General features: G+C 66.7%; 58 protein-coding genes and 1 pseudogene (1 of these 59 running past the window's edge). 25 read left to right on the top strand and 34 right to left on the bottom strand.

Annotated elements, in window-relative coordinates; genetic code table 11:
- On the bottom strand, positions 1 to 116 hold the beginning of the coding sequence (locus ASE02_RS02525) for a peroxiredoxin (RefSeq protein WP_056730840.1). Its footprint begins 367 nt before the window's first position; 116 of the gene's 483 nt are visible here — the first part of the coding sequence; the start codon lies at positions 114 to 116; its stop codon lies beyond the left edge, outside the window.
- Between the two features lie 94 nt (positions 117 to 210).
- Here ASE02_RS02525 and ASE02_RS02520 point away from each other — a divergent pair, with 94 nt between their 5' ends.
- Complete coding sequence (locus tag ASE02_RS02520) at positions 211 to 801, top strand: YqgE/AlgH family protein (protein WP_056730839.1); 591 nt, start codon at positions 211 to 213, stop codon at positions 799 to 801.
- Here the strand turns inward: ASE02_RS02520 and ASE02_RS02515 are convergent.
- The 12 genes from ASE02_RS02515 to coxB all read right to left on the bottom strand — a co-directional run bounded on the left by ASE02_RS02515 (position 798) and on the right by coxB (position 12353).
- On the bottom strand, positions 798 to 2459 hold the full coding sequence (locus ASE02_RS02515; RefSeq protein ID WP_056730838.1) for a bifunctional diguanylate cyclase/phosphodiesterase: 1662 nt from the start codon (positions 2457 to 2459) through the stop codon (positions 798 to 800). The genes ASE02_RS02520 and ASE02_RS02515 overlap by 4 nt on opposite strands.
- 60 nt (positions 2460 to 2519) lie before the next feature.
- A complete protein-coding gene (locus ASE02_RS02510) occupies positions 2520 to 3131 on the bottom strand; it encodes a GNAT family N-acetyltransferase (RefSeq protein WP_056730836.1) in 612 nt (203 codons plus the stop codon).
- Positions 3132 to 3171: 40 nt separating this feature from the next.
- Positions 3172 to 4416 carry a pitrilysin family protein gene (locus tag ASE02_RS02505; protein ID WP_056730834.1) on the bottom strand — a complete coding sequence of 415 codons (1245 nt, stop codon included), beginning with the start codon at positions 4414 to 4416 and terminating at the stop codon, positions 3172 to 3174.
- Between the two features lie 19 nt (positions 4417 to 4435).
- Positions 4436 to 5830, bottom strand: a complete 1395-nt coding sequence (gene thrC / locus ASE02_RS02500) for a threonine synthase (RefSeq protein ID WP_056730832.1) — start codon at positions 5828 to 5830, stop codon at positions 4436 to 4438.
- Positions 5830 to 6555: an SURF1 family protein gene (locus ASE02_RS02495; RefSeq protein WP_056730830.1), complete on the bottom strand. Its 726-nt coding sequence runs from the start codon at positions 6553 to 6555 to the stop codon at positions 5830 to 5832. Before ASE02_RS02495 ends, thrC begins: the two co-directional genes overlap by 1 nt.
- Positions 6548 to 6904, bottom strand: coding sequence for a DUF983 domain-containing protein (locus ASE02_RS02490; protein ID WP_056730828.1), 357 nt, complete (start codon positions 6902 to 6904; stop codon positions 6548 to 6550). Before ASE02_RS02490 ends, ASE02_RS02495 begins: the two co-directional genes overlap by 8 nt.
- A gap of 9 nt (positions 6905 to 6913) precedes the next feature.
- Positions 6914 to 7789: a cytochrome c oxidase subunit 3 gene (locus ASE02_RS02485; RefSeq protein ID WP_056730826.1), complete on the bottom strand. Its 876-nt coding sequence runs from the start codon at positions 7787 to 7789 to the stop codon at positions 6914 to 6916.
- Between the two features lie 75 nt (positions 7790 to 7864).
- Positions 7865 to 8440, bottom strand: coding sequence for a cytochrome c oxidase assembly protein (locus ASE02_RS02480; RefSeq protein WP_235536598.1), 576 nt, complete (start codon positions 8438 to 8440; stop codon positions 7865 to 7867).
- Between the two features lie 43 nt (positions 8441 to 8483).
- Positions 8484 to 8636: a hypothetical protein gene (locus ASE02_RS22615; protein ID WP_200957595.1), complete on the bottom strand. Its 153-nt coding sequence runs from the start codon at positions 8634 to 8636 to the stop codon at positions 8484 to 8486.
- Positions 8637 to 9599, bottom strand: coding sequence for a heme o synthase (gene cyoE / locus ASE02_RS02475; protein ID WP_369818513.1), 963 nt, complete (start codon positions 9597 to 9599; stop codon positions 8637 to 8639).
- Between the two features lie 85 nt (positions 9600 to 9684).
- Positions 9685 to 11340: a cytochrome c oxidase subunit I gene (gene ctaD, locus ASE02_RS02470; protein WP_056730819.1), complete on the bottom strand. Its 1656-nt coding sequence runs from the start codon at positions 11338 to 11340 to the stop codon at positions 9685 to 9687.
- A gap of 17 nt (positions 11341 to 11357) precedes the next feature.
- Positions 11358 to 12353: a cytochrome c oxidase subunit II gene (coxB, locus tag ASE02_RS02465; RefSeq protein ID WP_056730817.1), complete on the bottom strand. Its 996-nt coding sequence runs from the start codon at positions 12351 to 12353 to the stop codon at positions 11358 to 11360.
- A gap of 254 nt (positions 12354 to 12607) precedes the next feature.
- Between coxB and ASE02_RS02460 the strand changes: the two genes are divergently transcribed.
- From ASE02_RS02460 to ASE02_RS02450, 3 genes are all read left to right on the top strand, one after another.
- Complete coding sequence (locus ASE02_RS02460; RefSeq protein ID WP_056730815.1) at positions 12608 to 12985, top strand: DUF3140 domain-containing protein; 378 nt, start codon at positions 12608 to 12610, stop codon at positions 12983 to 12985.
- Between the two features lie 39 nt (positions 12986 to 13024).
- Positions 13025 to 14408: metalloprotease TldD (tldD, locus tag ASE02_RS02455; protein ID WP_156405897.1), on the top strand; the 1384-nt coding region annotated here is incomplete at its 5' end.
- 120 nt (positions 14409 to 14528) lie between these two features.
- The gene (locus tag ASE02_RS02450; protein WP_056730811.1) at positions 14529 to 16583 is read left to right on the top strand and encodes a TonB-dependent siderophore receptor; all 2055 of its coding nucleotides are present in this window, start codon (positions 14529 to 14531) and stop codon (positions 16581 to 16583) included.
- Positions 16584 to 16661: 78 nt separating this feature from the next.
- Here ASE02_RS02450 and ASE02_RS02445 read toward each other — a convergent pair whose 3' ends face one another.
- A complete protein-coding gene (locus ASE02_RS02445) occupies positions 16662 to 18602 on the bottom strand; it encodes a peptide MFS transporter (protein ID WP_056730809.1) in 1941 nt (646 codons plus the stop codon).
- A gap of 187 nt (positions 18603 to 18789) precedes the next feature.
- Here ASE02_RS02445 and ASE02_RS02440 point away from each other — a divergent pair, with 187 nt between their 5' ends.
- Positions 18790 to 19272 (top strand): DUF427 domain-containing protein, encoded by a 483-nt coding sequence (locus ASE02_RS02440; RefSeq protein WP_056730808.1) that lies wholly within the window; start codon positions 18790 to 18792, stop codon positions 19270 to 19272.
- 41 nt (positions 19273 to 19313) lie between these two features.
- Here the strand turns inward: ASE02_RS02440 and ASE02_RS02435 are convergent, their stop codons facing one another.
- Both ASE02_RS02435 and ASE02_RS02430 read right to left on the bottom strand, forming a co-directional pair.
- Positions 19314 to 20672 (bottom strand): glutamate--cysteine ligase, encoded by a 1359-nt coding sequence (locus tag ASE02_RS02435; RefSeq protein WP_056730807.1) that lies wholly within the window; start codon positions 20670 to 20672, stop codon positions 19314 to 19316.
- Between the two features lie 77 nt (positions 20673 to 20749).
- On the bottom strand, positions 20750 to 21484 hold the full coding sequence (locus ASE02_RS02430; RefSeq protein WP_056730806.1) for a 16S rRNA (uracil(1498)-N(3))-methyltransferase: 735 nt from the start codon (positions 21482 to 21484) through the stop codon (positions 20750 to 20752).
- 47 nt (positions 21485 to 21531) lie between these two features.
- Between ASE02_RS02430 and ppk2 the strand changes: the two genes are divergently transcribed.
- Positions 21532 to 22302 carry a polyphosphate kinase 2 gene (gene ppk2, locus ASE02_RS02425; protein ID WP_056730805.1) on the top strand — a complete coding sequence of 257 codons (771 nt, stop codon included), beginning with the start codon at positions 21532 to 21534 and terminating at the stop codon, positions 22300 to 22302.
- 1 nt (position 22303) lies between these two features.
- On the top strand, positions 22304 to 23515 hold the full coding sequence (locus ASE02_RS02420) for a winged helix-turn-helix domain-containing protein (RefSeq protein WP_235536581.1): 1212 nt from the start codon (positions 22304 to 22306) through the stop codon (positions 23513 to 23515).
- A gap of 256 nt (positions 23516 to 23771) precedes the next feature.
- Here the strand turns inward: ASE02_RS02420 and ASE02_RS02415 are convergent, their stop codons facing one another.
- The 5 genes and pseudogenes from ASE02_RS02415 to ASE02_RS02395 all read right to left on the bottom strand — a co-directional run bounded on the left by ASE02_RS02415 (position 23772) and on the right by ASE02_RS02395 (position 29096).
- Entirely contained in the window at positions 23772 to 24596 is an 825-nt protein-coding gene (locus ASE02_RS02415) for a methyltransferase (RefSeq protein WP_156405886.1), read from the bottom strand.
- Positions 24597 to 24638: 42 nt separating this feature from the next.
- A pseudogene (locus ASE02_RS22815) lies at positions 24639 to 24825 on the bottom strand (ABC transporter ATP-binding protein); the annotation flags it as partial.
- A gap of 1 nt (position 24826) precedes the next feature.
- On the bottom strand, positions 24827 to 26413 hold a 1587-nt coding region (locus ASE02_RS02410; protein WP_369818512.1), incomplete at its 3' end, for an ABC transporter ATP-binding protein.
- A 187-nt stretch (positions 26414 to 26600) separates the two neighbouring features.
- On the bottom strand, positions 26601 to 28190 hold a 1590-nt coding region (locus tag ASE02_RS02400; RefSeq protein WP_304438350.1), incomplete at its 3' end, for an ABC transporter ATP-binding protein.
- Between the two features lie 108 nt (positions 28191 to 28298).
- Positions 28299 to 29096 carry a bifunctional 2-polyprenyl-6-hydroxyphenol methylase/3-demethylubiquinol 3-O-methyltransferase UbiG gene (locus ASE02_RS02395; protein WP_056730798.1) on the bottom strand — a complete coding sequence of 266 codons (798 nt, stop codon included), beginning with the start codon at positions 29094 to 29096 and terminating at the stop codon, positions 28299 to 28301.
- A 382-nt stretch (positions 29097 to 29478) separates the two neighbouring features.
- On the opposite strand from ASE02_RS02395, the gene ubiA reads away from it, so the two are divergent.
- Positions 29479 to 30411: a 4-hydroxybenzoate octaprenyltransferase gene (gene ubiA, locus ASE02_RS02390; RefSeq protein ID WP_056731243.1), complete on the top strand. Its 933-nt coding sequence runs from the start codon at positions 29479 to 29481 to the stop codon at positions 30409 to 30411.
- Here the strand turns inward: ubiA and ASE02_RS02385 are convergent.
- The gene (locus ASE02_RS02385; RefSeq protein ID WP_056730797.1) at positions 30408 to 30818 is read right to left on the bottom strand and encodes a MerR family DNA-binding transcriptional regulator; all 411 of its coding nucleotides are present in this window, start codon (positions 30816 to 30818) and stop codon (positions 30408 to 30410) included. The genes ubiA and ASE02_RS02385 overlap by 4 nt on opposite strands.
- A gap of 157 nt (positions 30819 to 30975) precedes the next feature.
- On the opposite strand from ASE02_RS02385, the gene ASE02_RS02380 reads away from it, so the two are divergent.
- From ASE02_RS02380 to ASE02_RS02365, 4 genes are read left to right on the top strand one after another with little or no spacing between them, the layout of a single operon-like run.
- Entirely contained in the window at positions 30976 to 31710 is a 735-nt protein-coding gene (locus ASE02_RS02380) for an SDR family NAD(P)-dependent oxidoreductase (protein WP_056730794.1), read from the top strand.
- Entirely contained in the window at positions 31707 to 32477 is a 771-nt protein-coding gene (locus tag ASE02_RS02375; RefSeq protein ID WP_056730792.1) for an SDR family NAD(P)-dependent oxidoreductase, read from the top strand. Before ASE02_RS02380 ends, ASE02_RS02375 begins: the two co-directional genes overlap by 4 nt.
- A 41-nt stretch (positions 32478 to 32518) precedes the next feature.
- Complete coding sequence (locus tag ASE02_RS02370) at positions 32519 to 33154, top strand: TetR/AcrR family transcriptional regulator C-terminal domain-containing protein (protein WP_056730791.1); 636 nt, start codon at positions 32519 to 32521, stop codon at positions 33152 to 33154.
- Positions 33154 to 34101, top strand: coding sequence for a fatty acid desaturase family protein (locus ASE02_RS02365; protein WP_056730788.1), 948 nt, complete (start codon positions 33154 to 33156; stop codon positions 34099 to 34101). The genes ASE02_RS02370 and ASE02_RS02365 overlap by 1 nt, the downstream gene beginning before the upstream one ends.
- Here ASE02_RS02365 and ASE02_RS02360 read toward each other — a convergent pair.
- Positions 34078 to 34497, bottom strand: coding sequence for a hypothetical protein (locus ASE02_RS02360; protein ID WP_056730786.1), 420 nt, complete (start codon positions 34495 to 34497; stop codon positions 34078 to 34080). The genes ASE02_RS02365 and ASE02_RS02360 overlap by 24 nt on opposite strands.
- Positions 34498 to 34694: 197 nt before the next feature.
- On the opposite strand from ASE02_RS02360, the gene ASE02_RS02355 reads away from it, so the two are divergent.
- On the top strand, positions 34695 to 35489 hold the full coding sequence (locus ASE02_RS02355) for a TSUP family transporter (RefSeq protein WP_056730785.1): 795 nt from the start codon (positions 34695 to 34697) through the stop codon (positions 35487 to 35489).
- Positions 35490 to 35498: 9 nt separating this feature from the next.
- Here the strand turns inward: ASE02_RS02355 and ASE02_RS02350 are convergent, their stop codons facing one another.
- Positions 35499 to 36089, bottom strand: coding sequence for an HdeD family acid-resistance protein (locus tag ASE02_RS02350; RefSeq protein ID WP_082601840.1), 591 nt, complete (start codon positions 36087 to 36089; stop codon positions 35499 to 35501).
- A 105-nt stretch (positions 36090 to 36194) separates the two neighbouring features.
- Here ASE02_RS02350 and ASE02_RS02345 point away from each other — a divergent pair, with 105 nt between their 5' ends.
- The 3 genes from ASE02_RS02345 (at position 36195) to ASE02_RS02335 (ending at position 37838) form a co-directional block, all read left to right on the top strand.
- Positions 36195 to 36857 (top strand): methyltransferase, encoded by a 663-nt coding sequence (locus ASE02_RS02345; RefSeq protein WP_056731241.1) that lies wholly within the window; start codon positions 36195 to 36197, stop codon positions 36855 to 36857.
- Positions 36858 to 36901: 44 nt separating this feature from the next.
- Complete coding sequence (locus tag ASE02_RS02340) at positions 36902 to 37240, top strand: VOC family protein (RefSeq protein WP_056730782.1); 339 nt, start codon at positions 36902 to 36904, stop codon at positions 37238 to 37240.
- 70 nt (positions 37241 to 37310) lie between these two features.
- Positions 37311 to 37838 carry a hypothetical protein gene (locus tag ASE02_RS02335; RefSeq protein WP_056730780.1) on the top strand — a complete coding sequence of 176 codons (528 nt, stop codon included), beginning with the start codon at positions 37311 to 37313 and terminating at the stop codon, positions 37836 to 37838.
- Here the strand turns inward: ASE02_RS02335 and ASE02_RS02330 are convergent.
- Positions 37835 to 38125 (bottom strand): hypothetical protein, encoded by a 291-nt coding sequence (locus tag ASE02_RS02330; RefSeq protein WP_056730778.1) that lies wholly within the window; start codon positions 38123 to 38125, stop codon positions 37835 to 37837. The genes ASE02_RS02335 and ASE02_RS02330 overlap by 4 nt on opposite strands.
- A 113-nt stretch (positions 38126 to 38238) precedes the next feature.
- On the opposite strand from ASE02_RS02330, the gene ggt reads away from it, so the two are divergent.
- The 3 genes from ggt to ASE02_RS02315 all read left to right on the top strand — a co-directional run bounded on the left by ggt (position 38239) and on the right by ASE02_RS02315 (position 40802).
- Positions 38239 to 40002: a gamma-glutamyltransferase gene (gene ggt / locus ASE02_RS02325; protein ID WP_056730776.1), complete on the top strand. Its 1764-nt coding sequence runs from the start codon at positions 38239 to 38241 to the stop codon at positions 40000 to 40002.
- A 67-nt stretch (positions 40003 to 40069) separates the two neighbouring features.
- Positions 40070 to 40426, top strand: coding sequence for an MmcQ/YjbR family DNA-binding protein (locus tag ASE02_RS02320; protein ID WP_056730774.1), 357 nt, complete (start codon positions 40070 to 40072; stop codon positions 40424 to 40426).
- 190 nt (positions 40427 to 40616) lie between these two features.
- Positions 40617 to 40802, top strand: a complete 186-nt coding sequence (locus ASE02_RS02315) for a hypothetical protein (RefSeq protein WP_056730772.1) — start codon at positions 40617 to 40619, stop codon at positions 40800 to 40802.
- A 100-nt stretch (positions 40803 to 40902) separates the two neighbouring features.
- Here ASE02_RS02315 and ASE02_RS02310 read toward each other — a convergent pair whose 3' ends face one another.
- Both ASE02_RS02310 and ASE02_RS02305 read right to left on the bottom strand, forming a co-directional pair.
- Positions 40903 to 41202: a UrcA family protein gene (locus ASE02_RS02310; RefSeq protein ID WP_056730770.1), complete on the bottom strand. Its 300-nt coding sequence runs from the start codon at positions 41200 to 41202 to the stop codon at positions 40903 to 40905.
- 121 nt (positions 41203 to 41323) lie between these two features.
- Entirely contained in the window at positions 41324 to 41545 is a 222-nt protein-coding gene (locus ASE02_RS02305) for a hypothetical protein (protein WP_056730768.1), read from the bottom strand.
- Positions 41546 to 41626: 81 nt separating this feature from the next.
- Here ASE02_RS02305 and ASE02_RS02300 point away from each other — a divergent pair, with 81 nt between their 5' ends.
- From ASE02_RS02300 to ASE02_RS02290, 3 genes are all read left to right on the top strand, one after another.
- On the top strand, positions 41627 to 43153 hold the full coding sequence (locus tag ASE02_RS02300) for a UbiD family decarboxylase (RefSeq protein WP_056730766.1): 1527 nt from the start codon (positions 41627 to 41629) through the stop codon (positions 43151 to 43153).
- Between the two features lie 116 nt (positions 43154 to 43269).
- The gene (locus ASE02_RS02295; RefSeq protein WP_056731239.1) at positions 43270 to 44643 is read left to right on the top strand and encodes an IS1182 family transposase; all 1374 of its coding nucleotides are present in this window, start codon (positions 43270 to 43272) and stop codon (positions 44641 to 44643) included.
- A gap of 201 nt (positions 44644 to 44844) precedes the next feature.
- A complete protein-coding gene (locus tag ASE02_RS02290; protein WP_056730764.1) occupies positions 44845 to 45942 on the top strand; it encodes a GIY-YIG nuclease family protein in 1098 nt (365 codons plus the stop codon).
- A 139-nt stretch (positions 45943 to 46081) separates the two neighbouring features.
- Here ASE02_RS02290 and ASE02_RS02285 read toward each other — a convergent pair whose 3' ends face one another.
- The 5 genes from ASE02_RS02285 to ASE02_RS02265 form a co-directional block, all read right to left on the bottom strand.
- Positions 46082 to 46579, bottom strand: a complete 498-nt coding sequence (locus tag ASE02_RS02285) for an RNA polymerase sigma factor (RefSeq protein ID WP_056730762.1) — start codon at positions 46577 to 46579, stop codon at positions 46082 to 46084.
- Between the two features lie 540 nt (positions 46580 to 47119).
- Positions 47120 to 47638: an RES family NAD+ phosphorylase gene (locus tag ASE02_RS02280; protein ID WP_056730759.1), complete on the bottom strand. Its 519-nt coding sequence runs from the start codon at positions 47636 to 47638 to the stop codon at positions 47120 to 47122.
- Positions 47635 to 47970: an antitoxin Xre/MbcA/ParS toxin-binding domain-containing protein gene (locus tag ASE02_RS21920; protein ID WP_200957594.1), complete on the bottom strand. Its 336-nt coding sequence runs from the start codon at positions 47968 to 47970 to the stop codon at positions 47635 to 47637. The genes ASE02_RS02280 and ASE02_RS21920 overlap by 4 nt, the downstream gene beginning before the upstream one ends.
- A gap of 502 nt (positions 47971 to 48472) precedes the next feature.
- Entirely contained in the window at positions 48473 to 49564 is a 1092-nt protein-coding gene (locus ASE02_RS02270) for a hypothetical protein (RefSeq protein ID WP_056730758.1), read from the bottom strand.
- A gap of 279 nt (positions 49565 to 49843) precedes the next feature.
- Positions 49844 to 50542 (bottom strand): toll/interleukin-1 receptor domain-containing protein, encoded by a 699-nt coding sequence (locus ASE02_RS02265; RefSeq protein ID WP_156405885.1) that lies wholly within the window; start codon positions 50540 to 50542, stop codon positions 49844 to 49846.
- A 149-nt stretch (positions 50543 to 50691) separates the two neighbouring features.
- Between ASE02_RS02265 and ASE02_RS02260 the strand changes: the two genes are divergently transcribed.
- Together ASE02_RS02260 and ASE02_RS02255 are read left to right on the top strand one after the other, a co-directional pair.
- On the top strand, positions 50692 to 51183 hold the full coding sequence (locus ASE02_RS02260) for an HNH endonuclease (RefSeq protein ID WP_235536597.1): 492 nt from the start codon (positions 50692 to 50694) through the stop codon (positions 51181 to 51183).
- Between the two features lie 13 nt (positions 51184 to 51196).
- Positions 51197 to 52825, top strand: coding sequence for a DNA cytosine methyltransferase (locus ASE02_RS02255; RefSeq protein WP_056730751.1), 1629 nt, complete (start codon positions 51197 to 51199; stop codon positions 52823 to 52825).
- 9 nt (positions 52826 to 52834) lie between these two features.
- Here ASE02_RS02255 and ASE02_RS02250 read toward each other — a convergent pair whose 3' ends face one another.
- A complete protein-coding gene (locus ASE02_RS02250) occupies positions 52835 to 53569 on the bottom strand; it encodes a BglII/BstYI family type II restriction endonuclease (protein ID WP_056730749.1) in 735 nt (244 codons plus the stop codon).
- Between the two features lie 92 nt (positions 53570 to 53661).
- Between ASE02_RS02250 and ASE02_RS02245 the strand changes: the two genes are divergently transcribed.
- Positions 53662 to 54477, top strand: a complete 816-nt coding sequence (locus ASE02_RS02245) for a BglII/BstYI family type II restriction endonuclease (protein WP_056730748.1) — start codon at positions 53662 to 53664, stop codon at positions 54475 to 54477.
- A 508-nt stretch (positions 54478 to 54985) separates the two neighbouring features.
- Here the strand turns inward: ASE02_RS02245 and ASE02_RS02240 are convergent.
- The coding region (locus ASE02_RS02240; RefSeq protein WP_235536579.1) for an IS630 family transposase at positions 54986 to 55463 on the bottom strand (478 nt) is incomplete at its 5' end.

Below are 55463 nucleotides of genomic sequence, written 5' to 3'. Positions count from 1 at the left end.
AACAGCGCGACCTTCTTGCCGGCGAAGATGTCGTCGGTGGACATGGGACGAGGACCTTCCGGCGTCCCCGCGGAGAAGGTGGCGGCGGGCAGTTTGTCGCCGACTTTGATGGTCATGGGTCTCTCTCCCTGATGAAGTTGGTTCACCAGATAACGTGGTCCGGCGTCGCTTCAACGTTCTTGTGTGAGTTCAAGACTTGAAAGCGCCGCGATGAAGGTCAAATTCCAGAATATGGACGACGGCGTTTTCCTCTCCGGCCAGATGCTGATCGCCATGCCTGGCATCGGCGACCCGCGTTTCGAACGCGCCCTGGTGCTGATCTGCGCCCATGACGAAAGCCACGCCATAGGCATCGCGGTGAACCGCCCGGTCGAGGGTCTGACCGTTCCCGACCTGCTGGGACGCCTGGAGGTCAGGTCGACGATCCAGATTCCGCCGGACCTCGTGCTGCTGGGCGGTCCTGTTGATCGCGAACGCGGCTTCGTCCTGCACACCGACGACTACACCTCCGGTGAGAACAGCCTGCCGATCCGCGAAGGTATTTCCCTGACCGCCACCCGCGAGGTGCTGGAGGCCATGGCCGGTCAGAGCCGCCCGCCCAGGCGCTCGCTGCTGGCGCTCGGTTACGCCGGCTGGGGGCCGGGCCAGTTGGAGCGCGAAATCCGCGAGAACGTCTGGCTGACCTGCGACGCGGACGAGACCCTGGTGTTCGGCGGCGACCACGAACAGAAGTGGACCAAGGCCCTGGCCAAGATCGGCGTCGACGCCCGGCTGCTCACCACGACGGCTGGGCGCGCCTAGCCGCGCGCCTTCACCGGCGCTGCGCCGTCCACATAGCTCTCGTTGAGATAGACCTCGGCCTCCTGCGGCGACAGCGCCGGCGCATAGCCGAAGCCCTGGCCGTAGTCGCAGCCGAGCGACAGCAGATGGCGGGCCATCTGCGCGTTCTCGACGCCCTCGGCGACCACTTCCAGATCCAGATCCTGGCCGAGCTTCACTACGGAGGAGACGATCTTCACCGAGCCTTCGTTGGTGGCCATGGTGCGTACGAAGTAGCGGTCGATCTTCAAGGTGTCGAAGGGCAGCCGCGTCAGGTAGCTGAGCGACGAGAAGCCGGTGCCGAAGTCATCGAGGGCGAGCGCGGCGCCCGCCTCGCGCAGGTTGCGCAGCACGACGGCGGCGCGATCAGGATCGCGCATGACGTCGCCTTCGGTGACTTCCAGCTTCAGCGCGCCCGGCGGCAGGCCGGTTTCGCGCCGAATGGCGATCACGTCGGAGATCAGGTCGGGGCGATCGATCTCGCCGGTCGAGAGGTTCACCGCCACGGTCAGTTCGCCGGCGGCCCGGTGATCACGGCGCCAGGTGGCGAGTTGATGGCCGGCCTGGCGCATCATCATCGCGCCCAGCTCGCTCATCAGGCCCATCTCTTCGCAGAGCGGCAGGAACTGATCGGGCGTCAGCAGGCCGCGACGCGGGTGGCGCCAGCGGACCAGGGCCTCGAACCCCGACAGGGCGCCGGTCGAGAGCCGCACGATGGGTTGGTAGAAGGGCACGATTTCGTTGCGGCCCATGGCGCCGCGCAGATCGCTCTCCAGGGCCAGGCGCGACAGCCCGTCGCTTTCCAGGCTCCGGCCATAGGCGGCGGCGCCGCCACGTCCGTTGCTCTTGGCGGACTCGACCGCCAGTTCGGCCCGGCGCAGCAGCTCGGCGGCCTCCGGGGCGTCCTCGCCGCCGACAGCCTCCACGGCGCCGATGGAGAGGGTGGGATGGATATCGAAGCCGGCGACGCGCAGCGGCTGCTCCAGCGCCTGACGCAGGGTCTCGGCGGCGGACGGACGCGAGGTCGGGGCCAGGACGGCGAACTCGTCCTCGCCGACCCGGGCCAGTAGAGCGTTCGGCGGGAAGGCGGCGGCCAGGCGCGAACCCAGCGCGGCCAGCACCAGGTCGGCGCGTTCGTGACCCAGCGCCTCGTTCAGGCGGCGCAGGCGGTCAAGGTCGGCCACCACCAGCTCATGCTGGCCGGGGCTTTGCAGGCGTTCGCGCGCGCGGGTGACGAAACTCTTGCGGTCGAGCAGGCCGGTGAGGCTGTCCAGGTCGGAGGCGGCGAACTTGACCTCGGGAGCGATCACGCCGGCGGCGCGCAGGCCGCCGTCCTCAAGCCAGACGCCGCGCCAGATGCAGACCCCGCCGCCGCGCATGCGCAGGCGCACGGCGATCTCCGAGCCCGGTTCCTGGACACGCAGCATATCCTCGGCCAGCGCGCGATCCGGCGGCAGGGCCAAGGCGCGGATAGCCGCGGATGAACATTCAGGGGCGAGCGGCCCAAGGCCGAGCGCGCGGGACGCGCCAGTCAAGCGCAGACGATCCTTCTCCGGCTCCCAGAGCCAGAGAACTACGTCGGCCGCGCCCAACGCTTCAAGCGTCGTGGTGGCGTCCCAGCTCCAACGATCGTTCGGCATCGCCTCAAGACGCTACAGGTCAACGCGCCGCCGAGCGGGCCCGGCGTTTTGCCGATCGCGCTAAACAGACACTCCATCGCCCGGCCCCTCATGCGCCTGCAAAGGCGACACAAGACCGAACAACACATGGTCTCGCCAAACGCCGTTAATTTTCAGATAAGCCTCCGCGAGCCCCTCCTCGCGAAACCCGGCGCGGTTGAGCAATCTGCGGGACGCATCGTTGTGCGGAAGGCAGGCCGCTTCCAGCCGATGCAGGGCCAGGGTGCGAAAGGCGAAGACGCTCAGCGACCGCACGGCGGCGAGCGTTTGGCCTTGCCGTGCAAAGGGTTGACCGCACCAGTAGCCCACCGAACCCATCTGGGCGACGCCGCGGCGAACGTTTGAAAGCGTGATCCCGCCGGTCAGGGCGTCGTCCCGAGTCCGGAAAACAAAAAAAGGAAACGCGGTCCCCGCTTCCCGATCACGGGAATAGGCGGTCAGTCTGCGGCGGAAGGCCGCACGGGTCAGGTCGTCGGCCGGCCAGGTCGGCTCCCACGGTTGCAGGAAATCGCGCGACTGGGCGCGCAGCTCGCGCCACTCGGCGAAGTCGGCGGCGCGCGGCGGCCGCAGGCGAACCCCGTCGCCCTCGATCCGCAGCCCACTTTCCGGGGCGATCCAATCCAACAAGGCCATAGCGCAAGGTCACGGGAATGAGTGGCCGGCGTCAAGCCGGTTAGGCGAACAGCGCCCGCTCGAACGCCTCGGCGGCCTTCAGGGCGCTCTTGGGGCCCAGGACGCTCACCGCGCAAAGGCGCGGGGCCAGGATCTGCTCGCCCAGGGCGATCAGGTCCTGCGCGGTCACGGCGTCGATCTGCGCGGCGAGGTCGGACGTCGCCAAGGTCTCGCCGAACAGCAGCACCTGGGCGGCGGCCTGTTCGGAGCGTGACAGCGGCTGTTCGCGGGCCATGAACATCGAGGCCTTGAGCTGGGCCTTGGCGCGGGAGAGTTCTGCGGGCTCGATACGGCTCGCCATGCCCTGGACCTCGCCGGCGGCCACGCGGGCCAGCTCGGCGGCGTCCTTGGCCGCGCAACCGGCGAAAATCCCCAACACGCCGGTGTCGGCGTAGGTCTCGGAATAGGCGTCGACAGCATAGGCCAGGCCGCGCTTCTCGCGAGCTTCCTGGAACAGCCGCGAGGCCATGCCCCCGCCGAGGATTTCGGCATAGAGGCGCATGGCGAAATAGGCTTCGTCACGAACGCCCACGGCCGGCAGCAGGAAGACCAGATTGGCCTGCTCCAGCGCCTTCGAGGTCGCGCGCCGGCCGCCGGTGAAGGCCGCCGTCGGCGGAACCGCCGCGCCCTCCCCCGCCGCGCCGCCGAAATCGCGTTCGGCCAGGGCCAGCAGTTCGGTCTCGTCCACCGCGCCGGAGGCCGCGATGACCAGGCTGTCCGGCGCATAGAGCGCCGCGCGCCAGGCCGACAGCGTCTCGACGCTCGCCCGGGCGATGGACTCGTCGGTGCCCAGGATCGGCCGGCCCAGCGGCTGATCGCCAAAGGCGACTTCCTGCGCCATCTCGAAGACGTGGTCGTCGGGCGTATCGGCCGCTTCGGCGATCTCCTGGCCGACCACCTGGATTTCGCGGACGAGGTCGCCGGCGTCCATGGTCGGGCGCAGCACCAGGTCGGCGAGCACCGAGGAGCCGAGATCCAGGCCGCCCTTCAGGGCGCGGATCTGGAAACTGGTGCGCTCATAGCCGGTGGCCGCGTTGATCTGGCCGCCCTCGGCCTCGATCACCTCGACGATGTCGCGTGCCGACCGCTCGCCCGCGCCCTTGAAGACCATATGCTCCAGCAGGTGGGACCAGCCGGAGCGGGCCTCGTCCTCGGACCGCGCGCCCCGGCCGGCGACAACCGACAGAGCCAGGGTTTCAAGTCCATCAATGGGGTCGCAAACGACGCGAACCCCATTCTTCAGCATGTGGACGGTGGGCAGTGGGTCAGCCTTCGGCAAAGGCCATGACGTAGGCCTTGATGGTGTCGGCGTCGGCGGGCAGCCGATCGAACCGCTCTTCCTTACCAGCAAGATGGGCCGCGGTCCTCGGCATGACAGGGGTCTCGCCCGTCGCCGCTTCCACGGTGTCGGGGAACTTCGCCGCATGGGCGGTCGACAGCACCACGATCGGGGCGTCGGTGACGCCGCGCGCCCGCTGCATGCCGGCCACGCCGACGGCGGTGTGCGGATCGATCAGTTCGCCGGTCTCACGCAGGGTGGCCATGATGGTGCGGGTCGTGTCGCCCTCGCCGATCGTCACGCCGGTGAAGGTCTCGCGCATGGTGGCCAGCGCCTGGGGCGGGATGTCCATGCCGCCGGTCTCGGCGAAAGCGGCGAAGGCGCGGGCCGTCTCGATCCCGTCGCGGCGCACGCACTCGAAATAGAGCCGCTCGAAGTTCGAGGCCGACTGGATGTCCATGGCCGGCGACTGGGTCGGCGCGGTCACGCCCCGGACATAGCGGCCTTCCTCGAAGGCGCGGGCCAGGATGTCGTTGGAGTTGGTGGCGATGATGATCCGCGCGATAGGCAGCCCCATGCGCTTGGCCACGAAGCCCGCGAAGCCGTCGCCGAAATTGCCCGACGGCACGGCGAAGGCGATCTCACGATGCGGCGCGCCCAGCGCCACGGCGCTGGTGAAGTAATAGACGCTCTGGGCGACGATGCGGGCGAAGTTGATCGAGTTGACCGCCGACAGGCCGACGGCCTGCTTGAGGGCCGCGTCCTGCAACGAGGTCTTCAGGATCGCCTGACAATCGTCGAAGTCGCCGGCCACCGCCACGCAGCGGACATTGTCCTCGGCGGCCGTGGTCATGAAGCGGCGCTGGACCTCGGAGATCCGGCCGTCCGGGAACATCACCACGATCTTGGTGTTGGCCCGGCCACGGAAGGCCTCGACGGCTGCGCCGCCGGTGTCGCCCGACGTGGCGCAAAGGATGGTCTGGGTGCGCTTCTGGGCGCCCAGCACGTGGTCGGACAGCCGGGCCAGCAGTTGCATGGCCACGTCCTTGAAGGCCAGGCTCGGCCCGTGGAACAGCTCGGCCATGAACCCGCCCGGCGCGATCTGGCGCACCGGCACGACGGCGGCGTGGGTGAAGCTGGCATAGGCCTCGGCGCACATGTCGCCCAGAACCTCGTGCGGGATCTCGTCGCCGACGAAGCGCGCCAGGACCTCGGTGGCCACGTGGTGATAGGGCTTGCCGGCGAAGGCCGCGATTTCGTCTCGGCTGAAGGTCGGCCATTCCTCGGGCACATAGAGCCCGCCATCAGGCGCCAAGCCTGAGAGAACCGCATCGATGAAGCCGACGGAGGGCGATTCCCCCCGCGTGGAGACATACCGCATCAGGTCTTCCGTCTACGCCAAAGCATGGCGACATAAACGCCGACCAGAGACGCGGCAAGACCGAACCAGGTCAGGGCGTATTCCAGGTGGCGGTTGGAGATTTCAGCCGGGAGCGGCGCAGGATCGAGCGCCTTCCACTCCGGGTTCGAGGATGTTTCGGCCATCAGCACCAGCGGCGCCGGGGCGTCGGCGCTCAGCGCCTTGGCCATGGCCGGGACGTCGCGGACGTACCAGCGATTGGCGGCCACGTCGTTCGGCGGGCTGACGAAGTTGCCCGGCTCGGGAACCCGCAGCACACCGGTGATGGTGATCGGGGTCCGGTCGGAAACGTTCACGCGCGGGCGGGCCGACACCGTCTCGTCGACGAAGCCCCGGTCGACCAGGATGCTGCGATAACGGCCGCCCGCGATGTGGCAGGCCGAGACCAGGCGCGCGCCCGGCTGGCCGTCGCGGACCGAATAGAGTTGGACATAGGGCGCGCTGGCGAGCCCGGGGCATTCCAGCTGGACGCGGGCGAAGTCGAGATCGGCGCCGACGCTCATCTGCTCCATGGCCGCGATGCCCGGCTTGGCGGGCGCGGCTTGCAGCGCCGCGACGCGCGCCAGCAGGCCTTCCTTCCAGGCCAGCCGCTTGAGCTGCCACGAACCGAGCCCGACCAGGATGGCGAGGGAAATCGCCACCGCGATCGTCAGACCCACCGGGAAGCGGCGAGCGCGATCAGTCATGGCGGGCTTCCGAAGCGTTGTTGGAGAACTGAGCCGCCAGCATCACGCCCTTCAGTGGGCGGAGCAGACCCAGGCAGACGCCGAGGGTCAGGGGCAGGAAGATGACGATATGCACCCAGATAGGGGGCGAGAACTTGAGCTCGGTGAAGAGCATCAGGAAGGCGCAGAAGAAACCCGCGATCAGGATCACGAAGACCGCGGGGCCATCTCCAGAGTCGGCCTTGGCCAGGTCGTATCCGCAAGACGCGCATTTCGGCGCGACCTTGAGGAAGCCTTCAAAGAGTCGCCCCTCTCCGCAGTTCGGGCAGCGGCCGCGTAGGCCCGCCAAAAGCGGATTGGGGTTACTCATGACTCGGGCCTAGTGGCCGGCTCCGCCGAACACCACGTAGATGAAGGCGAACAGGAAGAGCCAGACCACGTCGACGAAGTGCCAGTACCAGGCGGCGGCTTCGAAGCCGAAATGCTTCTGCGGGGTGAAACCGCCACGCAGCAGACGGATCAGGCAAACCGCCAGGAAGATGGTGCCGATCAGCACGTGGAAGCCGTGGAAGCCGGTCGCCATGAAGAAGGACGAACCATAGAGGCCCGAGTTGGCCTGGCCTTCACCGCCGAAGAAGTACTTGTGCTCCAGGATGTGGTGATACTCGTAAGCCTGGATACCGGTGAAGATCGCGCCGAGGATGATCGTCAGGATCAGCGCCAGCTTCGTGCCCTTGCGGTCGCCCTGCTGCAGCGCGTGGTGCGCCCAGGTGACCGTGGTGCCCGAGAGCAGCAGGGTCAGGGTGTTCAGCAGCGGCAGGTTCCAGGCCGGGACGGTCTCGATGCCGGCCGGCGGCCAGGTGGCCCAGGCGGCGCGAACTTCCTCGATGGACGACAGGGTCCGGTGCTCATGGAAGAGCGCCATTTCGAAGAAGATCCAGAACCAGGCGACGAAGAACATCACTTCGGAAGCGATGAACATGATCATGCCGTAGCGCAGGCCGATCGACACGACCGGCGTGTGGTCGCCCGCCTTGGATTCCTTGATCACGTCCGACCACCAGCCGTACATGGTGTAGAGCACGCCGGCGAGGCCGGCGAAGAACACCCACGGGAAGTGTTGCGGCAGGCCGAACAGGCCCTTCATCCAGATCACACCGCCGATCGCCATCATGACGGCGGAGGCGGAACCCACGAGCGGCCAAGGGCTCGGAGGCAGCAGGTGGTAGTCGTGCTTGACTTCGCCGTGGGCCATTTCGGACCTAACCCCTCTCAGATATCACAGACGCCGTCCCCTCTCTCGAGCCGGCGAAAGACAATTTGCGTGACGCTATAGCCCCGCCTTGGCGGTTACGCCAAGGGCGGAAGGATGGTTTGTCGTCGAGGCGTCGGCGCGCCGTTCAGCGCGCTCGGCTTCGACCGACGGATAGAAGGTGTAGGAGAGGGTGACCTCGCCCTTGCCCTTGGTCTCGAAGTCCTCGGCGAATTTCGGATCTACGAAATAAACCACAGGAAATTCAATCGTTTCTCCGGCCGGAATGGTTTGGTCGGAGAAGCAGAAGCACTCGAGCTTCTGGAAATAGGCGCCGGCGGATTCCGGAACGACGTTATAGACCGCGCGTCCGGTGATCGGCTTGTCGCCGTTGTTGGTGACCTTGAAGAAGGCCAGACCCGTCTCGCCGATTCGCACGTTCTGCGTCGTCTGCTCGGCGGTGAACTTCCACGGCAGGTCGCGGACATTGGCGTCGAAGCGGATCAGCAGCTTGCGGTCCAGCACCTTGTCCGGCGCGACCTCGGCCTTGCGGATGGTCCCGTCGAAGCCGGTGACCTGGCAGAAAGCCTTGTAGAGCGGCACCGACGCGAACGACGCGCCGACCATGAGCACGAACCCGGCGCCGCAGATCATCGCGACCTTGGCGTTGCGCTTGGCCTGGGGCGTGGGCTCCGGCTTAGAGCGGTCGTAGGCCAACATTGCCTCCCATACGCACGACGGTCACCACGAAGACCAGGACGACGAACAGCACCAGGCCGAGCGCCAGCGCGATGTTGCGACCGCGGCGCGCACGCGCCTCGACGGTGGGATCGGGCGTAGGCTCGCTCACTTACAGCACTCCGACGGGGGGCAGGCCCAGCGCATGCTCGGCCAGCAGCGTCGCAAACAACAGGGTCAGGTAGAGGATCGAAAAGGCGAACAGGTTGCGGGCGTCCTTGGAGCCGCCCTTCACGTCATAGAGGCCGTCGTCGTTGCGCTCGCCCGCGGCCTCGCCGGCGCGGCTCTTGAACACCCGCCAGGCCAGGACCAGGAAGACCAGGCCGCCCAGTCCGGCGACCGCCAGATAGGTCAGGCCGCCCAGATGGGTGAAGACCGGCACGATGCACAGCGGCACGAACAGCAGGCTGTAGATCAGGATCTGCTTGCGGGTGGAGGCCGCGCCCGCCGTCACCGGCATCATCGGCACGCCGGCCTTCTCGTAGTCCTCGCTGGTGTAGAGCGACAGCGCCCAGAAGTGCGGCGGCGTCCACATGAAGATGATCGCGCACAGCAGCCAGGCGTTCAGCGGAACGCTCCCAGCCGCCGCGGCCCAGCCGATGACCGGCGGCAAGGCGCCGGCCAGACCGCCGATGACGATGTTCTGGGGCGTCGAGCGCTTCAGCCACATCGTATAGACGACGGCGTAGAAGAAGATGGTGAAGGCCAGCAGGCCGGCGGCCAGCCAGTTGGTGGTCATGCCGAGCAGCATCACCGAGAACATCGACAACACCCCGCCCAGGGCGAGCGCGTCGGAACCCTGGACCTTGCCCGAGGGCACCGGACGGGCGCGCGTGCGGCGCATCTTGGCGTCGATGTCGGCGTCGTACCACATGTTGAACGAGGCCGAGGCGCCGGCCCCGACCGCGATGCAGAAGATGGCGATCGCGCCCAGGATCGGGTTCACCGAGGAGTCGGCGCAGACCAGTCCGGTGATCGCGGTGAAGATCACCAGCGACATCACGCGCGGCTTCAGCAGCTGGACATAGTCCTGCCACCGCGGCGGCGCGCTCGGGCGTGAAAGGGCTGGCGACATGGCCATCAAGATACTCTCAAAACGACTAAAGGGCGCGTGCTGGATTGTCCCAGCCCGCGCCCCTGAAGTCTTTGGCGAGCTGGACCTAGTGAAGGTCCGGCTTCACCACCGGCAGTTCGTTGAACTGGTGGAACGGCGGCGGCGAGGACAGGGTCCACTCCAGCGTCGTTGCGCCTTCACCCCACGGATTGGCTTCGGCCTTGCGGCGGAAGATCGCGGCTTCGATGAGGACGATCAGGAAGATCACCACGGCCACCAAGGTCACGACGTAGCCGATCGACGACACGTGGTTCCACAGGGTGAACGCCTCCGGATAGTCGATATATCGGCGCGGCATGCCCTGAAGACCCAGGAAGTGCTGCGGGAAGAAGATCAGGTTCACGCCGACGAACATGACCCAGAAGTGCAGCTGGCCGAGCCACTCGCGGTACTTCACCCCCCAGATCTTCTCGAACCAGTAGTAGAAGCCCGCGAAGATCGCGAACACGGCGCCGAGGCTGAGCACGTAGTGGAAGTGGGCCACGACGTAATAGGTGTCGTGCAGGCTGTAGTCGATGCCGGCGTTGGCCAGGACGACGCCGGTGACGCCGCCGACCGTGAACAGGAAGATGAAGCCCATCGCCCAGAGCATCGGCGTCTTGAAGTCGATGGAACCGCCCCACATCGTGGCGATCCAGGAGAAGATCTTCACGCCGGTGGGCACCGCGATGACCATGGTGGCCGCCACGAAGTAGGCGCGCAGATTGATGCTCATGCCGACGGTGTACATGTGGTGCGCCCACACGACGAAGCCGATGAACCCGATGGCCACCATGGCGTAGGCCATGGCGAGGTAGCCGAAGATGGGCTTGCGCGAGAAGGTCGACACGATGTGGCTGATGATGCCGAAGCCTGGCAGGATCAGGATGTACACTTCCGGGTGACCGAAGAACCAGAACAGGTGCTGGTACATGACGGGGTCGCCGCCGCCGGCCGCATCGAAGAAGTGGGTGTTAAAGTTCCGGTCCGTCAGCAGCATGGTGATCGCGCCGGCCAGGACGGGCAGCGAGAGCAGCAGCAGGAAGGCGGTGATCAGCACCGACCAGGCGAACAGCGGCATACGGTGCAGGGTCATGCCCGGCGCGCGCATGTTGAAGATCGTGGTGATGAAGTTGATCGCACCGAGGATCGACGAGGCGCCGGCGAGGTGGAGCGCGAGAATGGCGCAATCCATGGCCGGGCCGGCGTGGCCGGAGGTCGAGAGCGGCGGATAAGCCGTCCAACCACCACCGAAGCCCTTACCCGGACCGCCGTCGACGAACATCGACACCAGCAGCAGGATCCAGGCGGCGACCAGCAGCCAGAACGAGATGTTGTTCATCCGCGGGAACGCCATGTCCGGCGCGCCGATCATCAGCGGCACGAACCAGTTCCCGAACCCGCCGATCATGGCGGGCATGACCATGAAGAAGATCATGATCAGGGCGTGGGCGGTGACCACGGCGTTGTAGCCGTGCTTGGACTGCTCAACGAGACCCAGAAGCTGGATCGAGGAGCCTTCCTTGAAGATCTGAATGCCCGGCTCGGCCAGTTCCCAACGGATCAGGCCCGAGAGAGCGCCGCCCACCAGGCCCGCCATGATGGCGAACAGCAGGTAGAGCGTGCCGATGTCCTTGTGGTTCGTGGAGAAGAACCAACGAGCGATGAAGCCGGGTTTATGATCGGCTTCGTCGTGATGATCGTGAGCTGCGGCTTGTGCCATCGTACTCTGTCCTAAGCTCAGTTCGCGGCCGGCGCCGCGGCGGGCGCGGCGGGCGTGGAGGTCGGCGCGGGCGCTGCGGGCGCAACCGCGGCCGGGGCGTTCGCGGCCGGAGCCGCGGGAACCGAGGCGGCGGCCGGGGTCGCGGCGCCTTCGGCGGCGGGAGCGGCCGGAGCAGCAGCCGCCGGAGCGGCCGGAGCGGTGGAACCACCCTTCGAAGCCACCCAGGCCTCGAACTCAGGCTGCGTCACGACCTTGATCTCCAGGGGCATGAAGGCGTGGTCGACGCCGCACAGCTCGGAGCATTGGCCATAGAAGGTGCCCGTGCGCTCGGCGCGGAACCAGGTTTCGTTGATCCGGCCGGGAACCGCGTCGACCTTCAGGCCGAACGCCGGCAGGGCGAAGGCGTGAATGACGTCGGCGCCGGTGACCAGCACGCGGACGGTCTTATTGACCGGAACCACGAGCGGCTCGGTGGCGGCCAGGCGATACGGAACGTTGCGCGCCTTGGCCTCGTCTTCGGGAAGCATGTTGGAGACGAACTCGCCGACCTTTTGGTCAGGCAGCTCATAACCCCAGTACCACTGGTAGCCGGTGGCCTTAACGGTCAGGTCCGGCTTGGGCATGTCGTGATAGGCGAAGAGCAGTTTGAACGAGACGACCGAGATGGCCATCAGGATCAGCACCGGCACCACCGTCCACACGATTTCGACGAGGGTGTTGTGGCTCCACTTCGCCGGGATCGGGTTCGACCGCTTGTTGTAGCGGATCACGCACCACAGCAGCAGGCCGAGAACCAGCAAGCAGATGAAGGTGATGATCGGCATGAGAATCCAATCATGGAAATCATGCGCTGCGTGCTTCAACGGCGAGGCCGCCGGCTGAAGGCCGATGCCACCCGGCGTCGGTTGACCCATCAATTCGTCCGCGAACGCCTGAACGCCCCAGAACGCTGACGTCGCGCCCGCAGCGGCTGCCGCCGCCCACGTCCGCATGCCCTGAACCCTAGACTTCATGTCCCCTCGGTCTGCTTGGCCGGCCGCGCCTCGCGAAAGACGATCGCCCCCGCCGACTGGAATCGAGACGAGGCCCCAAAAATCGTGAGGCCTTGCCCTTAAGCCGGGGTCCATACGCGCTCTCCCATCCCTTGCCAAGGCGCTAAGACCCCCTATGGCGCGATGTCTGACCGTCGACCGATGATATGTCGGGCGCAACGCGTCCAAAACGCCGGTTCCGGCGTAGTTTTCGCAAAACCGGAGCACGAGGTTTCATGAGGCCCCATCGCCACCCGGAGGAGGAACTCGCCATCCGCCGGGACTTCGACGCCGTCGTGAACATGTCGCCCTCGACCCTGGAGGCCTGGCTCGAGACGGACCAGAGCAAGGCCGTCGGCTTCACCCGGCGCGGCGAGAGCGAATCGGTCGGCCGCCAGTCGGCCCGCCGCATCATCGAGATCAGGGCGCGGCCGCCGGAGGACCTCACCGAGGCCGACTACACCCATATGAAGAAGGTGATTGGCTATGCTCGCCGTCACCTGGCCCAACGGCCTTGGGGCGACGTGACGCACACGCGCTGGCGATGGTCGCTGATGAACTGGGGACACGACCCGCTGGCCGGCCGAACGCAAGACGAGCGCGGTTTGGGGTGACGCGGCGGCTGCGACCCCCTATCTCTGAACGCTCGCCTNTTCGCCCGAACGGGCCCGTGAGATTCTTGGCGAGGCCCTGGTCGGCGCCGACGACGGTGAACTTTTCGTGGAAAAGTCCGAGAGCGAGGCCTTCCTGTTCGACGACGGACGATTGAAGTCGGCCTCCTATGATTCGTCGGAAGGCTTTGGCCTGCGAGTCGTGGCCGGCGAGACCGCCGGCTACTCCCATTCCAGCGAGGTCTCCGAAGCGGCGATCAAGCGCGCGGCGCAGTCGTCGGCTCTGGCCAAGCGCGGCTATTCCGGCGTCTCGGCCGAAGGCCCTCGCTCCACCAACGCCAAGCTCTATGGCGAGGACGATCCCACCGCCTCGCCCGCCTTCTCCGACAAGGTCGCCCTGCTGCAGGAGATCGACGCCTGGGCCCGCGCCCGCGACCCTCGCGTCGTCCAGGTGATGGCCAGCCTGGCCGGCGAGCGCCGCACCGTCGAGATCCTGCGCGCCGACGGCCGGCTGATCCGTGATGTGCGCCCGCTCTGCCGGGTGAACGTCCAGGTGACGGTCGAGAAGGACGGCAAGCGCGAGAACGGTTTCGCCGGGGCCGGCGGCCGCGCCGGGTTCGAAGCCTGGATCACGCCCGACAAGTGGCAGGAGCAGGCCGAGGAAGCCCTGCGCCAGGCCCTGGTCAATCTGGACGCCGTCCCCTGCCCCGCGGGCGAGATGGACGTGGTGCTCGGCCCGGGCTGGAACGGCGTGCTGCTGCATGAAGCCGTCGGCCACGGCCTGGAGGGCGACTTCAACCGCAAGGGCACCTCGGCCTTCTCCGGCCGCATCGGCGAGCGCGTCGCCGCGCCCGGCGTCACGGTCTTCGACGACGGCACCCTGGCCGGGCGTCGCGGCTCGCTGACCATCGACGACGAGGGCACGCCCACCGAACGCACCATCCTGATCGAGGACGGCATCCTCGTGGGCTACATGCACGACCGGATGAGCGCCCGGCTGATGGGCCTGACCGCGACCGGCAACGGCCGCCGGCAGTCCTACGCCCACATGCCGATGCCGCGGATGACCAACACCGCGATGATGGCTGGCTCGACCCCGCGCGCGGAGATGATCGCCTCGACCAAGCGCGGCCTCTATTGCGCGAACTTCGGCGGCGGCCAGGTGGACATCACCAACGGCAAGTTCGTCTTCCAGTGCACCGAGGCCTACCTGATCGAGGACGGCAAGATCACCACGCCGGTCAAGGGCGCGACCCTGATCGGCGACGGTCCCTCGGCCCTGACCCGGGTGACGATGATCGGCGACGACTTCGACTTCGATCCCGGCGTCGGCGTCTGCGGAAAGTCCGGCCAGAGCATACCCGTCGGCGTCGGCCAACCGTCGCTAAAGATCACCGGCCTGACCGTCGGCGGCACCAGCATCTGATCGCCGCCGCCGACTAACCACCGGAAACATTTCGGCGATTTAATCCACCTTTCCGGGATTTAATTGGTGTCGCCCCGGGGGTGCAGGTCACTTGCCTGCATCTTCGGGGAGCACCGTTACATGATCATTCCGGCCCTGGCCTCGGCCCTCGCCCTCGCCGCCCCCGCCGCTGGAGAGGACGCCCAGGCCGTCGTCGCCGCGCCGATGGCGGCGGTCTCCACGGCCGAAGGGGTCATCAGCTACCCGCCAGATTTCTTCTCCGGCTCGCAACCGGCCAACGCCCACGAGATGCTGTTGCGCCTGCCGGGGTTCTCGATCGAGACCGGTGCGAAGATCCGCGGCTTCGAGGGCGGCGGCGGCAACGTACTGATCGACGGCCAGCGCCCCACCTCCAAGACCGACGACCTGGAGGAAATCCTGCGCCGTCTCCCCGCCGGCCAGGTCGAGCGCATCGACCTGATCCGCGGCGGCGCGCCGGGCGTGGACATGCAGGGCAAGTCGGTGCTGGCCAATGTGGTCCGAAAGTCCGGTGCGGGCTTCCGCGGCCTGTTCGCAGTCGCCAACAACCACATCTATGACGGCCGCAATCTCTATGGCGTGCGCCTGGAGCTATCGGGCGGGAACGGCGGCCGCAACTGGGAGGCCGCCGCCCGCTACGGCATGGGCATGGACGACGGCGCCGGACAGGGCCCGCACGTGAAGGTCGCACCCGGCGGCCGTGAGCTGTTTCGTTCTCAGGTCGACAGCGAGGGCGACGGGGGCGTCAGCACCCTCACCGGCGCCTACGAGACCCCGCTGCTTGGCGGCAAGGCGCGGATGAACGCGCGGGTCGCCTGGGACGACTTCAAGACCGAGGAGACCGACCATGTCACCTTGCCCGGCCCCGACACCCAGGTGTTCGCCGACGTCTCCAACCGCTTCGACACCGAGATCGGCGGCCTGTTCACCCGCGACTTCGGCGCCCGCACCACCCTGGAGCTGGTCGGCCTGCGCCAGACCCGCGACCAGGACATCGACTCCAGCTTCCATGGCGAGGGATTCGACGCCCGCTTCGGCCTGTCGCGCGAAAGCAGCGAGACCATCGCCCGCAGCGTGCTCAAGTTCCGCCCCACCGCGCAGGTCTCGCTCGAGCTCGGCGCCGAGGGCGCCTTCAACGCCCTGGAGAGCCAGACGACCTATGCCGAGAACGGCGCCGTGGTCGAGCTGCCCGCCGCCAATGTCGAGGTGGAGGAAAAGCGCGGCGAGCTCTTCGCCAAGGCGATCTGGCGACCGTCTAGCCGCTGGACCCTGGAAAGCGGCCTGCGTTACGAGGGGTCGGCCATCTCCTCGGACGGCGACGTCCGAGTCGAGAAGACGCTGTACTTCGCCAAGCCGCGGTTCGCCGCGAGCTGGGCGCCGAGCGCCGCGACGCAGGTGCGTTTCCGGTTCGAGCGCGTGGTCGGCCAACTGAACTTCGACGACTTCGTCGCCTCCTCGACCTTGAACACCGGCGTGATCCAGGCCGGCAACCCGGACCTCAACCCGGAACAGGCCTGGGTGAGCGAGGCCGCCGTCGAGCAGCGCTTCCTGGGCGACGGCGCGGCGGTGCTGACCCTGCGCCACTCGGCCCTGACCGACGTCATCGACCGCCGGCCGGTGTTCGCCGCCAACGGCGACATCTTCGACAGCCGGGCCAATATCGGCGACGGGACCAAGGACGAACTGATCCTCAACGTCACCCTGCCGCTCGACCGGTTCGGCGGCAAGGCCATGCAGTTGAAGGGTGAAGGCACGTGGCGGCGCTCGGAGGTCACCGATCCGACCACCGGCGAGGACCGCGAGATCTCGGGCCTGCAGCCGCTGGAGTGGGAGGTCACCTTCACCCACGACCTGCCGCAATTGCGGGCCAACTGGGGCCTCGACGTCTATGGCGGCTGGCGCGAGACCTACTACCGGCTGAGCGAGGTCGAAGACCGCAAGCTCAAGACCTTCGTCCGCCCCTATGTCGAATGGCGCGCGCGGCCCGACATCATCGTTCGCGTCGAGGTGGCGAACCTCACCAAGCGCGGCTTCCGCAACACCCGGACGGTCTATGACGGCCCGCGAAGCCTGAACCAGATCGCCTATGTCGAGGACCGCGATATCCAGGTCGGCCGCATGTACTACGTGCGGATCCGCAAGACCTTCGGCGCCTAGGGCGCCAACTCACCGGGCATGAAAAAGGCCGGGCGTGGGATGCGCCCGGCCTCATTCGTTTCGTCCTGCGGGGGGAGCCTAGAGCTCCCGATCGGCCCGCATCGCCGCCGGGTTCACGGCCTGGCGTTCACCGTCCAGCACCGGAGCGATCGGCTCAGGCTGGGCGTGACCGGCCGGGCTGTTGGCGCCATGCGACCAATGCTTGATGAAGAAGCTCAGGGCGATGAAGGCGACGCCCACACCGACGCCGGCCCAACCCAGCATCTTGAACACCTCGAGCGACGAGGCCAGCGCGGCGGCCGGGTCGAGCACTTGCCCGCCAACCGTCTCGGCGCCGGCCAGACCGGCGATCCAACCGCCCACGAGCTGGGCGATCGACGAGGCCAGGAACCACACCGCCATCATGAACGAGGCGATCGAGGCCACCGACAGCTTGGTGATCTCCGACAGCCCCACCGGCGACAGGAAGAGTTCGCCCGTGGTGTGCAGCAGGTAGAGCATGCCGAGCAGCATCAGCGGCAAGCGATAGGCGCCGTCCGCCATGCCCGCGCCCCAGACCACCACCATGAAGCCGAGGCCGACCTGGATGAGGCCAAGGCCGAACTTCATCGTCGGGTTCGGATCGCGGCCGCGCGCCGCCAGCCACGCCCACATCGCCGCGAAGATCGGGGCGAAGATGAGGATGAAGGCGGCATTGAAGGACTGGGTCTGAGCCGCGCCCATGGTGGCGTCGATCCAGAAGCCCTTCGGCTCGATGCCGGCGGCGGCCAGCTGTTCGGCCGACCCCATCGGAACGCCCAGGAAGCTGGTGGCCTGGTGGGTGATGGCGAGGTCGACGTTACGGGCGGCGAACAGGTTCAGCGAGGTGCCAGCCTGTTCGAACAGGGTGAAGAACACCACCGACCCGAAGATCAGCACCAGGGCGAGCATCATCCGCTCACGCTCGATCTTGGTGCACTTGGTCAGGAAGAACGCGATATAGCCGAGCGAAGCGACGGTGGCCCCGAGCAGCGCCCAGGCCACGAAGCTGTTGCGCTGGACCAGCACCCAGACGCCGCCCACACCGAGGATCGCCAGGATGTAGATCAGCCATTCGCGGTTGATGGGGCCAGCGACGGCCTCCTTCAGGCGCGCCGGGTTCGGCGGTTCGCCCTTGCCCTGCAGCAGCGGCTTGCCGAGCACGAAGACCACCCAGCCCAGCGCCATACCGACGCCGGCCAGGCCAAAGCCCGCCCACCAGCCGACCGTCTGGCCCAGCAGGCCGCACAGCACCGAAGCCCAGAAGGCCCCGAGGTTGATGCCGTAATAGTAGAGGGTGAAGCCGGAATCCCGCCGCGGGTCGCCCTGCGGATAGAGCTGGCCGACGATGGTGGAGATGTTGGGCTTCAGGAAGCCCACGCCCATGATGATCAGCGACACCGCCAGATAGAAGGCGTTCACGCCCAGCGGATCGTTTTTCTTCTCCATCTTGTAGCTGCCCTCGGGCAGGACGGACGGAAGCGGCGCGCCGGCTTCCAGGCCCTTGATCTCAAGCCCACCGCCTTCGGCCGGGCCGAAGTCGTAGGCCTTGTCGCCGACCATCAGCTTGACCGACCGGGCTTCCATGCGGCCTTCGGCGGCGACCTGATAGCTTTGGTTGGCGTAGGTCAGGGTCTGGCTGGCCGGGCGGCCTTCGATCGCCATGGTCATGTGACCGGCGACCAGCAGCAGGGCGCCGAAGGCCACGGCCTTGCGGGTGCCCAGATAGCGGTCGGCCAGCAGGCCGCCGATCAGCGGCAGCAGGTAGACGAGGCTGGTGTAGGATCCGTACTGCGCGCCTGCCATGGCGTCGTCGAACAGCAGCTGCTGCGTCAGATAGAAAATGAGGATGCCGCGCATCCCGTAATACGAGAACCGCTCCCACATCTCGGTGAAGAAGAGGATCATCAGCCCGCGCGGGTGCGTTTTCAGCAACTGCAGCAGGACGGGGATGCCGGTCGCCAGCGTAATGACGATCCCCAAAAGGATAACAATATTCATAAGGGCGGTGTTCCGATTCCTTGGACGGCCGGCGCTCCCTGGGGTCGTTTCACCCCCGCCGGGCTTATTTGGCGCGAGAAGATCACGCGGTAAGGCCAAGCACAAGCAAGGCGGCGCCTGTACACTGGCGTTCAGGGAGCCTCAAGCCCATCTTAGGCGTTGGACTGGCCTCAGGAGGAGCGTCCGCATGCTGATTCCAGGTCCCGACCACCCCATCACCCTCACCCCGGCCAAGACCCGGTGGCGCGCCAAGTACGGCGACCACGTGATCGCCGACACCGGCGACGCCCTGGTCCTGCAGGAGGCGGACTATCCGCCGGTCGTGTACTTCCCGCGCGGCGACGTCTCGATGGACTTCCTCTCGCGCACCGAGCGCACCACCCATTGCCCGTACAAGGGCGACGCGGCCTATTACACCATCCTGATGGACGGCCGGTTCGCCGAGAACGCGGTCTGGACCTACGAGCAGCCATATATCGCCATGGAGCAGATCCGTGGGCGATTGGCCTTCTATCCGGACAAGGTCGAGGTCTATGCGGTCGACGAGGCCGTCGTCGACCCGGCCCATGTCCACACGATCATCGATGAAGCGGTGCTGCACACCGACAGCGGCTCCGGCGCCAGCCAGCGCGAGCATTGGCCGCCGAACGTCCAGAGCCCGGACGCCTAGGCGAGAGTCGCTCCCTCCCCCGTGAGGGGAAGGGAAATGACCTAGTACGCGAAGTCTTCGAAGGCCCGGCGCACGTCGCCGTTCCACGGACCGTTGTAGAGTTCGAGCAGCCGCTCAGCCGGGGTGATCCCGCTGTCGGCGATGTCTTCGAGCTCGGTCAGATAGTTGCCTTCGTCGACCATGCCGGCGCTAAGCCGGTTACGGTTCTTCAGGCCCTGGCGGGCGATGGCGACCATGTCCTTGGCCACGTCCTGCACGCTGCGGCCGTTCACCTGCGCCTTGAGGCCCAGGCGCGCGACGTCGGCCCGCAGGCGTTCGTGATCCTCAACCTTCCAGTCCTTGCAGAGGTCCCAGGCCGCGGCCAGGGCGGCGCTGTCGTAGAAGATGCCCGCCCACAGCGCCGGCAGGGCGCAGAGACGGCTCCAGGGACCGGAGTCCGCGCCGCGCATTTCCAGATACTGCTTGAGACGCACTTCGGGGAAGGCGGTCGTGGTGTGGTCGGCCCAGTCCTTGATCGACGGGCGGTCGCCCGGCAGGTCGGAGAGTTCGCCGGCCATGAACTTGCGGAACGAGCGGCCCGACAGGTCCACATACTTGCCGTCGCGCTTGGCGAAATACATCGGCACGTCGAGGGCGTAGTTGGCGTAGGTCTCGAAACCGAAACCGTCGGCGAACACGAAGTCCAGCATGCCCGTGCGGTCCGGATCGGTGTCGGTCCAGACATTGGCCCGCGCCGACAGGAAGCCCGACGGCTTGCCCTCGATGAACGGTGAATTGGCGAACAGCGCCGTGGCGATCGGCTGCAGGGCCAGGCTGGTGCGGAACTTGGCCACCATGTCGGCCTCGGACCCGAAGTCCAGATTGGCCTGGACGGTGCAGGTGCGGAACATCATGTCGAGGCCGAGATTGCCGACCTTCGGCATGTATTCCCGCATGATCTTGTAACGGCCCTTGGGCATCACCGGGATCTCGTCACGCCGCCAGAGCGGGGTGTAGCCGAGGCCGAGGAAGCCGAGACCGAGCTCGTCGGCGACCGTCTTCACCTCTTCGAGGTGTTGCCCGGTTTCCTCACAGATGTCGTGCATCGTCTCCAGCGGCGCGCCGGACAATTCGAACTGTCCGCCGGGCTCCAGGCTCACATTGGCCTTGCCGCGTTCCAAGGCGATGATGTTCTCGCCCTCGTAGACGCCCTTCCAGCCGAATCTCGTCAGCCCGTTGAGCAGGGCCTGGATACCGGCGGGACCGCCATACGGAATAGGTTCGTAGGTTCCCAAACGGAACACGAATTTCTCATGCTCGGCGCCTACTTTCCAATCGCCGACAGGCTTTGAGCCTGCTTCGAACCATTGGATCAGGTCCTCAAACGTGAGGGGTCGGTCGTCTGTCACGACGTCGGCCATCTCAATCTCCCCAAGCCCAAATGAGTCCGAAAAAAGGGCGGCGCGATCTTTACGCCGTTCAGACAGGTGGGCGCAATTCAGGAAACCTCAAGGCCACGCCAGTCGCCCTGAGCAGCCTGCCATAGAGTCAGGGCGCTGATGGCGGCGGTGTCGGCCCGCAGAATCCGCGGTCCAAGTGAAGCGGGCGTGGCGTAGGTCAGGTTCCGCAAGGTCTCGCGTTCGGTTGGCGAAAAGCCGCCTTCCGGGCCAATGAGGATCGCCCAGGGACCCGGCTGCGCCCCATCCAGGGCCGCCAGGACCGGCTTGGCGTCGCCCGCCTCGTCGCAGAACAGCAGCCGGCGCGGCGCGTCCCAGCCTTCCAGCAGCTTGGCCAGCTTCAAGGGCTCGACGATTTCTGGAACATCCATGCGGCCGGTCTGTTCGGCGGCCTCGGTGGCGATGGCCTGCAGGCGGTCGAGGCGCGCCCGATCCCCGTTGGTGCGCTCGGTGATCACCAGCCGCACCCGACGCGCGCCTAGTTCGGCGGCCTTTTCGATGATGGTCTCGATCCGCGTGCGTTTGACCAGGGCGACGACCAGGTCCAGGTCGGGGCCGAGGGCCTGGGGTCGTTCCAGCGCCTTGAGCCGCAGAACCACCCCGCGTTTGCCCGCCACCTCCACGGCGCCGCGCCACTCGCCGTCGCGGCCGTTGAACACCAGCACCTCGTCGCCCACCTCGCGGCGCATGACAGCGGTCAGGTATCGGCTCTGCGCCAGGTCGAGGGCGAGCGCGTAGTCCTGGGTGAGATCGGCGGGGACGAACAATCGGATCATGAATGAGGTTCTAGCCGGGACAGCGTGATCGGGACTAGGCTCGTTGCATGGCAAAGTCAGATCAAGACGACGCATACGAGACCGAACTCGCGGACCTGCAGCTGGCGCTGGTGAAATATCAGCAGCACGCCATGAAGAACGGCGACAAGGTGCTGGTGATCCTCGAAGGCCGGGACGCGGCCGGCAAGGACGGTACGATCAAGCGGATTACCGAACACCTGTCGATCCGCGCGACGCGGGTCATGGCCCTGCCCAAGCCGACCGACATCGAGACCAGCCAGTGGTATTTCCAGCGCTACGTGCAGCACCTGCCGGCGGCCGGCCAGATCGTGATCTTCAACCGCTCCTGGTACAATCGGGCCGGGGTCGAACGGGTGATGGACTTCGCCACTCCCAAACAGCAGGAGACCTTTCTGCGCGACGTGCCGCATTTCGAGGAGATGCTGGTCGAGAGCGGCATGAAGTTGGTCAAGATCTGGCTCGACATCAGCCGTGACGAACAGGCCGAGCGCCTGAAGGAGCGGCGCGAAGATCCGCTCAAGGCCTTGAAGACCAGCCCGCTGGACGACGTGGCCCAGGAAAAATGGTCCGACTACAGTTCCGCCCGCGACGAGATGCTGACCCGCACGCACAACGGGACCACGCCCTGGACCTGCGTCGTCACCGACAAGAAGAAGGTCGCGCGGCTGAACGTCATGCGCCACATCGTGCGCACCATCGCGCCGAAGGATATCGCCCAGGACGTCGCCAAGCCTGACAAGAAGGTGCTGTTCCCGTTCGAGATCGGGGCCATCGCCGAAGGCCGGCTGAACAAATAGCGTGAGCGACCAGGGGGTGGAGACGATCTCGGCCCGCGAGGCCCGCCGCATCGCGCTGGCCGCGCAGGGGTTCACCGAGCGCCGGCCCGACGTCGCCGGCAAACGGCATCTGCTGAAGACCATCGAGCGGCTGGGCGTGTTGCAGATCGACTCGGTCAATGTGGTCTCGCGCACCCACTATCTGCCGCTGTTCTCGCGGCTGGGCGCCTATCCTCGTCCGCTGCTGGAGGAGATCGCCTGGGGCAAGAAGCCGGCGCTGGTGGAGTACTGGGCGCACGAGGCCTCGCTGCTGCCGCCCTCGACCCACCCGCTGCTGCGCTGGCGGATGGACGACGCCCGCGCCGGCGTCGGCACCTGGAAGGGCATTGCGCGCTTCCTGCGCACCCACGAGGACTTCATCGAGCGGGTGCTGGCCGAGATCGAGGCCCGCGGCCCGATGCCGGCCTCCGAACTGAACCTGGGCGCCAAGGGGGCTCAGGGCTGGTGGGGCTGGAGCGAGGGCAAGCGGGCGCTGGAATGCCTGTTCTGGGTCGGCGACCTGACGGCGGCCACCCGGCGCGGGACCTTTGAGCGGGTCTATGGCGTCAGCGACAAGGTGCTGCCCCGCGCGGTCCGCGAGACCCCGACGCCGCCCCGCGAGGACGCCCAGCGCGAATTGATCCGCATCGCCGCCCGCGCCCAGGGCGTGGCCACCGAACGCGACCTGCGCGACTATTTCCGCATGCCGGTCGCCGACACCAAGGCCCGCATCGCCGAGCTGGTCGAGGCCGGTGAACTGACCCCGGTCGAGGTCACCGGCTGGGATCTGCCGGCCTATCTGGACCCCGCCGCACGACGGCCGCGCAAGGTCGTCGCCAACGCCCTGCTCTCGCCGTTCGACAACCTGATCTGGTTCCGCGAGCGCACCGAGCGACTGTTCGGCACACGTATCCGGCTGGAGATCTACACTCCGGCCCACAAGCGAGTGCACGGCTACTACGTCCTACCCTTCCTGCAGGGCGAGGCGATCACCGCGCGGGTCGACCTGAAGGCCGAACGCAAGAAGGGCGTGCTGCTGGTGCAGTCGACTCACGCCGAACCTGGCGCGAACGACCAGACGCCCGCGCTGCTGGCTGGCGAATTGCGGTTGATGGCCGGCTGGCTGGGCCTCGACCGCGTCGAGGTGCAGCCGAAAGGTGATCTGGCGGAGCGGTTGAGCGAGGCGATGCCTTAGATCCTCCCCCGCTGGGGGAGGTGGCGCGCGTCAGCGCGACGGNTTGCGGCTTCGGGACTCAAAGTCCCCCTCTGTCAGCTTCGCTGACAGCTCCCCCAGCGGGGGAGCATCTGGGCCACAACTCGTCATCCTCCGGTCAGCCGAAGGCTGATCCGGGGGACCCAAGCTGAGTTGCCGAACTTGCTAGGCCGCTTGGGTCCCCCGGATCGTCTTGCAGACGACCGGAGGATGACGAGCGTAGTGGGTTTTGGAGGGCCTAGCCCTTCGGCGTCATCACCAGCCAAGGCGTCGCCTGGATGCGGAACTCCCAGACCGCCAACAGCTGATCCAGGTGCCCCGCGCCCTTCAGGAAGTCCGGCAGCGGCAGGGTCTTGGCCTGGGGGTCCAACCGCAAAATGTCGTGGGTGGGCGAGAAGCGTTCAACCAGCCGCTCCAGCACGCCGCGGCGATAGACGTCGTGGGTCTCGACGATCAGCGGCATGTGCGCCAGCGACGGTGAGAGATCGGGGCGCAGCAGGTCGTCTTCCGCGCCCTCGATATCGACCAGCACCAAGCAGCGCCGATCCTTGAAGGCCTCGAAACCGTCCGGCGTGAACTCCTCGCCGATGATCACCCGCTCGGAGACGCCGTTCTTGGCCGCGAGCTCGGCGCAGGCGGCGCGGGCCTTGGCCTGGATGTCGTAGGCGTAGACCGTCACATCGGGCATCAACCGGGCCAGGCCGACGGCGTAGTAGCCTTCCGCGCACCCGACATCGATCACGCAGTCGAGCCCCTGCTCGGCGAAGGCGGCGATATGCGGGTGAAGCTCGGACTCGTAGGTGCCGATCAGGCGTGGGGTCAGGGCGCCCTCGGTCGCGGTGGTCACATAGTCCATGCCGGCGAAGGGGCCCTGCATGATCTTCGCGCCGTGCTGGCGGACATAGGCGTCGGCGATCAGGCGCGAGCGCCAGATCGCCAGGACGCGCAGAACCTCGTTCAGCTGTCGCGGCGCGGCCAGCGGCGGATCACGGTCCAGCCGCTGGCGCAGCCAATGAACCACCTGTTCCATATAGGTCATGTCACGCACCCCAGGGTCCGTCACGACCGGACCCTGGGGCTTCTAACATCGTTCATCCACGGGCCGTCAAACCGAGCCTTCGGTCACCGCGTGCAGGCGGGCGTAGGCGCCGCCCTTGTCGATCAGCTCGCGATGGCGACCTTCCTCGACCACCCGGCCCTCGTCGAAGACCAGGATGCGGTCGGCGCCGCGGATGGTCGACAGCCGGTGAGCGATGACGATGGTCGTACGGCCGACCATCAGTTCCTCCATCNGCGTTCGGTCTCGACGTCCAGCGAGGAGGTCGCCTCGTCCAGCACCAGGATCGGCGCATCGGCGAGGAACGCCCTGGCGATGGCCACCCGCTGGCGCTCGCCGCCTGACAGCTTCACACCGCGCTCGCCGACCAGGGTGTGATAGCCGAGCGGCAGCCGCGCGATGAAGTCGTGAGCCCTCGCCCGCTTGGCGGCGAGCGCGATCTCCTCCTCCGTCGCATCGGGCCGGGCGTAGCTGATGTTCTCGGCGATGGTCCGGTGGAACAGCGCCGGGTCCTGCGGCACCACCGCGATCGCCCGGCGCAGCGCCCCTTGATTGACGGTGGCGATGTCCTGGCCGTCGATCAGGATCGCGCCGTCCTGCAGGTCGTAGAGCCGCTGGATCAGCTTCACGAAGGTCGACTTGCCCGCCCCCGTCGGCCCGACCAGCGCCACCCGCTCGCCCGGCGCGATGCGCAGGGAGAAGTCGCGATAGAGCGGCTCGTCGGCCGACTTGTAGCGGAAGGTCGCACGGCTAAAGACGATCTCACCGAGCTCGCCGGCGAAGGCCGGAGCGTTCGGCGCGTCCATCACCTGGGCGTCGGTCTGGGCGTAGCGGGCGACGTCCTCCACGTCGTCCAGGCCCTTCTGCATCATGCGGATGTTCTCGCCGATGTTGCGCAGATAGCCGCTCATCAACATGAACGCCGTGATGGCGAACGCCACGTCGCCCGCCGTCGCCTCGCCGCGCGCCCAGAGCCGCAGCAGCAGCCCGGTCAGCCCCGCCTGCAACACCACCAGCAGCAGGTTGTGCCACAGCCAGACATTGATGAACCGGGTCCAGGTGGTGAGCGTCAGCCGCCGCCACAGCGCGGTGACGCCGCCGATCCTCGCCTCTTCGCGATGCTCGGCGCCGAACGCCTTCACCGTCGGGTTGGAGGACAGCGAGTCGGACAGCGCCCCGCCGATCCGGCTGTCGAGCGCCACCGACTTCAGGTTCGCAGGCCGCACGTACTTGGCGGTCAGGACCAGGTTGGAGACGACGTACAGCACCACTACCGCCAGCGAGAACAGGCCCACGGTCGGCCAACGGGCGATCATCACCCCCGACAGGCCGAACAGCACCAGCAAGGCCGGGCCGAGCCACAGAATCACGGCGTCGGAGACCATGTCATAGCCCCACATGGCGCGGCTGAGCCGCCGCACAGTGGAGCCGGCGAAGGTGTCGGCATGCCAGTCGGACGAGAACGACTGGACCCGCTTGAAGCCCTCGTCGGTCATCTCCTGCATGTTGGCCGCGGCCAGCGGGTTCCAGAACCGGAAGCTGACGTTGCGGATGATCGCGAAGGCCAGATAGACTCCGACGAACGCCGCCCAGGCGCTCCAGGCCAGCTCCTGGCTGGCCGGCCCGGCCGCCACCGCGTCGACCAGCCGCCCCGCCGCCCACGGCAGGGCCAGGTCGAACCCGACCGAGACCAGGGTCAGCACGATGCAGGCGCTGAGCAGCCAGGGCCGCCGCACCCAGAACGAGGCGATGAAGCCCAGAACCTTGCCGTTGGACAGGACCCTGGTCTGCTGGTCCTCGGCGTCTTCGTAATGCTCGGTCACTAAATCGATCCTTCGGTCACGGCATGGAGCCGGGCGTAGGCCCCGCCCCTGTCGATGAGGTCCTTGTGGCGGCCTTCCTCGATGATCCTGCCTTGGTCAAAGACCAGGATGCGGTCGGCCCCGCGAATGGTGGACAGCCGGTGGGCGATGACCACCGTGGTGCGGCCGACCATCAGCTCCTCCATGNGCGTTCGGTCTCGACGTCCAGCGAGGAGGTCGCCTCGTCCAGCACCAGGATCGGCGCATCGGCCAGGAACGCCCGGGCGATGGCCACCCGCTGGCGCTCGCCGCCCGACAGCTTCACCCCGCGCTCGCCCACCGGCGTGTCGTAGCCGTTCGGCAGGCGGGAGATGAAGTCGTGCGCCCGCGCCCGCTTGGCCGCCAGGATCACCTCGTCGGCGCTCGCATCGGGCCGGGCGTAGCTGATATTCTCGGCGATCGAGCGGTGGAACAGCGCCGGGTCCTGCGGCACCACGGCGATCGCGCGCCGCAGGGTCGCCTGGCTGACCTTGGCGATGTCCTGGCCGTCGATCAGGATGCGCCCGCCCTGCACGTCGTAGAGCCGCTGGATCAGCTTGACGAAGGTGGACTTGCCCGCCCCCGTCGGGCCGACCAGGGCCACACGTTCACCGGGCGCCACCACCAGGGTGAAGCCGTCATAGAGCGGACGCGGCTGGTTGGCGTAGCCGAACACCACGCGGTCGAAGACCACCTCGCCCAGTTCGCCGCGGAAGTGCTCGGCGTCCGGCGCGTCGGCCAGCTGCGGGTCGGTGACCATGTAGGTGGCCACGTCCAGAGTGTCGTCGAGGCCCTTCTGCAGCATGCGGGTGATCTCGCTGAAGTTCCGCATGTAGCCGGCCATGACGATGAACGAGGTGATGGCGAAGGCCACGTCCCCAGGCGTCGCCTTGCCCTGCGACCAGGCGTGGACCAGGAAGCCGGTCAGGCCCGCCTGCAGCACGATCAGGAACAGGTTCTGAATGAGACCGACATTGTTGAACCGGTCCCAGGTCTTGTTCGCCGCCGCGCGCCAGGCGTCGACCGTACGGCCGAAGCGGGCCTCCTCGCGAGCCTCGGCGCCGAAGCTCTTGACCACCGGATTGGCCCCGACCGCGTCGGCCAGAGTCGCGCCGATCTTGGAGTCGAGCGAGGTGGAGACCAGGTTCACCGGCCGGATGTAGTGCACCGACATCAGGATGTTGAAGGCCCCGAAGGCGATCACCATCACGCCGACGAACAGGCCGGCCAGCGGCCAGTGCAGACCCAGCGAAATCGCCAGGCCGCCCAGGACGATCAGGGTCGGCGCCAGCATCATCAGCAGGGCGTCCGAGGCGCTGTCATAGCCCCACATGGCGCGGCTGACCCGGCGCACTGTCGCGCCGGCGAAATTCGAGGCGTGCCAGTCCGACGAGAAGGCCTGCACCCGCTTGAACCCGTCATTGACGATGCGGGCCATGATGCGGACGTAGAAGCCGTTGGAGGCGCGGAACATGGCGCTGCGCATCAGGTAGAAGACCAGATAGAGGCCCGATAGACCGGCCCAGGCCATCCAGGCGGCCTTGGCCCCCGGCGCGGGATTGGAGACGGCGTTGATCAGCGCCCGGGTCGCCCAGGGGATCGACAGGTCGCAGGCCGTCGCCGCCAGCATCAGGCCGACGATCAAGGCGAACCTGCGCGGCTCGGCCAGCCAATGGCGGACGATAAACCTCAGGACCTGGGTGTTGCTCAGGACGCGAGGACGGCCCGCGTCCTCGTCGTCGTCATAGGGATCGGTCATAACGCACTTCACGAATGCCCCGGTGCGAACCGGGATGAATGAGATCTCGAGTTGGGGCGCCGGAACCCGTGGGGGAGCACGGGTCCCGGCGCCTCCGCCGCGCCCCGTCTAGATGGGTCGCCGGGCCTCGAAATTGAGTATTCGGCTTGATCGACGAGGTCGGCCGCCGGGCTGGTGATCGGCGCCGACGGTGATCGCCTCGAAGCCCGCCGCGGCGAGCGCCAGTTCGAACTCCTTCAGGCCCCAGAGCCGGAAGGCCATGACCTCCAGTTCGGACTCCACCAGCCTGCCGTCCCGCCACCGCTCATAGCGGTCGTGGGTGACGCGGCGCTGGGCCAGCAGGTCGATCTCCACCGCCCGCCCCTCGATCCGTAGGACGTCGCCCTCGGCCGTGGTCCAGGTCCTGACATCGGGCTTCTCGTTGGTCAGATAGGCCAGGGGCATCTGGTCGATCAGCAGCCGGCCGCCCGGTCGCAGGTGGTCGAAGAACCGCTTCAGCACCGCGAACGCCTCGGCGAAGTCGTCCAGCAGGGTGAAGGTCCCCACCGGCACGAGGATCGCCGCGAAGTCGTGGTCGTAGGCGAAGTCCTGGAACCGGGACCGGCGCAGCGAGGGCGTCAGCCCACGTGCGGCGCAGTGCCGGCGGCAGACCGCCAGCATGTCCTCCGAGTGGTCGAAGCCCTCGACCTCCAGCCCCGCTTCGAGCAGCGGGATCAGCAGCCGGCCGGTTCCGCAGGCGGCCTCCAGGATCGGTCCGTCGGTTTGCGCCAGACGGTCGAGATAGAACGGCACGTCGGGCAGCGAGCCCGGCGGTTTGTCGAGGTCGTAGATTTCCGTGCAGAGCGCTCCGTAGCGGTTGGGAACAGCGGCGTTGGACGGGACCGAAATTGGTTCGGCGAGTGGCATGTCGTCGTCTCTTGAGACAGACGGACTCCGCGCTAGGCAGACGGGAAATCCGTGGAATCGGGGAGCGCCGGCGAACGCGCGAAGCTGCGCGGGATGAGGCTGGCGGTGGCGGTGCAGATCTGCCCGAAGAGGGCCCGGTCGCAGCTAGTCGCGGGACCCGATGCGGGCGATCACGGCGACAAGCGGCATCTGCGGACGATGATGTAGTGCTTTCACTTTGATCACCTCCCTCTCAGATGGCTGTGGGCCGGACAACGACGCCGCGAACCCTGCGCGTCTCGATTCCGACTGTCAATCCGAATGACCGGTGTTATTTCACCCACCCGGTGAAGTTGCAGCAGGACAGTGGCCGGCAGGCAACAGGCGATGCTACATGCTGGCCATGGTCGCTCACCTCCCCGACGCCGCGCCCGCCAACTGGGTGGATCGTTACGCGCCCCGGTCCCTGCAGCCGTGGCTGAAGCTTGGCCGGTTCGATCGGCCGGCCGGCATCTGGCTGCTGATGCTGCCGGGCTGGCAGGGGGTGGCGCTGGCCGGCGCCATGGAGGGGCTGTTCCCCGACCTGCTGCTGCTCGCCAAGATCTTCGTCGGCGCGGCGCTGATGCGGGCGGCGGGCTGCGCCTATAACGACATCGTCGACCGCGACATCGACGCCAAGGTCGCCCGCACGGCGGCCCGGCCGATCGCCTCGGGACAGATCAGCGTCAAGCAGGCCTGGGCCTACATCGCGCTCTGCTCGCTGATCTCGCTGGCCATCCTGCTGACCATGCCGCTGATCGCCATCGGCCTGGGCGTCGCCTCGCTGGCCCTGGTCGCCGGCTATCCGTTCATGAAGCGGATCACCTGGTGGCCGCAGGCCTGGCTTGGCCTCACCTTCAACTGGGGCGCCTTGCTGGGCTTTGCGGCGGCGACCGGAACGCTCGGCTGGCCGGCGCTGCTGCTCTACGCCTCGGGCATCTTCTGGACGCTGGGCTACGACACGATCTACGCCGTGCAGGACCTGGAGGACGACGCCCTGATCGGCGTGAAGTCCTCGACCCGGCGGCTGGGCGCCAACCTGCAGAAGGGCGTGCTGTTCTTCTACGTGGCCTGCTTCGCCCTGACCCTCGGCGCAGCCTGGGCCGGCGAGCTGGGGCCGCTGTTCCTGCCGCCCGCCGCGCTCTACGGCATGCACCTGTCGCGGCAGGCCGCGCGCCTCGACGTCAATGACGGTCCAGGCGCGCTGGCGCTCTTCAAGTCCAACAGCTTCGCGGGCTTCCTGCTGTTCCTGGCCCTGGTGGCCGGGATGTGGAAAGGCCCGATGGCCGGTTTCTAGGCGGCCGCCCGGCTGGTCTTGCTCAGCTCTTCTTCCAGCTGGGCGCTGGCGATGTGCAGCCCGGCGATGGCCTTGTCGATCTCCTGACGCTGCACCTCGAAGGCGGCGATGCGCTCACGATATTTGCGCAGCGCATAGGTGTTCTGGGCGATCAGCCCGTCGTCACGGCCGTACAGATCGAAGATGTCGCGGATTTCCGCCAGCGCCAGGCCGACGCCCTTGCCGCGGAGGATCAGGATCAGTCGCGCGCGATCCCGGTAGGAGTAAATTCGCGCCTGCCCCTCGCGCGACGGCGAGAGCAGTCCCTGCTCTTCATAATAGCGCAGCGCGCGCGGGGTCGTGGAGAACTCCCGGCACAGCTGGGTGATCGTGAACGTGGTCGCTGGACGGCGTAGCTTCGTTTGCATCTGGACCTCCCGAAATTCCGCGGGCGATTTTTTGTCTCGCGCCCATCGGTCGATCAACCTTCCCCGGCGTCCGGCTTACGTCAAGCATGACGCTACGTCAGGGTTGCCGCATGAACACTGGCGCGGAAGGATGGCCGGAAAAGGGAGGAGCTAGGCCATGGGCGAGCTCGACTTTACCGGCAAGACCGTCCTGGTCGTCGGCGGCTCCAGCGGCATCGGCAACGGTGTCGCCCACGCCTTCCGCGATCGAGGCGCAAAGGTCCACGTCTGGGGCACCCGCGCCGACGCGGCCGCCTATGCCGGGATCGAGGGCTCCGACCTCACCGGCCTGACCTACGCCAAGGTCGATGTCGGCGACCGCGCGCAGATCGCCGCCCACGCCCCGCCGTTCGAGAGCCTCGACGTGCTGATCCTCTGCCAGGGCACGGTGGTCTATCGGCGCGGCGAGTTCGAGCCGGAGGGCTGGGACCGCGTGATGGCGGTCAACCTCGACAGCCTGATGGCCTGCGCGATGAAGTTCCACGACACGCTGGCGGCGCAGCGCGGCTCCATCGTCATCGTCAGTTCGGTCTCGGGCTTCCAGGCCAATCGCGGCAACCCTGCCTATGCGGCGTCCAAGGCCGGCGCGGTCAGCCTGACCAAGACGCTGGGCCAAGCCTGGGCCGGCGACGGCATCCGGGTGAACGGCCTGGCGCCGGGCCTGGTCGACACCAAGCTGACTAAGGTCACCACCGAACATCCCGAGCGCCTGAGCGGGGCGATGCGGGCCATTCCAGCCGGGCGGCTGGGAGAACCCGCCGACATGGCCGGGGCGGCGCTGTTCCTGGCCTCGCCGCTGGCCTCCTACGTGGTCGGCCAGACCCTGGTCGTCGATGGGGGCCTCAGCCTATGAGCCGGCTCAGCCGATCGGTCAGAGGCTCGCGGGTGCTGGTCACCGGCGCGGCCTCAGGCATGGGCCGGGCGACCGCCGAACTGTTCGCCGAAGAAGGCGCGATGGTCGCCGTCACCGACCACGCCCTGGCGCCGGCCGAGGCGGTGGCCGCCGAGCTACGCGGGCGCGGGTTCTTGGCCCAGGCCTGGAAGCTCGACGTCTCCGATCCGGCCGAGATCGCGGCCGTCGTCGCCCAGATCGCCGAGGCGTTCGGCGGGCTCGACATCGTGATCAACAACGCCGGGATATCCGGCTTCGCGGCCGTCGACAGCGACGCCTACGAAACCGTCTGGGACCGGTCGCTGGCCATCCTGCTCAGCGCCCACCAGCGGGTGGTCCGCGCGGCCCTGCCGCACCTGCGCCGCTCGGCCGCGCCGCGCATCGTCAACATCGCCTCGACCGAGGCCTTGGGCGCGACGGCGATGGACAGCCCCTATGCCGCGGCCAAGGCCGGGGTGGTCGGTCTGACCCGCGCCCTGGCCGTCGAGCTGGGGCGCGAGGCGATCACGGTCAATTGCGTCTGCCCCGGCCCGATCAGCACGGGCATGACCGCCGCCGTCCCCGACGAGCACAAGGCGACCTTCGCCCGGCGGCGCACGGCGCTTGGCCGCTATGGCGAGCCTGACGAGGTGGCCCACATCACGCTCAGCCTCTGCCTGCCGGCGGCGTCCTACATCACCGGCGCGGTGATCCCCGTGGACGGCGGACTGACGGCCCGCAACGCCTAGGCCGCCTTGACGACCCTATTTGTACGGCATACAAATAGGGCATGTCCAACGTCCGACCCTTGGCCGAACTGCGCGCCGTGCGGGAGCCCGGCAAGCGGATGCGCTCGCGGCTGCTCGACGCGGCGGTGGAGATGTTCAAGGCGCAGGGCCTGGCCGGCGTGGCGGTGGCCGACATCGCCGCCGCCGCCGGGGCGTTCCCCAGCCAGATCACCTATTATTTCCGCACCAAGGAGGCCTTGTTCGTCGAGGCCGCCTGCCGCGAGGTGCTCTATGTCGCCCGCCAGGCCGAGACCTCGGCCGCCCCGGCGCTGACCGGCGCGGACTACAATCGCCGCCTGGTCGAGACCGTGATCGGCTCGCCGGGCCTGGCCCTGTTCGTCGAGGCGCTGTCCCTCACTCGCCGCCGCCAGGACCTGGCGCCGCTGATCGAGCGCACCTTCGACCGGCTCCATTCGCAGGGCGACCGCGCCTATGCCGAGACCAAGGCCCAGCACGGCTGGTCCGGCGGCGATGACCCGGCAACCACCGCCCGGCGGTTCTGGACCCTGGCGCTGGGCGTCGCCCTGCGCGACGGCGCCACCGGCGCGACCGGCCAGGAAGCCATCGACGAAATGCTCGCCCTCCTGCGGCACAGCGGCGCCAGCCCCCGCGCCGCGCACTCTCACGGGGCAACCTGATGGCCGCCGCCGCCCGCCTGGATCCGAAGCAGTTCTTCACGCCGGAAGAATGGGCCCCGCTGTCGGCGCGCTCGTCCTGGAAGGGCGCGGCGATGATCGCCCACGCCTGGGCGCTGATCATCGCGGCCGGCGCCATGGTGGTGGTCTGGCCGCTGACCCTGCCGCTCGCGGTGATGATCATCGGCACGCGTCAGCTTGGCCTGGCCATCCTGATGCACGACGCCGCCCACGGCGCCCTGCACAAGAACCTGAAGGTCAACGACTGGATGGGCGAGTGGCTGACCGGCGGCGGGCTGCATCGCTACCGCCCCTATCACCTGACCCACCACCGGTTCGCCCAGCAGTCGGAAGACCCGGACCTCGGCCTCTCGGCGCCGTTCCCGATCACGCCGCTGTCGCTGCGCCGCAAGATCGCCCGCGACCTGACCGGCCAGACCTTCTTCAAGCAACGCTTCGGCGATTTCGTCGCGCGCCTGAAGATGCGCAAGCCCGGCGAGCCCCTGCTGCCGATCATCGCCGAGGAGGTCCGTCGCAAGCGCCGCTGGCTGGCCTTTGGCGCCGTCGTCACCGCGGCCGGCGCGCCGTTCGGCCTGTGGTGGATCTGGCCGGTGCTGTGGGTCCTGCCCCAGGCCACCTGGTATCCGCTGGTCACCCGCCTGCGGAACATCGCCGAGCACGCCTGCATCGACAAGAACGAGCCCGACCCGATGCGCCAGGCCCGCACCACCCGCGCCGGCCTGCTCGCCCGGCTGCTCATCGCGCCCTACTATGTGAACTACCACTGTGAGCATCACATGTTCATGCACCTGCCCTGCTACAGCCTGCCCAGGGCGCACCGCATCCTGGTCCGCAAAGGCGTGAGCCAGGCCATGCTGACCGAGCCGGGCGGCTATCTGGCGGTGCTGCGCAGAGCCTCGTCGAAGCTACAGGTCGTCGCCGTCGCCTAGCTCCAGGGCGGGCGCCCAGGGACGCCGGGGCTTACGCCCGGCGATCGCCAGGCTCGCGCGGCTGGCGGGCTTCACGTCGATCACGTGCCGAGCTTCGAACGGGATCTCGGACCCGCTCCACAGTTCGTGGTTCTTCTCGATGCAGGTCGGATCGTTGTCGAGCACGCCCAGATAGCCGCCGGGAAAACGGCGCCTGACCACCACCCACATCCGCTCGCATTCCGGCGCCTCGCCGTCCTCCACCGTGATCAGGAACAGGAGTTGCGCAAGGCCGCCGCGGCTCAGCTTGGTGCGCAGCTTCTTGGACGGAATGACGAAGGTGTCCGGCGCGCGCGCCTGTCGCTGCTCGGCGTCATCGAGACACCATCCGTCCAGTTCCAAGCTCGGTTCGCGCATGGCGGCAAGGTGCACGGCTGGCGGGGGGATGCAATCGCCATCCCGGTGGACAGCGGCGCCCGCCCCCTTTCGCCGTCGCCGCACATGGCCTATCACCCGTCAACGCCCAGCGTGAGCCGACAGAGAGCTTCGCGGGCCAGCCACCATCCTCAAACACGCTCGGCCGCATGTCTCCCGTAGCGACAGCGCGGGAAGCCATGAGCTTCGATCCTGAACTCCTTCTGACCCTGTTCGCCGTGGCCGCCGTGGCCGGCGCCTTCGACGCCATCGCCGGCGGCGGCGGGCTGCTGACCGTCCCGGCCCTGCTGCTGGCGGGCTTGGACCCCGTCGCGGCCCTGGCCACCAACAAACTGCAAGGCGCGATCAGCTCGATCTCCTCGACCAGCGCCTTCGCCCGGCGCGGCCTGATCGACTGGCGCACGGCCATGCCGGTGGCCATCGCCGCCGCCGTCGCGGGCCTGGCGGGCGCGCTCTGCGCCAGCCTGCTGTCGCCGCGCATCCTGGCGGCGCTGGTGCCGCTCATGCTGATCGTCATCGCGCTCTATTTCGGGTTCTCGCGCGGGCTCAAGGCCCACGATGCGCCGGCCCGGCTGCCGCTGATCGCCTTCGCGGTCGGGGTCGCGCCGGTGATCGGCTTCTATGACGGGATCTTCGGGCCGGGCGCGGGGGCCTTCTACATGGTCGCCTTCGTCACCCTGCTGGGCTACGGGGCGCTACGGGCCACCGCCCACACCAAGCTCGCCAACGCCGCCAGCAATCTGGGGGCGCTGTCGCTGTTCGTCGTCAAGGGCGCCGTCGTCTGGCCGCTGGGACTGGCGATGGCGGGCGGCGCGTTCATCGGCGCCCAGGTCGGATCGCGGCTGGCCATGCGGTTCGGAGCCAAGCTGATCCGGCCGCTGCTGGTGGTGATGTCCTGCCTGATGGCGGTGAAGCTGCTCTCCGACGCCCACAACCCGCTGAGGGAAACCCTATCGGCGCTGCTCGGCCGATAGGGCCGCCCCTCAAGCCGCGACCATAGCCTTGCGGCGGGTCGAGCGGAGCTGAAAGCCCAGGCACAGCAGCACCACGCCGAACACCAGGCCATAGATCCCCAGCCACCAGGTGAGCACCACCGCCCCGGCCAGCGGCGCCACCAGCAGCGCGGCGCCGAACAGCAGGGAGATGACCGCCGACAGCGCCAACCATCCTCGCGCCTCGACCGGCCCGCGCCGCATCGCCGTCACCAGCTTCACGCCGCCGGCGAACAGCGCCCAGACCGCGACGATGGCCACGAAGGTGATCATGCCGAGCCCCGGGATCAGGAAGATCGCCAGGCTGGCGGCGATGTTCAGCACGCCCTCCAACGCCAGCAGCCCCCAGCTGTGACGCTCGCGGGCCGCCTTGACCGCGCTGGCGATCGCCAGGAAACCGTCGGCCATCAGGTAGATCGAGAACACCACCACCAGCGAGAGCGCCGTGGCCACCGGCGCCAGGATCGCCAGCACGCCGAACAGCACCCCGGCCACGCCGCGCGCCACGATCGCCGGCCATGAAACGCCCTCGAACAACGCGGCCACCGCGTCGTTGGCGACGTACAATCTGTGGTCGGTCATGATCTCATTGTCCCGTTTAGAGGGAAAATACGCTCGGGCCTGAGGCGGTTCCAAACCGCGGCTGAAAAATCCGCCGCCTCGCGGCCTTCATGCTAGGTGGGGCGCGTGATCACTCAGTCCCTGGAAGGCCGCCGCGCCTTCATCCTTGAAAACACCCGGCTCCAGCCGCCGCCGCACACGCCGGAGCTCACCCTGCACCTGGCCGACGAGGTCACGCCGATCTGGCGGCTGACCGAAGAGGCCCTGGCCGAGATCGGCCTGCCGCCGCCATTCTGGGCCTTCGCCTGGGCGGGCGGCCAGGCCCTGGCGCGCTACATCCTCGACCATCCGCAGGAGGTGGCCGGCAAGCGGGTGATCGATTTCGCGTCCGGCTCGGGCATCGTCGGCATTGCGGCGATCAAGGCCGGGGCCGGGCATGTGCTGGCCACCGACATCGACCCGTTCTGTGGGGCGGCCCTGTCGCTGAACGCCGAGGTCAACGGCGCGCGCATCGACTTCACCGACCAGGACCTGCTGGACGCGCCGCCGCCCGACGCCGACGTGATCCTGGCCGGCGACATCTGCTACGAGCAGCCGCTGGCCGCCAAGGTCATGGACTGGCTGGCCGCCGCCCATGTGCGCGGAACCCGCGTGCTGATCGGCGATCCGGGACGCAGCTACTTCCCGCGCGTGGGCCTCGAAAAGCTGGCCGAGTACGAGGTCCAGACCACGCGCGAACTGGAGGACCGGGAGGTCAAGAAGACCGCCGTCTGGACACTCCCGACCTGAGCGAATAGTTTAGAACAAATACGGAACATATAGCGGAGGCCGCAATGCGCGAAGACGGCAAGATCGACTATGTGGAGCTGCCCGGCGGCGATCTGGCCCCCACCAAGGCCTTCTATGCGGCGGCCTTCGGCTGGACCTTCACCGACTATGGCCCGAGCTACGCGGCGTTCGAACAGGGCGTGGACGGCGGGTTCGACTCTGACGCCGCAGCCACGCAAACGCCGCTGGTCGTGCTCTACGCCCACGACCTGGAAGCCATGGCGGCCAAGGTCGAGGCGGCCGGCGCGGTGATCGTGAAACCAATCTACAGCTTCCCCGGCGGGCGGCGCTTCCATTTCCGCGATCCGTCCGGCAACGAACTGGCGGTCTGGTCCGAGGGCTAAGGTCCGTCGCCGAACCGTCACGCGTCGTCGCTATCGTCCGAAGCCGGACGAACCCCTAAGGACGCGGGTCATGGGCAAGAGCTGCGGCGAGTGCGGCATGTGCTGCAAGCTGCTGGCCATCCAGGCGCTGGACAAGCCCGGCGGCGAGTGGTGCGGCCACTTCAAGCGCGCCGCCGGCTGCCAGGTCTATGCCGACCGGCCGCCGGCCTGTCGCGGCTTCCTCTGCCTGTGGCTGGAAACCGAGAAGCTGGACGAGGCCTGGCGGCCCGACCGCGCCAAGTTCCTGATGTACACTGAGAAGGACGGCCGGCGGCTCAACGTCGTCGTCGATCCAGCCCAGCCCGGCGCCTGGAAGCGCGAGCCGTATTATCGCCGCCTCAAGATGATGTCGCAGCGCGCCTTGGACGGCTACGAGCTGGTGGTCTGCATCGGCGAGCGGCGCGTCGTGGTGTTCCCCCACGAGGACGTGGACCTCGGCCTGGTCGACGCCCAGCACAAACTGGTCAGCGGTTACGCCGAGCAGAACGGCCAGATGATCCCCTACGCGATGGTCCTGAGCGATATCCCGCAGGACGCCGCCTTGGGAGGGCAAGCCTAGTCGGAGGGCGACAGGATCGAGGGATCGCAGGCGGCGGCGAGGCTGATCCTCGCGCGGTCGGAGGCGAGCGCCAGCAGCCCCGATCCGACCTTCTCGGACGGCAAGGTCATGGCGTAACAGGCCTCGAACGGCCCGGCCATCCGGCCGAGCAGCACGATCAGGTCGTGCTCGGCCATCCAGGTCTCGGCCGCGACTTCGTCGGCGGAGGTCCGGTAGCCAGGCATCCTGCCCAAGGCGAGACAAGCCAGCAGGCCCACGGAGGCCGCGATGGCGTCGATTGTGCGCATATCTATCCCCTGCCCCCATCATAGCGGAGGCGTCTGGGGGGATGCAAACCTGCGGCGCGCCGGCGAAAGATGTCCCTATAGTGCGCCATCGAGCATCTGCTTTCGGAGCCGCCATGCGCCGCCGCACCTTCCTCGCCGCCCTCCCCGCCGCCGCGGTGGCCAGCAAGGTCCTGGCCCAGAGCCGCGCTGAAAACCCCAATCGCAACCGACCGGACGTGCATGGCGGCGACCGGGTCGACGGCGCCACCTTCGCCTCGCGCAGCGCCGCCTGGGGAACCAACGGCGCGGCCGCCACCGCCCATCCGCTGGCCAGTCTGGCGGCGCTCGACATGCTGCGGCTGGGCGGAACCGCGGTCGACGCCGCCATCGCCGCCAACGCCGTGCTGGGCCTGGTCGAGCCGATCGCCTGCGGGATCGGCGGCGACTGCTTCGTGATGCTGTCGGACCCAAAGACCGGGAAGGTCGAGGGGCTGAACGGGTCGGGCCGCAGTCCACGCGCCCTCGGCCTCGACACCGTCCGCGGCCGCGCCAAGAACGGCCTGATCCCCTCCTATGGCGCGATCTCGGTCAGCGTGCCCGGCGCCGTCGACGCCTGGTGGACCCTGCACCAGCGCTACGGGAAGCTGCCGTGGAAGGACCTGTTCGCTCCGGCTGTCGCCCATGCGGAGATGGGCGCGCCGGTCAGCCAGAACGTCGCCTACTATCTCGGCCGCTCGCTGGTGAACTTCACCAAGCCGGGCTCGGGCATCGAGGAGGTCGAGAACTTCAAGACCGTCTGGGCCGCCGGCGGCGCCACGCCGCGCGAGGGCGAGGTGTTCAAGAACCCGGCGCTCGGCCGCACCTACCGGCTGATCGCCCAGCATGGCCGCGAGGGCTTCTATGGCGGCGAGGTCGCGCAGACTATCGAGACCTATTTCAAGCGCATCGGCGGCTGGATGACCAAGGCCGACCTGGCCGACCACCACGCCCGCTGGGACCCGCCGCACAGGGTCAACTATCGCGGCGTCGACGTCTGGGGCCTGTCGCCTAACAGCCAGGGCCTGGCCACCCTGCAGATGCTGAACATCATGGAGACCTTCGACTTCAAGGCCATGGGGTTCCAGTCGGCGGCGGCGATCCACCATGGCGTCGAGGCCAAGCGCCTGGCCTTCGAGGATCGCGCCAAGTTCTACGCCGACCCCGACTTCCACAAGACCCCGACCGAATGGCTGCTGTCGAAGGACTACGCTCGCCAGCGCGCCAAGCTGATCTCGCCTGGCAAGATCCTTACGCCCGTGCATCCGGGCCAGGCGCCCAGCCAGGGCGACACCACCTATTTCACCACCGCCGACGCCAGCGGGATGATGGTGTCGATCATCCAGTCGAACTATCGCGGCATGGGCTCGGGCCTCTCGCCCGACGGGCTGGGCTTCATGTTCCAGAACCGCGGCGAGCTGTTCGCCCTGACCGACGGCCACGCCAACATCTATGCGCCGGGCAAGCGGCCGTTCCAGACCATCATCCCCGGCTTCGCCACCAAGGGCGCGCAGCCCTGGCTGTCGTTCGGGGTGATGGGCGGCGACATGCAGCCCCAGGGCCAGGCGCAGATCATCTCCAACATGGTCGACTACGGCCTGAGCGTTCAGGAGGCCGGGGACAGCCCCCGCTGGCATCACGGCGGATCGAGCGAGCCGACCGGCGAGGCGCAACACGGGATCGGGGTGCTCAACCTGGAGACCGGCGTGCCCGAGGCCACCCGCGCGGCCCTGGCCCAGATCGGCTGGAAGATGGCGGCCGATCCCGGCGGCTATGGCGGCTACCAGGCCATCGAGCGTTGGCCCGGCCGCTACGCCGCCGCCACCGAGATGCGCAAGGACGGCGTGGCCCTGGCCTACTGATAGTGATCCTGATTGACGCCTGCGCTGACGGTGGGAAGCTGGCCTCGCCAACCCAGAGGGAGCCGTCATGACCCCGGAGGAAATGCGCGAGATCGCGCTGGCCTTTCCAGGCGCTGAGGAGGGCGTTTCCTACGGCCAGCCGTCGTTCAAGGTGAACAACAAGTTCTTCACCCGGCTGCGGCGCGAGGACCAGAGCGTGGTCCTGCTGGAGGTCAGCCACGACGAGCGCGAGATGCTGATGGAGGCCGAGCCGGCGACCTTCCACACCACCGCGCACTACAAGGACTATCCCAGCGTGCTGGCCCGCATCGCCACCCTGCACCCCGGCTCGCTGCAGAATTTCCTCGACCGCCGCTGGCGCAAGATCGCGCCGAAGAGCGCGGTGAAGGCGTTCGACGCCGCCAACCCGAAACCGACCGGCTGAGACTTTGGAGATGATCGGGGTTCCCTGGCCCGCCTTCCCCCGCTAGAGCGCGGGCATGCCGCAGCTTCCTGGACCGCAGGAGGCGGGAGGTCGCCCCCTTGGGGACGGTCAAGGCCTACGACGCCCCAGGGTCGACGGACCCAATCAAGCCGACAGGGGTTTTTCCCCTTGCTGCGGACAGGAGATCGAGATGGCCGAACCCAAGAACCTCGAACGTTTCGAGTTCGAAGAAACCGAAGAAGGTTACCTGCTGACCGTGGGCGCCGAAGGCGACGAGAGCCTGAAACTGGCCGTCACGCCCGACCAGATGGACGCCATCATCGACGCCCTGAACGAAGTCCTGGGCGGCGACGATGACTTCGAAGACGAAGACTAGGCGTTAGAGCGCTATTGGCTCCTAGCGGATCCGCGCTCTAAGTCTTTGCCTGGTCGCGCTTTCTGGCGCCGAACCGGTATCCACTTCGCCGGAAAGCGCTCTAGCGCCCGGCCAACTTGGCCTCTGCGGAGATCCTCGCCTCGGCGAGGGTCTCCCGATAGCAGTCGGAACCGGCGACCACCCGTTTCACGTCGCGGGCGCTGAAGCGTTGCGCGCCGCAGGCCGCCAGCGAGGCGGTTTGCAGACGTTTTTCCAGACGCCTCGCATCGGCCGGCTGGGCGATATCGAGATCACCGAGCCTAACGACGGCGTAGTCATAGCCGACGGGCCCCACGGGCGCGGCCGCGAATGCAGAACTGCTGATGACTGCAAAAGCGGCAGACAGTGCTAATATTTTCATCTTGGCGCTTCCCTACTGCTGAATATTGCCGCAGCAGCGAGACTCTACGGCCTCATCTTACCGTGACCCTTGACAGATAGGGCAGGAACCGGCCGCGCGCCACCTCGAAACCTTGCAGGCCTTAGAAGTCGTCTTCCATGGCCGCGCGGAAGTGCTCGAAGATCTCGGCGGCCTTCTCATCGCTCGGCTCCTCATCGGCGACCTCGGGCTTTGGCGGCGCCCCGCCCACCAGCCGCCCGGCCACGCCGCCGTTCTGGACCAGCAAGACTTCCTCGCCCTCCTCCAGCCCGGTGAGCAGCTGAGCCAGCTTGGGCGGCAGGTCGTCGAGATCGATGCGCTTCATGACGCGAGATTTTACAGCCCTCCCACAGGTGACACCAGCCCGGCCCGGCCCTAGACCAAGCCCCTGACCATTGGAGATCGCATGGCCTATCGGTCCTTGAGGGATTTCATCGCCAAGCTCGAAGCGGCGGGCGAACTTGTGCGGGTGACCGAGCCGGTCTCCACCGCGCTTGAAATGACCGAGATTCAGCGCCGGCTGCTGGCCAATGGCGGCCCGGCGGTGCTGTTCGAGAACGTCATCCGCGCCGACGGCCAGCGCTCGGACATGCCCTGCCTGGTCAACCTGTTCGGCACGGTGAAACGGGTGGCCATGGGCGTCACCCTGAACGGCCAGGAGCGCACCACGGCGGCCGAGCTGCGCGAGGTCGGCGAGCTGCTGGCCTTCCTGCGCGCGCCCGAACCGCCGCGCGGCCTGAAGGACGCCTGGGACATGCTGCCGCTCGCCAAGACGGTGATGTCGATGCGGCCGGGCACGGTGAAGAAGGCCCCGGTGCAGGAGATCGTCTGGACCGGCGACGACATCGACCTGAACAAGCTGCCGATCCAGGGCTGCTGGCCGGGCGAGCCCGCGCCGCTGATCACCTGGCCGTTGGTGGTGACCAAGGGCCCGTCGGAGGAGCGCGAGGACGACTACAACCTCGGCATCTACCGCATGCAGGTGATCGGCAAGGACCGCACCATCATGCGCTGGCTGGCCCATCGCGGCGGCGCCCAGCACCATCGCCGCTGGAAGGCGGCTGGCAAGCCCGACGCCCTGCCCGCCGCCGTGGTGATCGGCGCTGATCCCGGCACCATCCTGGCGGCGGTGACGCCGGTCCCCGAGACGCTGTCGGAATACCAGTTCGCCGGGCTGATGCGCGGCGCCAGGGTCGATCTGGTCGCGGCCAAGACCGTGCCGCTGATGGTCCCAGCCGAGGCCGAGATCGTCATCGAAGGCCACGTCATGCTGGACGAGTACGCCGACGAGGGCCCCTACGGCGACCACACCGGCTATTACAATTCGGTCGAGCCGTTCCCGGTCTTCAAGGTCTCCGCGATCACCATGCGGAAGAACCCGATCTACCTGACCACCTTCACCGGCCGCCCGCCGGACGAGCCCAGCGTGCTGGGCGAGGCGCTGAACGAGGTGTTCATTCCCCTGCTGCGCCAGCAGTTCCCGGAGATCACCGACTTCTGGCTGCCGCCCGAGGGCTGCTCCTACCGCATCGCCGTGGTCTCGATGAAGAAGGCCTACCCCGGCCACGCCAAGCGCGTGATGATGGGCGTCTGGAGCTATCTGCGGCAGTTCATGTACACCAAGTGGGTGATCGTCGTGGACGACGACATCAACGCCCGCGACTGGAAAGACGTCATGTGGGCGCTGTCGACCCGCATGGACCCGGCCCGCGACATCACCCTCGTCGAAGGCACCCCCATCGACTACCTCGACTTCGCCTCGCCCGAGAGCGGCCTGGGCTCAAAGATCGGTCTCGACGCCACCAACAAGTGGCCGCCCGAGACCAAGCGCGAATGGGGCGAAAAGCTCGGGATGGACGAGGCCACGGTGAAGGCCGTGACCGAGAAGTGGGCGCGGCTGGGGTTGCCGGGGAGCGGCGAGCCGGTGGGCTAAGCTGCTAGCCCCTCGCTTGCCTGCCGTCGTCGGCTTTGCGCCGATTGTGTTGAAAAAGGCCGGTTGAAGCGATGACCCGGGCCTGATTCACTCTCCTAACGACAGGAGAGATGGCCATGATGGGTGATCGTCGGGTCGACCAGGGGGCGCTGTTCTACGAGTTCTCGCTCGAGCGCCATGTCCCCACCGACCATATGCTGCGGGCGATCGACAGGTTCGTCGACTTGGATGGCGTGCGCGCGCATGTGGCGCCGTTCTACAGCCCGATCGGTCGGCCTTCGATTGATCCGGAGCTGCTGATCCGGATGCTGATTGTCGGCTACTGCTTTGGGATCCGTTCGGAGCGCCGACTGTGCGAGGAGGTGCACCTCAACCTCGCCTATCGCTGGTTCTGCCGCCTCGGCCTCGACGGCGACGTGCCCGATCACTCGACCTTCTCCAAGAACCGCCACGGCCGCTTCCGCGAGTGCGATCTGCTGCGTCACCTGTTCGAGACCGTCGTCGATCGCTGCATGAGCGAGGGCCTGGTCGGCGGCGAGGGCTTCGCCGCCGACGCCAGCCTGATCAAGGCCGAAGCCAACCGCCAGCGATGCGTCCCAGGTGCCGACGGGCTTCCGCCCGAGGCGGCGAGCCGCGCCATCGACGAGTATCTGGCGGTGCTCGATGACGCCGCCTTCGGAGGCGCGACGCCGGTCGTTCCGCAGTTCATCTCACCGGCCGATCCGGCCGCACGATGGACCGGCGCCGACAAGGGGCCAGCCTATTTCGCCTACGCCACCAACTGTCTGATCGACCTCGATCACGCGGTGATCGTCGACGTCGAGGCCACGACGGCGGTGCGCCAAGCCGAGGTCGGCGCGGTCAGGACGATGATCGAGCGGGTGCGCGAGCGCCATGATCTGCGACCGGCCCGGCTCGCGGCCGACACCGCCTACGGCTCGGCCGAGATGCTGGACTGGCTGGTCAACAAGCAGCAGATCGCGCCGCATATCCCGGTCATCGACAAGTCCGGCCGCGATGACGGGACCTTCGCCCGCAGCGACTTCACCTACGACCCCGCCGCCGACACTTATCGCTGCCCGACCGGCAAGACCTTGAAGCGCAACCGACGCGCCTTCCGCACGCCACGCCCCAACGCACCGCCGGACGACACCCATCGCTATCGCGCCAGCAAGGCCGACTGCGACGCCTGCGCTCTGAAGAGCCGCTGCTCGCCAAATACGCCGGCCCGCAAGGTGACCCGCTCGATCTACAAAGCCGCTCGAGACCTCGCCCGCGAGATCGCCAAGACCGACGCCTACGTCACCTCACGGCGAGAGCGGAAGAAGATGGAAATGCTGTTCGCCCACCTCAAACGGATCCTGAAGCTCGACCGCTTGCGGCTCCGCGGTCCCCAAGGTGCCCGAGACGAGTTCCACCTCGCCGCCACCGCCCAGAACCTGCGCAAACTCGCCAAGCTCATCCCGCCGCCATGCCCCGCAACGGCCTGAGGAGGTCCCGCGGCCCCTCGCGTCCACTACCTGTCCCGCCTGAGATCCGACTTCTTCAACACAATCGGCGCTAGGCGGACAAAGCCGCCCTCCCTCCCGCTACGATCCCCGCAGCCTGCAGGAATCGAACACGTGACTCCGGCAATCGCCGCAGCTTAGCTTCGACTCCGCAAAGCGCCGATCCGGCCATGCGGGGGATGGATGACGCTTTCTGCACTCACCGATAGGGATGCCGTGCTGCGTGCTCTGGCAGAGTATGACGAGCTCGGACGCGAGGGCTTTCTGGCGAAGTATGGGTATGGCCCCGCCAAGGCATACTTTCTCGTCCACAACGGAAAGCGCTACGACAGCAAGGCTATCGCAGGCGTCGCCGTCGGCCTTGAGTATCCCGCGAATGGCCCGCTTAAGGCCGCTGACTTCAGCGGTGGCGAGGCCACCGTGCGGGCGAAGCTCGAACAGCTTGGCTTTGAGGTGGAATCCGGCAGCCCGTCGGCGAAAAGGAACCCCGACTGGACGCGCGAAGAGACGATCCTCGCGCTTGAGCTCTACACGCAGCGCCGCCCGCAGCTACCCGGCGAGACCGACCCGGACATCCTCGCTCTGTCTGATCTACTGATGAGCTACGCCGGTCAGCGCGGTGTTGTGGGCACGCCGACATTCCGAAATCCAAATGGCGTTTCGATGAAGGTCGCAAACCTGAGCCGACTTGAGAAAGGAGACAGCCGCAAGGGGCTGGCCCATGGAGCCGGGACGGAGGAGCGGGTTTGGGCGGAGTTCATGCCTGACGTTGCAAGGCTGCAGGCCGCCGCGGAAGCAATTCGCGACGGCATCAATGGGCTCGCGCAACCGCCTATCGGGACCGAGAACCCGCCAGGCGCAGATGCGAGCCCCCGACCTCTCGATGCGGTCTCACGGGGACCAAGGCCATCCTTCGGCGAGGTCGTTCACACCCGGACCGATGGTGAGAATTGCTTGTACGTGATGCGCCTGCACGGGCGGATCAACGATCTTTTTCCGGGCCGGAATCTGCACAAGATGGCGGTGCTCAAGATTGGTCGATCAAATGATGTGAAGCGGCGGGTTGTTGAGATGAACTGCGGCTTTCCACCCGGTCTCGAGTTGGCTTGGCGCCCGGCGCTGACCCAGACCTTTCAATCAGCCGACAGCGCACACGATGCCGAGCAGGCATTGCTGGCCCTGCTTCTGGAGCAAGGCTTCACGATAGGAGGCGAGTTTGCCGTCGTCCCCGAGAGGCAGATTGAAACCATGCTAGCGGCCGCCGTTCGATCGCAATCTTGAGCGGGAAGATGTGGCTGGAAATGCAATGCGGCGCCAGCGGTTCGACCGGCTGCGCTGACGAAGGGCAAGGCTGATGTTCACCGCATAAGGTGCGGAGAATAGAGTCGATATTCACCGCATTGGCCGCGGCTGCGAGCTTCTACTCGCCCTGGAGTTTCCGCCCGCAGTGCCCCAGGGCCTTCGACATCCGCCACTCGACAGTCTTCACCGACAGGCCGAGCCGCACCGCGATCTCCTGATAGGTGAGACCAGAAAACCGACTGAGGACAAAGACGTCTCGATAGGCGAGCGGCATTGTCAGGATAATCTGTTTGAGGAGCAGGTCCTCGGCTTGATGGCTGTGCAGAGAAAGCTCGCGCTCTTCGATGCAATCTAAGCGCAGCGCGAGAGCGCCCCTCCCCGCGCGCCGAGCCCGATCGATAGCTGTATTCCTAGCGACCTTCAGCAGCAGCGCCTTTGGATGGATGACGACGTTCTCATCAGCAAGCCGGCTGATGCGCAGATACGTCTCCTGGACGATGTCATCGGCGTCCTCCGCCGCAAAGCGCTTGCGCACCACCCGTTTCAGCCACCCTGCATAGCGGCGATAGAGCTGCGTCAATTGGTCGTTCGGGCCGTTATTCTTGAGGCGCGGCATAGCACTCCCTCACGTGTCTGGAGGGACGGCGCAGCATTTCGCCATTGGAATCCGGACGCAGGCGATCTCACGATCGCACGTCATTGGCGCCCGAGACTCGGGACGACCACGCCTGCATAGGGGATTCCACGCCCCTACCGACGCTACGGCGCCGGCAGGGAATCTTCCGATAGATACGACCGGAACGCAACCACCGGGTGCGCCGATGCAGAATGGGGTCGGGCGTTGGAATCCTCTGCAGAGAGGCCCGCTTATTCGAAGACCGATCGCTACCGTACGAAGGCAGCAGCCTTCGCACCCCCGGCTCCAGATCGGTCCCTATGTCGCGGCGCCCGAACTGCAAGCTGTAGGATATCAGCGGCGAGGTCGGCAACCGCTGCGCGTTCCCAGAAGCATCATGGCGGTGGGTCAATGGTCAGCCGTAATTGGTGACCCGCGCGATTGGCCCGTCGACGCTCCCCATGACTGAAGTGCAAACAGTCAGAACCTGAAAGCCGCGCGATCAGGAGTCCCCTTCCACGGCACCAGGTCGCAGCGCACCTACGACCAGGAGAGCTGGTTCTTCGGCAGCCGACCTGACGGATCGTGCACGGTCACCTTGTGAGGCAGGGCCGCGCTCCAGGACCAGAGAACAAGATTGCGGTCGTCCGGCGTCGCCCCCGGAGCGAAGCTGGGCACGATGACGCCAGCCCTGCCCTCGCCCATCAGCCGCTCGGCCAACGACCAGGTGGGCGGCGCCTGTCCGGCGTTGGCGATCAGCATCCAGCCGCACGCGAGGTCGCCTTCAGATACCTGGACCTCCGACAGCGTCGCGCCGTCAGTGAGGTCGACGAGATCGGCACAGTCGACCTCGTAGCTGCAGAGGACGAGAGGCTCGATCTTCAGCGCCAGCCCCTGACTCGCCTCCTTGATGGCTGTCATCGGCGAGAGGCCGAGATAGAGTGCGGGCACGCCTCTCGGATTGAAACGCCCACCATGGATGGCTGCGCCGTCCCCGGAGAGCGGCGCGAAGGACCACCTCGGATCGTGGGCGCGGTAGGCCTGCGCCTGCAGCCTCAAGCAAACCCGCCGAGGGCGAGATGATCGAGATAGTCGCGCACCAGCGCCGCCTTGCCGGACTTCACCAGGGCCTCGGCTGTACGCCCGTCCAGCGCGGCGATCGGCTGGGCACGGTACCAAGCCATGGCCTGGCTGCGCCCGCCCGCCCACTCCTCAAGACGGCTGAGGATCTCCAGCATCTCCACGACCCGCGCCCTAGTCTTGGGCGCATCGCGACGGACAGCCTTCTGCAAGGTGTCCTTGGCCAGGCCAGCGGTCTCCGCCAGTTGCCCCTTCGTCATATTGTAGCTGGCGACGACGCCTAGGAAGTCGATGGCGCCTTCTGGGCCCACGAACTCAATGGCCGTGGATCGGTCAGCCCCACCTGCAAAGCCACGCGGCAAGGAGCTAGCCCGCCCCGAAGGGCGTGGTCTCGGCACCGCTGAGCCCGTCGCTTTACCCGGCATGCCGTCCGCCTTTCCGTCCGATATTACGGACAAAATATAGGCACGGATGTGATGGCGCGCAATCACGTTCGTGATCGTTCGCCAACACTGCAGAAAGTTCGATCCGTAGAGAGACGCAGGAATCGAACTGACGAAGTTCAATTCGGACTCCTCTCGGTCATTCCCAGGGGCCGCCTCGGGGCATTGCGCCGCGCGTTGGTCACGATGGCCGAATTGGGCTCTTTGCCACCCTTGGAAGCGTCCGCTTGGGGGCAGGCTGGCATGGCCCGGGGCCCGAAGGGGGGACACAGCTCAATGGCCGGACCTGACTCATCACTGAAATTCGCAACGGCCGCTGCAAGCGCGTGAAGATTGAGTGGGCTCAGATCGCGCGCTCGCGGCGACTCGCTTACGGCGCGATTATAGGGTGCGGAACAAAGATCGACATATGGTGCCGCCACCGGCCCACGCCCTTAACCTCGAAGTCCAATCTCACCGGAAGGCGTTGATCGACAGGCAGGCCAAGGACCTCGACGCCGTGAATGCGCTCCACGCAATTGAACGGCGTGTAAGGCCCGGCTAGTAGGTCTTCGAGCGGGATCGCCGCTAGGCGAATGGCTTCAAGCTTCAGGATTTCACCGAGCCATGGCGAGCCGTCGAAGAGGCGATAGAATTCCCCGAACCGCGACCCGGCGTGCGGGTTGAAAACGCTTTCGCCTTTCTGCAGCGACAGCGAAATAAGCACCTTCTGCGGCAAGGCCTCCAGGCCGCGCACCATCGCAAGGTTCCCATCCGCAACGAAGATGTCGTGCGTGGATGACAGGGCAAGATCGGCGCCGAGCTCCTGCGCACGTTTCCGTGGAAACCGATCTTCGATACGACAAGCGATGATCGCATGCGCGCCTTCGCGACGAAAGACCGGCGCGGCTGACAGAGTGCGTCCATCACCCAGGCCATTCGATAGGACAAAGCGGTGGCTGATGGGCGCGGCGTCGAAGTCGGCGATGAACTGCGCCAGAAGGCCAAAATCGCCGGCGACATAGTGGTTGATCGCGAAGCTCCATTCATCGTCGGCGACCGTCTCGGTGACGCCCAAGCAGACTAGGTCCGGGCCGATGGCGAATAAGGCCGCTTCAGCCGTGGCGTTCGATGATGGTCTGCCGATCGCCGCTTTTCGTCGGTCTTCGTGGTCACGCCTCATCTGATGCAGACGCTCAATCGGGTAGGTCACCTCATCACGATCGATCAGAGTCGCATGGGTGCCGCAAAGCCAGATTCCATTGTCAATGTGGGATCGTTCCGCCTTCGTCATCTCAGTGCGGTATCGCCGTCCGCGCGGTGCCGCCGCTGCAATGTGTGCGGCCACGCCGACGGAAGCGCTGGCGTCCGCAGCTTCATCGCTAGGCCCGACTGTCGCGCATTCGCAGATCGAGCATTGATAGGCGGCTCGCATGGCGAGCGCCGTCTTGGTGGCGGGACTAAAGTCGTCGCGGACGCTCATCTTCGCAGTCTCACTGAACACTTGGCATAAAGTTCACTTAGTCCTTCGGATCGGCGGGAACCCAGTACCCTCGCTTTCGACGCCATTCCCGGTCCCTCTCTAGAGTGACTCTGGGCGGCAGCATCCCGTGCGGACGTGGCCGCCCTTCCACTTCGGCTTCAGTGTACGATGACTGGGTGCCTCGGTCGTCCTGCAGCAAGACATGGCTGACGGTCCGCCTCCTGGCGATGTTTCAAGTCCAGCTTCTGGCGCTAAATAGAACCAGGGCTCTCCGCCATCTCAGCGCTTGAGCGCCTGCACCGACTCGCGCACGCCTTTGGCAACGGCCATCAGTGCCTCATCCTGGTTATCCCAGGCGGTCACCGGCTTGGCGTCGGGTGGTACGGCCTGGAAATTCCCGAATGGCAGGTCCATCCAGAGGCAGGGGCGTAGGATCACCGGGATCACCATCGCTTTCTTGGCCTTGTGACGGTCCAGCGCGGTTGTCAGTTCCTTGGTGTAGCAAAATTCCGAGGCGATGAAGTCGGCCGAGATGAGCAGCAGAACGAGATCGGCCTTGGCCAGCTTCGTCGCGATCTCTTTTTCCCATTCATCGCCCGCCTTAATCTCCTGATCGTTCCACGTGCTGATGATCCCCAATCGCTTTAGCGGGGTCAGGTGCGTGATAAGGTCGGCCTTCAGCTTGGCGTCGGCATGGCTGTAGGAGATGAAGGCGGTAATAGGCTTGACCTTAGGTGCCTTCTCCTGTTCGCCAGCTAGGTCCTTGGCACCGCCCAGCAGTTCGAGCGATCCGCCCGCGCCACCCACGACACCCTTGATCACGCCACCATCGATCAGGCGTCGGCGGGTCCGATCGTAACGATCCTCACCCCAGTCCAGCGTGGCCTTCAGCGCCTTGCTCGAGACCCGCTCGGGTGGGTCGCCCGCCATATAGGTCAGTTCATCCAGGAATATCTGTTCGTCTGTACGTCGCGCCACTTGGTCCCCACCTGCAATTCTTGAGCAGACATTTGCGGGTTGAAGGGATCAATAGTCCAGCCTCAACGCGAATAGGTTTGCGGCCGAGCAGCTTGGTCCCACGGTGCAATGCCCCACCCCCTTCAATGCGGGGAGTCGACCTCGGATTGGTGCCGGTTGCGGAAGTGTCCTCGGCGCCGAGAAGCAGACATTGGTACCTGCGCACGGCGAGCGACCACACCATCGCAGAAGCCGAGGTCAGCGCTCGGTTCGTCCGCGATGTCGAGGTGGTGGCCTGGGCTCTTGAAGCGGCAACTGGGGTTTACGAAGTCTGTGGTGAGCCCGCGCCCTTCACCGATTTGGCTGGGATGCCATTCCCGGAGATCCACCATGTCCGCTGGCTGTCGCATGGTCCGGACACCTGCGACAACGCCGTAGCGGCATGCCCAAATTGCCACCGCGCCCTGCATCTACCGCACGATTGCGACGCCCTGCGCCGGCGGGTTGTGCGAAAGATTCCGCGGCTTGGCGCGTATCCCAAGGTGGCGATCGTCAAGTCCGGGCTCGACCGCGACAAATGCAGCCGAGTGGAACATTTCGTGACCTTGGATCTTGCCATGGCGCCCAAGATCTGTAGAATCGCACTAGTTTTGAGACAGTGACGGGGTCGAGAAAGTGCGCGCGGTCGATCTATACGCTGGGATTGGAGGCTGGAGCCTCGGACTGCGCCTCGCGGGCGTTGAAGTTGTCGCGTCTTATGAGTGGTGGCAGCCCGCCATCGACACCCACAATGGCAACCATGGCGGCGACTTTGGCGCGGTTGATATTCGCAAGCTTGCGCTGAGCGACCTGCCGTCGGGCATTGACTTGGTGGTAGGCAGCCCGCCCTGTACCGAATTCTCCTATTCAAACCGCGGCGGAAGCGGGAATCTCAGCGAGGGGTTGAAGGACCTCGTGAAGTTCCTGGAGGTTGTTGAGCACCTCAAGCCTCGTTACTGGGCGCTAGAAAATGTGCCGCGTGTGGCGGAGGTGCTGCGAAAAGGCTTCGACGATCCGAAGCACGCGCTCTACCGCTTCCGCAAGCTTAAGCCGCAGATCGAGGTCATCGACTTCTCGGACTACGGCGCGCCGCAGTCGCGCCGTCGCTGCATCGCTGGCAATATCCCCTTCGACCTAATCAAGGCCTATCGTATTTCGCTGCCGCGTCGGACTCTGGGCGACGTGGTCCATGCCGTCGCGACCGCGGATGAGGTCGAAGATCCGGTCTGGGGCGTTCGGCTGCCCGTGAGCGCGCTAACCGAGCACCAGGCCGAGGCAGCGCTGAACGCCGAAGAGCTGCGGATGAACCGCGAGGCCAAGACTTACCACCCGGTCTACAACAACATGGCTTTTCCAGACCCGCTGGATGCGCCGGCCCGGACTGTGACGGCGACCTGCACGCGGGTGTCGCGCGAGAGCATCGTCATTGCGGATCAGGCCAGACCGGGCCAGTTCCGCCGGCTGACGGTGCGCGAGCGAGCCTCGCTCCAGGGCTTCCCAATCACCTACCAGTTTTACGCCAAATCCTTCTCGGAGAAGGCGAAGATGGTCGGCAACGCCATTCCACCAACATTTACGTACCTCGTCGCCTGCGCCGCCCAAGGCGTGACGGCCAAGGCGTTCAAGCCTTTCCGGGAAGCTGGTCAGGCTCTGACCCTGCCATCTAAGACGGCGCGCGTAACCGCCCCTGACAGCGAAGGGCGCTCCTACCCGGCGAAGCGCGGCTTCCGCTTCGCCTTGCCAGGACTGCGCTTCAAGAGCGGCATGCGCTTCGATCTCTCCAATGGGGTCGACGAGGATGGCGCGTCCTGGCGCGTTCGCTTCTTCTTTGGGCCGTCCAAGGATATCCGCGAGGTCGATCTCGATGGCTCGGTCATGGCCGACCTACGCCGCGACCTTGCGGGCACCGCCTTTTCGGACTTCCGCGCCAGGCTAGTGAAGGCCGAGGCCGAACTGAGCCGGACCTCGCCGCAGGGCGTGCAAGATCGCTGGACGCACCGGGCGAAGGGGCTTGGCCCCTTCGAGGTCGCCGACTTGCTTGGAGACCTCTCACAAGAGTTGCTGGCTCTGCTTGAGGAGACGATGACGGACCGCGAAGCTGCGGCGCCGTTCGTCCGCCAGGTGGCCTCTTCTGCACCAGGTATCGGACCGGCTCCCGGCCTGCGAAAGGTGGAGCGTTACGCCTTGCCAGTGCTGGCGGGTTTCATCATCGGCGACTGGTTCAACACCCTAGGCTGGCACAGCCGGCACAAGGCAGCGGCCTAAGTCGCGGGCTTATCCGCCCCGATCTTCCTTTTCTTCCGGCGCCAATGGCACGCTCGGCTTTGGGATCGGTCCCGTCGGCGAGGTCGCCGTCACCTCGGCAATTCGGCGGCCTTCAAACACGGCGTTGGCGATCCGATAGGTGTTCTGGCCGGTCAGCTTGACCTTGCCTTCCTTCGTGAGCGGCAGCTTCGACTCTCGGATGTCGATTTCCTTCGTCGTCCGGCTTGGCTCAATCCCCAGCACGAGGATCGGTAGCGTCATAAAGGATTTTGCCGCCGGGAGTTCCTTCTTCACCCGCTCGAAGCTGACGATGTTCTCGCCCATACGTTTGGCCAAAGAACCCGTGGGCACGATGATCAGACCCAGGTCCACCACCCCCTGCGAATACCCGGCCTGAAACTTGAATAGGTCGGCGTAGACGCGGCTGGCGTTACCGAACTGGACCTCGGTCTGTATGGTGATGTTGTTGAACTTCTTTCGGAAATCGGCCGCCAACCCTGAACCTTTGATCAGGGTGGCGCGCGGGTGGAATTCCCAGCCCCGTTCGACAGCGAAAAGCCGGTCGAAATAGGCGTTCATGCACTGCTGATCGACGTCCAGCTCCGCCTTCTTTGATCCCTTACCCGCATGCAGGAAGAGCGGGAGGCTCGAGACGATCTCTTGGATGTCTTTCCAGGCGTCGGCGTTGTTCTTGTGAACAAGAATTTCCTCAGCGTAGCGATAGCTGTAGCGCGTGAGCTTCATCTGCCGCCCCCCTCCTGTTGCAATCCTGACGATTGACCGATTCCGTCTTCGCTCCGACTCGTAGGATGTTGCTCCACTGGGAGGGACGTCCATTGTTCGAGCGACTGCTGGAGCGCGGCTATCAGGTTGAGTTTCGCTCGCATGCGCGGGCGATCCTTGGCGTGGATTTCCCGGGCGCTGCCGAAGAACTGGAAGACGCGCTGATTGGAGCGACGATCCCGATTGAGGAGATCATCGCGGGCGGTGGGGGCGAGGCCAAAGGCACCCAAAGGCTTCGTCGGGCCTTGGCCGGCGCTGGCTGGCGCAAAATGGAGTTCGTGGTCGAGACACGGATCAACGGGGTCGCTCGCGAAAGCCAGTCGCACGAGGTTGATCACGTGCGCGAACTCGACAGCGGCGAACGGATCGCCATGGAAATCGAGTGGAACAACAAAGACCCGTTCTACGACCGCGACCTTGAGAACTTTCAACGTCTGCACGCCAATGGTGCCATCTCGATCGGGGTGATCGTGACCCGCGGAAAGTCGCTGCACGAAAACATGCGAGCCATGGTTGGCCGCTTCCTGGAGGAGCGCCAGGTCCAGACCCTGGAGGACATGCGGCAATGGGGATACGATCCGACCTCGCGTCAGCGGGCGGCGATCCAACAGCGCATGACGCGCGCCAAGAACCCGCAAAGCTTCCGGGAAGCGTTCGTCGACAAGTTCGTCGCCGACAAGTTCGGTGAGGCGACGACCCATTGGCGCAAGCTCGACGACCGCCTGCGGCGGGGCGTCGGCAATCCGTGTCCGCTGGTGTTGATCGGGCTACCCGACAGCATCGTCACCTTCCACGAAGGCAAGGCGGCGCTCGCCGAGGTGGAGGCTGCCGAGGCGGCCATCGACGCGGCCGAGGACGCCGCGGGCTGAGCTGATCAGGCCAGGCCTTGGAAGGCTTTGCCTTCGTCCGCAGCTTGAGGACCCGATGCTTGCTAGGGGCGATGCCGGCGACACGATCGCCGGCTCGCTTCCAGCGGGCGTTGTTGATCAGGGGGGAGACCGCTCCACTTTCAGCGTCTTACAGCCCTTGATTTCATGAATCGCCTCGATGGTGCTGGCGGCCAGCGACGCGGGAATCCGCATCGTTGGGCCACGATGTAGCACGCGGTAGCGCTAACTTCCGCTTCCCCCCCACCCTTTGCCGACGCCGACGCCGACGCCGACGCCGACGCCGCCGAGGTCTGCGGGACCGCTCAGCGCCACAACCGGAACTCGGCACACCTCCAGAAACTCGACCGTCGGGAAGACAGTCCCGAAGGGTCGAGATGCAATTGATCACCCCTCGTTTCAGAACAATTATGAAACCAGGAAACAGCGTCGATCAGATTGCGCCGTTCACAACACCCCGTGCGATTGCGACGTCTAGAGCATTTTCCGATCAGTCTGCATCGTATCCTGCGGCGGCGAAGTAGTTGGCGCATTCGTTGGGTGAGAAGGTGTCGATGATCTGGGCGATGGCTTTCCAGAGGTGGTTTCTGGTGCGGGCTGCGGCCTTGCGCAGCATGGCCTTGAGCTTTGAGAACGCGTTCTCGATCGGGTTGAGGTCTGGGCTGTAGGGAGGCAGGAACAGTAGCCTGGCGTCGACGGCTTCGATGGCGCGGCGTGCGGCGGCGTTCTTGTGGGCGGCCAGATTGTCGAGGATGACGATGTCGCCGGGCCGCAGGGTCGGGACCAACACCTGTTCGACGTAGGCCTGGAACCAGACGCCGGTCATCGGACCGTCCAGGACCATCGGCGCGGTCATGCCGCCCAGCCTCAGGCCGCCGATGAAGGTGGTGGTCTTCCAGTGTCCAGTATCCCTGCGGTGAGGGCCGCCTTCTGCGGTTTGGTTTGATGCTGCACAGCTAACAGCGTGG

Origin of the sequence: Phenylobacterium sp. Root700 (assembly GCF_001429025.1) — a bacterium.
Lineage (GTDB): Bacteria > Pseudomonadota > Alphaproteobacteria > Caulobacterales > Caulobacteraceae > Phenylobacterium.
Note: the sequence above shows the minus strand (reverse complement) of the source record. Positions and strands in the feature narration are given on the sequence as shown.

Coding starts and splice junctions, on each gene's coding strand:
- ASE02_RS02450 (WP_056730811.1), top strand. CDS start 14,529: ATGATCATTCCGGCCCTGGCCTCGGCCCTCGCCCTCGCCGCCCCCGCC.
- ASE02_RS02250 (WP_056730749.1), bottom strand. CDS start 53,569: ATGAAGCTCACGCGCTACAGCTATCGCTACGCTGAGGAAATTCTTGTT.
- ASE02_RS02510 (WP_056730836.1), bottom strand. CDS start 3,131: ATGGCCTTGTTGGATTGGATCGCCCCGGAAAGTGGGCTGCGGATCGAG.
- ASE02_RS02360 (WP_056730786.1), bottom strand. CDS start 34,497: ATGCGCGAACCGAGCTTGGAACTGGACGGATGGTGTCTCGATGACGCC.
- ASE02_RS02380 (WP_056730794.1), top strand. CDS start 30,976: ATGGGCGAGCTCGACTTTACCGGCAAGACCGTCCTGGTCGTCGGCGGC.
- ASE02_RS02485 (WP_056730826.1), bottom strand. CDS start 7,789: ATGGCCCACGGCGAAGTCAAGCACGACTACCACCTGCTGCCTCCGAGC.
- ASE02_RS02505 (WP_056730834.1), bottom strand. CDS start 4,416: ATGCTGAAGAATGGGGTTCGCGTCGTTTGCGACCCCATTGATGGACTT.
- ubiA (WP_056731243.1), top strand. CDS start 29,479: ATGGTCGCTCACCTCCCCGACGCCGCGCCCGCCAACTGGGTGGATCGT.
- coxB (WP_056730817.1), bottom strand. CDS start 12,353: ATGAAGTCTAGGGTTCAGGGCATGCGGACGTGGGCGGCGGCAGCCGCT.
- ASE02_RS02370 (WP_056730791.1), top strand. CDS start 32,519: ATGTCCAACGTCCGACCCTTGGCCGAACTGCGCGCCGTGCGGGAGCCC.
- ASE02_RS02355 (WP_056730785.1), top strand. CDS start 34,695: ATGAGCTTCGATCCTGAACTCCTTCTGACCCTGTTCGCCGTGGCCGCC.
- ASE02_RS02375 (WP_056730792.1), top strand. CDS start 31,707: ATGAGCCGGCTCAGCCGATCGGTCAGAGGCTCGCGGGTGCTGGTCACC.
- ASE02_RS02385 (WP_056730797.1), bottom strand. CDS start 30,818: ATGCAAACGAAGCTACGCCGTCCAGCGACCACGTTCACGATCACCCAG.
- ASE02_RS02270 (WP_056730758.1), bottom strand. CDS start 49,564: ATGAGCGTCCGCGACGACTTTAGTCCCGCCACCAAGACGGCGCTCGCC.
- ASE02_RS02435 (WP_056730807.1), bottom strand. CDS start 20,672: ATGGCCGACGTCGTGACAGACGACCGACCCCTCACGTTTGAGGACCTG.
- ASE02_RS02395 (WP_056730798.1), bottom strand. CDS start 29,096: ATGCCACTCGCCGAACCAATTTCGGTCCCGTCCAACGCCGCTGTTCCC.
- ASE02_RS02460 (WP_056730815.1), top strand. CDS start 12,608: ATGAGGCCCCATCGCCACCCGGAGGAGGAACTCGCCATCCGCCGGGAC.
- ggt (WP_056730776.1), top strand. CDS start 38,239: ATGCGCCGCCGCACCTTCCTCGCCGCCCTCCCCGCCGCCGCGGTGGCC.
- ASE02_RS02330 (WP_056730778.1), bottom strand. CDS start 38,125: ATGCGCACAATCGACGCCATCGCGGCCTCCGTGGGCCTGCTGGCTTGT.
- ASE02_RS02335 (WP_056730780.1), top strand. CDS start 37,311: ATGGGCAAGAGCTGCGGCGAGTGCGGCATGTGCTGCAAGCTGCTGGCC.
- ASE02_RS02430 (WP_056730806.1), bottom strand. CDS start 21,484: ATGATCCGATTGTTCGTCCCCGCCGATCTCACCCAGGACTACGCGCTC.
- ASE02_RS02320 (WP_056730774.1), top strand. CDS start 40,070: ATGACCCCGGAGGAAATGCGCGAGATCGCGCTGGCCTTTCCAGGCGCT.
- ASE02_RS02490 (WP_056730828.1), bottom strand. CDS start 6,904: ATGAGTAACCCCAATCCGCTTTTGGCGGGCCTACGCGGCCGCTGCCCG.
- ASE02_RS02315 (WP_056730772.1), top strand. CDS start 40,617: ATGGCCGAACCCAAGAACCTCGAACGTTTCGAGTTCGAAGAAACCGAA.
- thrC (WP_056730832.1), bottom strand. CDS start 5,830: ATGCGGTATGTCTCCACGCGGGGGGAATCGCCCTCCGTCGGCTTCATC.
- ASE02_RS02365 (WP_056730788.1), top strand. CDS start 33,154: ATGGCCGCCGCCGCCCGCCTGGATCCGAAGCAGTTCTTCACGCCGGAA.
- ppk2 (WP_056730805.1), top strand. CDS start 21,532: ATGGCAAAGTCAGATCAAGACGACGCATACGAGACCGAACTCGCGGAC.
- ASE02_RS02295 (WP_056731239.1), top strand. CDS start 43,270: ATGATGGGTGATCGTCGGGTCGACCAGGGGGCGCTGTTCTACGAGTTC.
- ASE02_RS02350 (WP_082601840.1), bottom strand. CDS start 36,089: ATGACCGACCACAGATTGTACGTCGCCAACGACGCGGTGGCCGCGTTG.
- ASE02_RS02290 (WP_056730764.1), top strand. CDS start 44,845: ATGACGCTTTCTGCACTCACCGATAGGGATGCCGTGCTGCGTGCTCTG.
- ASE02_RS02515 (WP_056730838.1), bottom strand. CDS start 2,459: ATGCCGAACGATCGTTGGAGCTGGGACGCCACCACGACGCTTGAAGCG.
- ctaD (WP_056730819.1), bottom strand. CDS start 11,340: ATGGCACAAGCCGCAGCTCACGATCATCACGACGAAGCCGATCATAAA.
- ASE02_RS02305 (WP_056730768.1), bottom strand. CDS start 41,545: ATGAAGCGCATCGATCTCGACGACCTGCCGCCCAAGCTGGCTCAGCTG.
- ASE02_RS02440 (WP_056730808.1), top strand. CDS start 18,790: ATGCTGATTCCAGGTCCCGACCACCCCATCACCCTCACCCCGGCCAAG.
- ASE02_RS02285 (WP_056730762.1), bottom strand. CDS start 46,579: ATGCCGCGCCTCAAGAATAACGGCCCGAACGACCAATTGACGCAGCTC.
- ASE02_RS02340 (WP_056730782.1), top strand. CDS start 36,902: ATGCGCGAAGACGGCAAGATCGACTATGTGGAGCTGCCCGGCGGCGAT.
- ASE02_RS02300 (WP_056730766.1), top strand. CDS start 41,627: ATGGCCTATCGGTCCTTGAGGGATTTCATCGCCAAGCTCGAAGCGGCG.
- ASE02_RS02445 (WP_056730809.1), bottom strand. CDS start 18,602: ATGAATATTGTTATCCTTTTGGGGATCGTCATTACGCTGGCGACCGGC.
- ASE02_RS02480 (WP_235536598.1), bottom strand. CDS start 8,440: ATGATCTGCGGCGCCGGGTTCGTGCTCATGGTCGGCGCGTCGTTCGCG.
- ASE02_RS02520 (WP_056730839.1), top strand. CDS start 211: ATGAAGGTCAAATTCCAGAATATGGACGACGGCGTTTTCCTCTCCGGC.
- cyoE (WP_369818513.1), bottom strand. CDS start 9,599: ATGTCGCCAGCCCTTTCACGCCCGAGCGCGCCGCCGCGGTGGCAGGAC.
- ASE02_RS02310 (WP_056730770.1), bottom strand. CDS start 41,202: ATGAAAATATTAGCACTGTCTGCCGCTTTTGCAGTCATCAGCAGTTCT.
- ASE02_RS02495 (WP_056730830.1), bottom strand. CDS start 6,555: ATGACTGATCGCGCTCGCCGCTTCCCGGTGGGTCTGACGATCGCGGTG.